Origin of the sequence: Nocardia sp. 852002-51101_SCH5132738, from assembly GCF_001665695.1 — a bacterium.
Lineage (GTDB): Bacteria > Actinomycetota > Actinomycetes > Mycobacteriales > Mycobacteriaceae > Nocardia > Nocardia nova.
In genome coordinates, this window is record NZ_LZML01000189.1 from 113,778 (window position 1) to 171,448 (window position 57,671).

51 protein-coding genes, 2 tRNA genes, 1 pseudogene and 1 riboswitch (1 of these 55 only partly in view) are annotated in these 57,671 nt (G+C 67.7%); of the genes and pseudogenes, 22 read left to right on the forward strand and 32 right to left on the reverse strand.

Annotated elements, in window-relative coordinates; translation table 11 throughout:
• Positions 1–53: 53 nt before the first annotated feature.
• A complete protein-coding gene (locus tag A5789_RS29900; protein WP_039775672.1) occupies positions 54–416 on the reverse strand; it encodes a metalloregulator ArsR/SmtB family transcription factor in 363 nt (120 codons plus the stop codon).
• Between the two features lie 94 nt (positions 417–510).
• On the opposite strand from A5789_RS29900, the gene A5789_RS29905 reads away from it, so the two are divergent.
• The 3 genes from A5789_RS29905 to A5789_RS29915 all read left to right on the forward strand — a co-directional run bounded on the left by A5789_RS29905 (position 511) and on the right by A5789_RS29915 (position 4,385).
• Positions 511–2,469, forward strand: coding sequence for a heavy metal translocating P-type ATPase (locus A5789_RS29905; RefSeq protein WP_082941052.1), 1,959 nt, complete (start codon positions 511–513; stop codon positions 2,467–2,469).
• 162 nt (positions 2,470–2,631) lie between these two features.
• Positions 2,632–3,489, forward strand: coding sequence for a cyclopropane mycolic acid synthase family methyltransferase (locus tag A5789_RS29910; RefSeq protein ID WP_063026266.1), 858 nt, complete (start codon positions 2,632–2,634; stop codon positions 3,487–3,489).
• Positions 3,490–3,533: 44 nt separating this feature from the next.
• Complete coding sequence (locus tag A5789_RS29915) at positions 3,534–4,385, forward strand: alpha/beta fold hydrolase (protein ID WP_064903628.1); 852 nt, start codon at positions 3,534–3,536, stop codon at positions 4,383–4,385.
• Between the two features lie 96 nt (positions 4,386–4,481).
• Here the strand turns inward: A5789_RS29915 and A5789_RS37510 are convergent, their stop codons facing one another.
• Entirely contained in the window at positions 4,482–4,637 is a 156-nt protein-coding gene (locus tag A5789_RS37510) for a DUF6131 family protein (RefSeq protein ID WP_167356738.1), read from the reverse strand.
• Between the two features lie 396 nt (positions 4,638–5,033).
• Here A5789_RS37510 and A5789_RS29925 point away from each other — a divergent pair, with 396 nt between their 5' ends.
• Positions 5,034–5,615 (forward strand): hypothetical protein, encoded by a 582-nt coding sequence (locus tag A5789_RS29925; RefSeq protein ID WP_064902441.1) that lies wholly within the window; start codon positions 5,034–5,036, stop codon positions 5,613–5,615.
• Between the two features lie 3 nt (positions 5,616–5,618).
• Here A5789_RS29925 and A5789_RS29930 read toward each other — a convergent pair whose 3' ends face one another.
• The 8 genes and pseudogenes from A5789_RS29930 to A5789_RS29960 form a co-directional block, all read right to left on the reverse strand.
• Positions 5,619–8,021, reverse strand: a complete 2,403-nt coding sequence (locus tag A5789_RS29930; protein WP_064902448.1) for a serine/threonine-protein kinase — start codon at positions 8,019–8,021, stop codon at positions 5,619–5,621.
• 208 nt (positions 8,022–8,229) lie between these two features.
• Positions 8,230–10,269: an ATP-binding cassette domain-containing protein gene (locus A5789_RS29935; protein ID WP_231953320.1), complete on the reverse strand. Its 2,040-nt coding sequence runs from the start codon at positions 10,267–10,269 to the stop codon at positions 8,230–8,232.
• A 195-nt stretch (positions 10,270–10,464) separates the two neighbouring features.
• Positions 10,465–10,695, reverse strand: a pseudogene (locus A5789_RS38690) (FHA domain-containing protein); the annotation flags it as partial.
• 832 nt (positions 10,696–11,527) lie between these two features.
• Positions 11,528–11,603, reverse strand: a tRNA-Thr gene (locus A5789_RS29940).
• Positions 11,604–11,660: 57 nt separating this feature from the next.
• Positions 11,661–12,218, reverse strand: a complete 558-nt coding sequence (locus A5789_RS29945; protein WP_064902443.1) for a YdeI family protein — start codon at positions 12,216–12,218, stop codon at positions 11,661–11,663.
• A gap of 100 nt (positions 12,219–12,318) precedes the next feature.
• On the reverse strand, positions 12,319–13,530 hold the full coding sequence (locus A5789_RS29950; RefSeq protein ID WP_064902444.1) for a DNA polymerase III subunit delta': 1,212 nt from the start codon (positions 13,528–13,530) through the stop codon (positions 12,319–12,321).
• A gap of 74 nt (positions 13,531–13,604) precedes the next feature.
• Positions 13,605–16,460 (reverse strand): type I DNA topoisomerase, encoded by a 2,856-nt coding sequence (gene topA, locus A5789_RS29955; RefSeq protein WP_064902449.1) that lies wholly within the window; start codon positions 16,458–16,460, stop codon positions 13,605–13,607.
• Between the two features lie 439 nt (positions 16,461–16,899).
• The gene (locus A5789_RS29960) at positions 16,900–17,106 is read right to left on the reverse strand and encodes a cold-shock protein (protein ID WP_011206895.1); all 207 of its coding nucleotides are present in this window, start codon (positions 17,104–17,106) and stop codon (positions 16,900–16,902) included.
• Between the two features lie 435 nt (positions 17,107–17,541).
• Here A5789_RS29960 and A5789_RS29965 point away from each other — a divergent pair, with 435 nt between their 5' ends.
• Positions 17,542–19,917 carry a DEAD/DEAH box helicase gene (locus A5789_RS29965; RefSeq protein WP_064902445.1) on the forward strand — a complete coding sequence of 792 codons (2,376 nt, stop codon included), beginning with the start codon at positions 17,542–17,544 and terminating at the stop codon, positions 19,915–19,917.
• A gap of 353 nt (positions 19,918–20,270) precedes the next feature.
• Here A5789_RS29965 and A5789_RS29970 read toward each other — a convergent pair whose 3' ends face one another.
• Genes A5789_RS29970 through ssd form a run of 7 tightly spaced genes read right to left on the reverse strand, consistent with a single transcriptional unit; the run spans position 20,271 to position 24,924 of the window.
• Positions 20,271–20,663 (reverse strand): Rv3654c family TadE-like protein, encoded by a 393-nt coding sequence (locus A5789_RS29970; RefSeq protein WP_063010174.1) that lies wholly within the window; start codon positions 20,661–20,663, stop codon positions 20,271–20,273.
• Positions 20,660–21,007, reverse strand: coding sequence for a TadE family type IV pilus minor pilin (locus A5789_RS29975; RefSeq protein WP_063010176.1), 348 nt, complete (start codon positions 21,005–21,007; stop codon positions 20,660–20,662). Before A5789_RS29975 ends, A5789_RS29970 begins: the two co-directional genes overlap by 4 nt.
• On the reverse strand, positions 21,004–21,216 hold the full coding sequence (locus A5789_RS29980) for a DUF4244 domain-containing protein (protein ID WP_063010178.1): 213 nt from the start codon (positions 21,214–21,216) through the stop codon (positions 21,004–21,006). Before A5789_RS29980 ends, A5789_RS29975 begins: the two co-directional genes overlap by 4 nt.
• A gap of 57 nt (positions 21,217–21,273) precedes the next feature.
• Positions 21,274–21,870, reverse strand: a complete 597-nt coding sequence (locus A5789_RS29985; RefSeq protein WP_064902446.1) for a type II secretion system F family protein — start codon at positions 21,868–21,870, stop codon at positions 21,274–21,276.
• Positions 21,867–22,658 carry a type II secretion system F family protein gene (locus A5789_RS29990; RefSeq protein WP_063010182.1) on the reverse strand — a complete coding sequence of 264 codons (792 nt, stop codon included), beginning with the start codon at positions 22,656–22,658 and terminating at the stop codon, positions 21,867–21,869. Before A5789_RS29990 ends, A5789_RS29985 begins: the two co-directional genes overlap by 4 nt.
• Entirely contained in the window at positions 22,655–23,842 is a 1,188-nt protein-coding gene (locus tag A5789_RS29995) for a TadA family conjugal transfer-associated ATPase (protein WP_064902447.1), read from the reverse strand. The genes A5789_RS29990 and A5789_RS29995 overlap by 4 nt, the downstream gene beginning before the upstream one ends.
• Positions 23,839–24,924 carry a septum site-determining protein Ssd gene (gene ssd / locus A5789_RS30000; RefSeq protein WP_030518813.1) on the reverse strand — a complete coding sequence of 362 codons (1,086 nt, stop codon included), beginning with the start codon at positions 24,922–24,924 and terminating at the stop codon, positions 23,839–23,841. The genes A5789_RS29995 and ssd overlap by 4 nt, the downstream gene beginning before the upstream one ends.
• 489 nt (positions 24,925–25,413) lie before the next feature.
• Here ssd and A5789_RS30005 point away from each other — a divergent pair, with 489 nt between their 5' ends.
• Entirely contained in the window at positions 25,414–26,193 is a 780-nt protein-coding gene (locus tag A5789_RS30005) for an HAD family phosphatase (RefSeq protein ID WP_063010244.1), read from the forward strand.
• Positions 26,194–26,681: 488 nt separating this feature from the next.
• On the opposite strand, the gene A5789_RS30010 is transcribed toward A5789_RS30005, so the two are convergent.
• A complete protein-coding gene (locus tag A5789_RS30010; RefSeq protein ID WP_064906118.1) occupies positions 26,682–27,425 on the reverse strand; it encodes a hypothetical protein in 744 nt (247 codons plus the stop codon).
• A gap of 167 nt (positions 27,426–27,592) precedes the next feature.
• On the opposite strand from A5789_RS30010, the gene acs reads away from it, so the two are divergent.
• The 4 genes from acs (at position 27,593) to A5789_RS30030 (ending at position 32,526) form a co-directional block, all read left to right on the forward strand.
• Positions 27,593–29,581: an acetate--CoA ligase gene (gene acs / locus A5789_RS30015; protein WP_064906116.1), complete on the forward strand. Its 1,989-nt coding sequence runs from the start codon at positions 27,593–27,595 to the stop codon at positions 29,579–29,581.
• A 209-nt stretch (positions 29,582–29,790) separates the two neighbouring features.
• On the forward strand, positions 29,791–31,002 hold the full coding sequence (nhaA, locus tag A5789_RS30020; protein WP_064906114.1) for a Na+/H+ antiporter NhaA: 1,212 nt from the start codon (positions 29,791–29,793) through the stop codon (positions 31,000–31,002).
• Between the two features lie 39 nt (positions 31,003–31,041).
• Positions 31,042–31,533: a phage holin family protein gene (locus A5789_RS30025; RefSeq protein WP_030518808.1), complete on the forward strand. Its 492-nt coding sequence runs from the start codon at positions 31,042–31,044 to the stop codon at positions 31,531–31,533.
• A 21-nt stretch (positions 31,534–31,554) separates the two neighbouring features.
• Positions 31,555–32,526, forward strand: a complete 972-nt coding sequence (locus A5789_RS30030; RefSeq protein ID WP_063019582.1) for an alpha/beta fold hydrolase — start codon at positions 31,555–31,557, stop codon at positions 32,524–32,526.
• Between the two features lie 163 nt (positions 32,527–32,689).
• Here A5789_RS30030 and A5789_RS30035 read toward each other — a convergent pair whose 3' ends face one another.
• From A5789_RS30035 to nth, 4 genes are read right to left on the reverse strand one after another with little or no spacing between them, the layout of a single operon-like run.
• A complete protein-coding gene (locus tag A5789_RS30035; RefSeq protein WP_063019584.1) occupies positions 32,690–33,883 on the reverse strand; it encodes a MarP family serine protease in 1,194 nt (397 codons plus the stop codon).
• Positions 33,880–34,629: a CoA pyrophosphatase gene (locus A5789_RS30040; protein ID WP_063019586.1), complete on the reverse strand. Its 750-nt coding sequence runs from the start codon at positions 34,627–34,629 to the stop codon at positions 33,880–33,882. Before A5789_RS30040 ends, A5789_RS30035 begins: the two co-directional genes overlap by 4 nt.
• A 57-nt stretch (positions 34,630–34,686) precedes the next feature.
• Positions 34,687–35,340 carry a TlpA disulfide reductase family protein gene (locus A5789_RS30045; protein ID WP_064906112.1) on the reverse strand — a complete coding sequence of 218 codons (654 nt, stop codon included), beginning with the start codon at positions 35,338–35,340 and terminating at the stop codon, positions 34,687–34,689.
• The gene (gene nth, locus A5789_RS30050) at positions 35,337–36,017 is read right to left on the reverse strand and encodes an endonuclease III (protein WP_082857452.1); all 681 of its coding nucleotides are present in this window, start codon (positions 36,015–36,017) and stop codon (positions 35,337–35,339) included. The genes A5789_RS30045 and nth overlap by 4 nt, the downstream gene beginning before the upstream one ends.
• A 289-nt stretch (positions 36,018–36,306) precedes the next feature.
• Here nth and A5789_RS30055 point away from each other — a divergent pair, with 289 nt between their 5' ends.
• Positions 36,307–36,546, forward strand: a complete 240-nt coding sequence (locus A5789_RS30055) for a hypothetical protein (protein ID WP_030516432.1) — start codon at positions 36,307–36,309, stop codon at positions 36,544–36,546.
• Between the two features lie 269 nt (positions 36,547–36,815).
• Positions 36,816–37,490 (forward strand): Crp/Fnr family transcriptional regulator, encoded by a 675-nt coding sequence (locus tag A5789_RS30060; RefSeq protein ID WP_019044571.1) that lies wholly within the window; start codon positions 36,816–36,818, stop codon positions 37,488–37,490.
• Between the two features lie 31 nt (positions 37,491–37,521).
• Here A5789_RS30060 and A5789_RS30065 read toward each other — a convergent pair whose 3' ends face one another.
• From A5789_RS30065 to A5789_RS37045, 3 genes are read right to left on the reverse strand one after another with little or no spacing between them, the layout of a single operon-like run.
• Positions 37,522–38,313, reverse strand: coding sequence for an MBL fold metallo-hydrolase (locus tag A5789_RS30065; protein WP_063019081.1), 792 nt, complete (start codon positions 38,311–38,313; stop codon positions 37,522–37,524).
• A 9-nt stretch (positions 38,314–38,322) separates the two neighbouring features.
• Positions 38,323–38,790, reverse strand: a complete 468-nt coding sequence (locus tag A5789_RS30070) for a RidA family protein (protein ID WP_030516434.1) — start codon at positions 38,788–38,790, stop codon at positions 38,323–38,325.
• On the reverse strand, positions 38,787–38,951 hold the full coding sequence (locus A5789_RS37045) for a DUF4177 domain-containing protein (protein WP_085997207.1): 165 nt from the start codon (positions 38,949–38,951) through the stop codon (positions 38,787–38,789). The genes A5789_RS30070 and A5789_RS37045 overlap by 4 nt, the downstream gene beginning before the upstream one ends.
• Before the next feature lie 164 nt (positions 38,952–39,115).
• On the opposite strand from A5789_RS37045, the gene A5789_RS30075 reads away from it, so the two are divergent.
• Both A5789_RS30075 and A5789_RS30080 read left to right on the forward strand, forming a co-directional pair.
• Positions 39,116–40,153: an ArsA-related P-loop ATPase gene (locus A5789_RS30075; RefSeq protein ID WP_064906110.1), complete on the forward strand. Its 1,038-nt coding sequence runs from the start codon at positions 39,116–39,118 to the stop codon at positions 40,151–40,153.
• Positions 40,153–41,358, forward strand: a complete 1,206-nt coding sequence (locus tag A5789_RS30080; RefSeq protein ID WP_064906108.1) for an ArsA family ATPase — start codon at positions 40,153–40,155, stop codon at positions 41,356–41,358. Before A5789_RS30075 ends, A5789_RS30080 begins: the two co-directional genes overlap by 1 nt.
• Positions 41,359–41,458: 100 nt before the next feature.
• Here A5789_RS30080 and A5789_RS30085 read toward each other — a convergent pair whose 3' ends face one another.
• A complete protein-coding gene (locus tag A5789_RS30085; RefSeq protein WP_030516437.1) occupies positions 41,459–41,782 on the reverse strand; it encodes a WhiB family transcriptional regulator in 324 nt (107 codons plus the stop codon).
• Positions 41,783–42,063: 281 nt separating this feature from the next.
• Here A5789_RS30085 and A5789_RS30090 point away from each other — a divergent pair, with 281 nt between their 5' ends.
• Positions 42,064–44,427 carry a transglycosylase domain-containing protein gene (locus A5789_RS30090; protein ID WP_064906106.1) on the forward strand — a complete coding sequence of 788 codons (2,364 nt, stop codon included), beginning with the start codon at positions 42,064–42,066 and terminating at the stop codon, positions 44,425–44,427.
• Positions 44,428–44,490: 63 nt separating this feature from the next.
• On the opposite strand, the gene A5789_RS30095 is transcribed toward A5789_RS30090, so the two are convergent.
• A complete protein-coding gene (locus A5789_RS30095) occupies positions 44,491–44,955 on the reverse strand; it encodes a GatB/YqeY domain-containing protein (protein ID WP_064906104.1) in 465 nt (154 codons plus the stop codon).
• 148 nt (positions 44,956–45,103) lie between these two features.
• Between A5789_RS30095 and A5789_RS30100 the strand changes: the two genes are divergently transcribed.
• From A5789_RS30100 to A5789_RS30115, 4 genes are all read left to right on the forward strand, one after another.
• Positions 45,104–46,090: a metallophosphoesterase gene (locus tag A5789_RS30100; protein WP_063019085.1), complete on the forward strand. Its 987-nt coding sequence runs from the start codon at positions 45,104–45,106 to the stop codon at positions 46,088–46,090.
• A 39-nt stretch (positions 46,091–46,129) separates the two neighbouring features.
• Positions 46,130–47,557, forward strand: a complete 1,428-nt coding sequence (locus tag A5789_RS30105) for a hypothetical protein (RefSeq protein ID WP_064906102.1) — start codon at positions 46,130–46,132, stop codon at positions 47,555–47,557.
• Positions 47,558–47,613: 56 nt separating this feature from the next.
• Positions 47,614–47,687: transfer RNA gene (locus A5789_RS30110), tRNA-Pro, on the forward strand.
• 195 nt (positions 47,688–47,882) lie between these two features.
• Positions 47,883–48,170, forward strand: coding sequence for a hypothetical protein (locus tag A5789_RS30115; protein WP_064927400.1), 288 nt, complete (start codon positions 47,883–47,885; stop codon positions 48,168–48,170).
• A gap of 22 nt (positions 48,171–48,192) precedes the next feature.
• On the opposite strand, the gene A5789_RS30120 is transcribed toward A5789_RS30115, so the two are convergent.
• Positions 48,193–49,461, reverse strand: a complete 1,269-nt coding sequence (locus tag A5789_RS30120) for a low temperature requirement protein A (protein ID WP_063019091.1) — start codon at positions 49,459–49,461, stop codon at positions 48,193–48,195.
• Between the two features lie 75 nt (positions 49,462–49,536).
• On the reverse strand, positions 49,537–50,580 hold the full coding sequence (locus A5789_RS30125) for an ABC transporter substrate-binding protein (RefSeq protein WP_064906098.1): 1,044 nt from the start codon (positions 50,578–50,580) through the stop codon (positions 49,537–49,539).
• 413 nt (positions 50,581–50,993) lie between these two features.
• Positions 50,994–51,117: riboswitch (cobalamin riboswitch) on the forward strand.
• Positions 51,118–51,150: 33 nt separating this feature from the next.
• On the opposite strand from A5789_RS30125, the gene A5789_RS30130 reads away from it, so the two are divergent.
• Both A5789_RS30130 and A5789_RS30135 read left to right on the forward strand, forming a co-directional pair.
• The gene (locus A5789_RS30130; RefSeq protein ID WP_030516445.1) at positions 51,151–52,257 is read left to right on the forward strand and encodes a HoxN/HupN/NixA family nickel/cobalt transporter; all 1,107 of its coding nucleotides are present in this window, start codon (positions 51,151–51,153) and stop codon (positions 52,255–52,257) included.
• A 140-nt stretch (positions 52,258–52,397) separates the two neighbouring features.
• Positions 52,398–53,798 carry a lipase family protein gene (locus A5789_RS30135; protein WP_369817568.1) on the forward strand — a complete coding sequence of 467 codons (1,401 nt, stop codon included), beginning with the start codon at positions 52,398–52,400 and terminating at the stop codon, positions 53,796–53,798.
• 105 nt (positions 53,799–53,903) lie between these two features.
• On the opposite strand, the gene A5789_RS30140 is transcribed toward A5789_RS30135, so the two are convergent.
• Positions 53,904–55,526 carry a succinic semialdehyde dehydrogenase gene (locus tag A5789_RS30140; protein WP_064906120.1) on the reverse strand — a complete coding sequence of 541 codons (1,623 nt, stop codon included), beginning with the start codon at positions 55,524–55,526 and terminating at the stop codon, positions 53,904–53,906.
• Between the two features lie 136 nt (positions 55,527–55,662).
• On the opposite strand from A5789_RS30140, the gene A5789_RS30145 reads away from it, so the two are divergent.
• Entirely contained in the window at positions 55,663–56,484 is an 822-nt protein-coding gene (locus A5789_RS30145; RefSeq protein ID WP_036525233.1) for a crotonase/enoyl-CoA hydratase family protein, read from the forward strand.
• Positions 56,485–56,524: 40 nt separating this feature from the next.
• Here A5789_RS30145 and A5789_RS30150 read toward each other — a convergent pair whose 3' ends face one another.
• Together A5789_RS30150 and A5789_RS30155 are read right to left on the reverse strand one after the other, a co-directional pair.
• Positions 56,525–57,292 carry an SDR family oxidoreductase gene (locus A5789_RS30150; RefSeq protein ID WP_064906096.1) on the reverse strand — a complete coding sequence of 256 codons (768 nt, stop codon included), beginning with the start codon at positions 57,290–57,292 and terminating at the stop codon, positions 56,525–56,527.
• Positions 57,289–57,671 carry the 3' portion of an acetoacetate decarboxylase family protein gene (locus tag A5789_RS30155; protein WP_030516450.1) on the reverse strand. Its footprint extends 304 nt past the window's final position, so the window shows 383 of its 687 coding nt (coding positions 305–687); its start codon lies beyond the right edge, outside the window; its stop codon occupies positions 57,289–57,291. Before A5789_RS30155 ends, A5789_RS30150 begins: the two co-directional genes overlap by 4 nt.

A 57,671-nucleotide genomic window follows, 5' to 3' on the forward strand; every position in this document is an offset into this window, starting at 1 on the left:
GCAGACAAGGAAAGCCGGCGAATACACCGGATCACGCCGCCGAAAAGACGTTCTCAGCCGGCCGTTCGCGGTCGATCGGACAGGCCGAGACGCAGGTGCTCGCTGTGATACACCGCCTCGTCGAGCAGCTGTGCGACGTGCGTGTCGTACAGGCTGTAGACGATGCTGCGCCCGGCGCGGGTTCCGGTGACGAGCCCGAGGTTGCGCAGCAGGCGGAGCTGATGAGAGACGGCGGACTGCTCCATCCCCACCGCCTCGGCGAGTTCGGAGACGGGCCGCGACCCCTGGCGCAATTCACTGAGGATCAGCAGCCGGCTCGGCGTCGCCAGGGCTTGCAGGGTGGTCGCCACATGCGCGGCGGACTCACTGTCCAGCCGGGCGATCGGCCGATCGCGGCCCTCGACGCCATGTCCCATAACGGTGAAGTTTAGCCGACCAGGTATACATGAAGACCTCTTCACGTGTTCTGTTATTCTCAGGTTGCCCGCTCCCGATCCTCGGAGGTTTTTCGTGTCAGCACCGGCCACCACGCGTCCCGCCGCGCTCACGGCGATACCCGCGCGGCGGACCCGGCTGTTCGTACTTCCCGAAATCCGTTGGGCCGCAGCGGCTCTCCTGCTCTTCGCGATCGGCTCGGTGGCCCGGATCCTGCACACACCCCCCGAGGTGTGGTGGTCGCTCTATCTGGCCTGCTACCTCACCGGCGGCTGGGAACCCGCCCTGGCCGGAGTGCGCGCCCTGCGCGAAAGGACGCTGGACGTCGATCTGCTGATGGTGGTGGCCGCGATCGGCGCCGCCGCGATCGGGCAGGTCACCGACGGCGCGCTGCTGATCGTCATCTTCGCCACCTCGGGCGCGCTGGAGGCGTTCGCGACCGCGCGCACCGAGGATTCGGTGCGCGGACTGCTCGATCTGGCACCCGACACCGCCACCCGAATCGACGACGGTGTCGAAACGATCGTCAGGGCAGCCGATCTCGCGGTGGGCGATGTGATCCTGGTCCGCCCCGGCGATCGCATCGCGGCCGACGGCACGGTCGTTGCGGGCGCGAGCGAAGTCGATCAGGCGACCATCACCGGTGAGCCCATGCCGGTCGACAAATCGCCCGGTGACGACGTGTTCGCCGGAACCTCGAACGGCACCGGTGTCCTGCGGGTGCGGGTCGGTCGCCGCGCCGAGGACTCCGTCGTGGCCCGGATCGCCGCCCTGGTCGAACACGCCGGCCGGACGAAGGCGCGGGCGCAGCTGTTCATCGAGAAGATCGAGCAGCGTTATTCGGTGGGCATGGTCGCGGTGACGCTCGCGGTCTTCGCCGTGCCACTGTTCTTCGGTGCGGCGCTGCGGGATTCGCTGCTTCGCGCCATGACGTTCATGATCGTCGCCTCGCCGTGCGCGGTGGTGCTGTCCACCATGCCGCCCCTGCTCGCCGCGATCGCCAATGCCGGCCGGCACGGCGTCCTCGTGAAATCGGCGGTCGTGATGGAACGGCTGGGCAGCACCACCCGCGTGGCCTTCGACAAGACCGGCACGCTCACCCGCGGTGTGCCCGAACTCACCGACATCCGTGTGCTGCCCGATTGCCCGGGCACGGCGGAGGAGGTCCTGCGCTGGGCCGCTGGTGCGGAATATTCCAGCGAGCACCCGCTGGCCACGGCGGTCGTCCGGGCCGGTCGCGAGCGCGGACTCACGCTGCCGCCCGTCGAGGACTTCAGCGCGCAGCCCGGACGCGGGGTCACCGCCACGGTGGACGGCCACCGCATCGAGGTGGGATCGCCTGCTGCGCTTCTGGATTCGGCCGACGCCGCTGCCGCGGCAGTCGTCGCCGAGATACAGAACGCGGGGCACACCGCTGTGCTCGTGCGGCGCGAGCGCCGAACGATCGCGGTTCTCGGCATCACCGATCAGACGCGCCCCGAAGCAGCCGATTCCGTCGACGCTCTCACCGAAATCACCGGAGCCGCACCGGTTCTGCTCACCGGCGACAATCTCGCCGCCGCCCGACAGCTCGGCGCCCGCCTCGGCCTCACCGACATCCGGGCCGACCTGCTGCCGGAAGGTAAGGTCGCCGCGATCGCGGAACTGGAAGCCGCGGGCGACCGCGTCACCGCCGTGGGCGACGGTATCAACGACGCACCCGCGCTCGCCGCCGCCCACGCCGGAATCGCCATGGGCGGCAACGGATCCGACCTCACCCTGCACACCGCGGACGCGGTCGTCATCCGCGACGACCTGACCACCGTCCCCGCGGTCATCGCCCTGTCCCGTCGCGCGCGCCGCGTCGTGGTCGCCAACCTGATCATCGCCGCGACCTTCATCGCCGTCCTGATCACCTGGGATCTCGTCGGCCACCTTCCGCTACCGCTGGGCGTCGCCGGTCACGAGGGTTCCACCGTCATCGTCGGCCTCAACGGTCTGCGCCTGCTGCGCGGCCGCGCCTGGGAGAGCGGGACGGCACGCCGGGCCGATTGACGGCTTCGGCGGGCTCGGCCGATCCGCCGATCGCGCCACCCCACCGCAGCGAGAGGCGCATACTGGTCGAGCGCGCATGGTGCGGCGGGCGGGGCGAACCCACCGCCGGGGTATCTCGTTTCAGAGGCAGAACGTTCCCGAAACCGACCACCAGAGGTCACCATGACCGATCTGTCACCGTTCTACGCCGACGTGCAGGCCCACTACGACCTGTCCGACGATTTCTTCGCTCTCTTCCTGGATCCCACGCGCACCTACAGTTGCGCGTATTTCCGCGAACCGGACCTCACCCTGGAACAGGCACAGCTCGCCAAGATCGACCTGTCGCTCGGCAAATGCGATCTGCATCCGGGTATGACGCTGCTGGACATCGGCTGCGGCTGGGGCTCCACCATGATGCGCGCCGTCGAGAAATACGGCGTGCGCGTGATCGGCCTGACACTGAGCCGCAACCAGTACGAGCACGTGCGCGACCTGCTGGACGGCCTACCGCCCGGCACCGGTGAGGTGCACCTGCGCGGCTGGGAGGAATTCGACCAGCCGGTCGACCGGATCGTCTCGATCGGAGCCTTCGAACACTTCCGGCGCGAACGCTACGACGCGTTCTTCGACCGCTGCCACGACCTGCTGCCCCCGGACGGCCGCATGATGCTGCACACCATCATCGGCTTCCACCGCCACCAACTGCGTGAGATGGGCATCCCCGTCACCCACGAATATCTGGCATTCAGCAAGTTCGTCATCGACGAGATCTTCCCCGGCGGTCAACTCCCGCAGCCCCAGTGGATCGGCGAATACGCCGAACGGGCCGGCTTCACCCTCCACGACGTCCAATCCCTGCAACCGCACTACGCCCACACCCTCGACCTCTGGGCCCAGGCCCTCCGCGACCATCGCTCCGAAGCCATCGCCCTGACCTCCCCCACCGTCTACGACCGCTACGTCCGCTACCTCACCGGCTGCGCAGACCTGTTCCGCGACGGCTACATCGACGTCCGCCAGCACATCCTGCTGGCATAACGGACGCCACGCCACCGAACTGAAACGTGTTCTACTGTGGCGGCATGGATGTGAGTTACGAGGCGACCAAGCGTGAGATCGCGACGGACAAAGGTGTGCTGCGATACCACGAGGCCGGGGACGGTCCGCCGCTGTTGCTGCTCCACGGCTCCGGGATCGGCGTGAGCGGGTGGCGGAACTACCGGGGCAATCTCGGCACGTTCGCGCAGCGGTTCCACTGCTACGTGCTGGAGTTCCCGGGATTCGGCGTGAGCGATCCCGTTGACGGGCATCCGGTGCTGACCGCGGGGTCGGCGGTCGTCCGGTTCATGGACGCGCTGGGAATCGAATCTGCCGCGATGATCGGCAACTCGATGGGCGGGGTGGTCGGTGTCAACGTGGCGATGAAACACCCTGCGCGCGTAAGCAAATTGGTCACCATCGGCGGCGTGGGCCCGAACATCTTCAGCCAGAACCCGAGTGAGGGCACGCGGCTGCTACAGGAATTCGCGGACGCCCCGAGCCGCGAGAAACTGGTCCGCTGGCTCGAATGCATGGTCTACGACCGCGCCCTCATCACCGAGGAACGCATCGAGGAGCGCTGGGAGACAGCGAAGGATCCCGACTCGCACAAGACGCTCGCGGCGATGTACGGCTCCCGGGCGTTCGCCGCGCAACAGCAGATGATGGCCACCTCGGGAGTGCCGCCGTACTGGTCCATGCTGGGCACGGTGCAGTGCCCCACCCTGTTGACCTGGGGTCGCGACGACCGCCAATGCCCACCCGATATGCCGATGATCCCGATGCGCCTGATCCCCGACGCCGAACTGCACATCTTCCCGAACTGCGGGCACTGGGTGATGATCGAAGCCAAACAGGCGTTCGAGCGAGTCACCACGGAGTTCCTGCTTAGGTGAGTCCGCGCGGTACATGCGAAACCGCCCCGGAAAGCGTTTCCGGGGCGGTCGCGTGGTCACACCGCTACCGCGCGTTGTCCGCGGCGGCCGAGCGCGCTAGAAGTAGTGCGCGCGGCCGGCCACCGGGCGCCCCAGCGCTCCCATCAGAGCCAGCACGGCCCCCACGACCAGCGCGATGATGCCCAACGTCCACAGGATCGGAATCCCGAGCAGGAAACCGAGAACCAGAAGGACAACCCCGAGAGTGATCACAGCAATCTCCTCACTTTCGCTCACCTCGCACCGATCCGGCGACCGGCTGCGATCAGCGGTGGCTCGAAACATCCGATACCCGGATATCTGTGAGTGAAACGAACTCTCTTCACCGGATGGATGAGCTGCTGTTCAGGGCGCAGAGGGCACGTGCTTCGAAAATGTGATGAGACAGAACGGGCGACAACTAGTTGCGCGAACTGTGTGCCGACCGAGACAGCCGCACGCCGGGAAGAGCGTCGCCAGGGAACAGCTACGCGGGCCTCCTGCCTCTTGACGGCGACCAAGCATGGTCGGTGTTTCCCTCTGCGACCTTCGGATGCCCCTAGGTCTCGGGAGCACCCACAGCTGCCTGTCCGGTAGCGAAACACCCTGCGGGCTGGGAAGATTCACGTCATGCTGATGTGGCTCGCCGCGGCCGACCCGCAACCACGCGGCTCGACCTTCGTGGACTGGGTGCCGCTCATCGGGGCCCTCCTCGTCTTTCTCGGCGTGTTCGTCAGCGCGTATGTCGCGCGAGCAAATGCGCGCAAACCGTGGTACGAAAACCTTGCGACGCTGGTCCAGGTGCACAATGACTGGCCAGCGGGCGTGCACGGCAAGGAAACCATCGAGCAAGCCATCGCTGACATGCTTGCCGGGATTCGCGTCGATACCGGCCGGGCGGGCAAGGAAGACGCAACCGACGCTGAACTAGAGGCGGAGGAACACGCACGTCACCACGTGGACGACGCGGTCTGGTTACGAGAGTTCAATACCTGGGTAGCTCTTCCGGGGACCGTGGTCTTCTTGACTGCGCTGGTCTTTGTGGTGATGTACTCCCCTGGGCGAGCACTCACACTCATCTCCGTAACTTGCCTCACGTGGTGTGTCGTCGTCCTGTGTGTCGTGTTCGTTCATGAAACCAGGCGGGCTTCGCCCACTCCGCGGCGAAACGTGCCACCGCGGGATCACCGCGGTCCGATCCGATATCCGTGAAACTCATAGCCGACCGGCAGCCTCCTGATGTTCGGGATCCACCACACGCTCCAGTGCGCGCAGATCGGCCTCGAGCGCCCGGAACAGCACATAGGCGACCACGAAGGCGACGATGGACCCCACGCACAACACCCGCACCGCGACGATGATCTTCGGAGTATCGCTCAGCGGCAGAAATGTCACCCCGGCCACCGCCAGCAGTGGCACCGACGCCGCGACCGCGAGATATCCGTTGCAGCGGCGATCGAGCCGGCGCAGGTGCACCGCATCCTCGGGGCTGATGTCGCCGTGCCGGAGAAACAGCGGGTAGACGCAGCGGACCATGTAGAACGTCACCAGGAAGAACGGATATGCCACCGCCATCGCGCCGCACACCAGCAGACCGCCCACGAAGTGCACCATCTCCTGTCCGGTGAGCTCGTGGGTCGCGAAGTGCAGCACTAGCGGGAACAGAATCGCCGACAGGCTCCAGAGCGAGAACGCCACCACCACACACCGATCACCGAACAGCAGGGCATCGGATCTGGCTCGGGCGAGTATCCGGGAGTCATATTCGCGTCCGCGCCGCATACCGCGCGGAACGGTGAGTAGATAGCGCGACAAGTACATCACGGTCACGATGCCCACCGGGAAGAAGACCGCGTTCACCGTGCTGGTGAAAATCCACCATGTCTGTTGGGCGGGCACACTCATCCGGTCGATGATCAGGGTTTTGTTGTGCACCGTGTTGTACACGGCCGCAAGCACATTCGGGGTGCCATAGGCCAGCAGCACCAGCGGTACCATCCACCTCCGCGCCCGGAAACGCCAGCTGGTGGGTGCCGGATCCACCAGTTCGCGGGCCCGCGCGTCCAGGCACAGTTCGAACTGCTGTGCCAGTTCGTTGCCGTTGGACCACCGCTTGTCACGCGTGGGCGCCAGGCAGGTCAGCAACACCCTGCACAGTGCCGCTGGACAATCGGGCGGAACCCGTTGCAGCGCAGCCGAATCCACACCAGCACGACGACGTGCGAGCATCGCCCCCAGTGCGGCGGAGTCGTTGCGCTCACCCGCGGTGCTGTCGTCGAACGGCTTGGCACCGGTCAGCAGCTCCCACAGCACCACACCCAGCGAGTAGATGTCGGAACGGGTATCCAGATCGTCGGCGGAACGGCGGTAGCCGGGATGGCAGGCCTCCAACTGTTCCGGCGACATGTACGACAGCGACCCACCGAAGTACGCCACCGGATTGGCGCCGGCCACCTCGCGGCTGAAACTGATGTTGAAATCGGCGAGTTTCGGCACCGCCTCCGCGGTGAGCAGCACATTCGCCGGTTTGACGTCGCGATGCAGCACGCCGTGCTCATCGGCGTAGGCCAGCGCCTCGGCGAGCCGGCGGCCCAGCCAGGCCACGGTTTCCGGCCACGACAGCGCCGCGATCTCGGCGCGCACGCTGGAATCGGTCGGGCGGATCTCACCCTTCTCCTCCATCGCGGCGTCGACCGCGGCCAGCAGCAACCGGCCGCTGCGCTGGTCGGCAGGGGTGGACCGGACCCGGCGCAACACACCAAGCAGGGTGCCACCGGGCAGAAACTGCATGTACAGCAGCCGCAGTCGGCGGCTGCGGGAATCGCCGTGCGGGTCCGGTTCGCCCAGCAGCCGCTGGTCGAAGACCCGGACGATGTAGTCGTGGTCGAGCTGGGCCAGCGTCTGCGGTTCGGTGCCGCGGTCGGCGGAGATCTTCACCGCCACCAGCCGCTGCAACGAGCGCTGCCGGGCCAGGAACACTCGTGCGAAGGCTCCGCTACCCAGCCCGGTGAGCAGATCGAAATCATCGATGCAATCGCCTACCCGGATGCTGTCCAGCCGAGCGACCTGCGATCCCGTCGTCTCCTGTTCGGCGGACAGGTCGCCCGTGGTGCGCGTGCCTTCGGGGGAGACCATGGTCGAGGCGATGGCAGTCGGGTCCGCACCGGCGCGTTGAGTGCTCTGATCCTGGTCGTCGGCATTGAGCAACTCACTCAGCTCGGGCGCTTGCGCGGGATATTCGCGCAGATATTCGCGCGGATCGACCCGCTCGCCGCTGTGCCGGCGGATCACGAACTCCTCATAGACCAGGCTGGCCGGAACGCGGTCCGGCGACAGCTCGGCGAATTCCGCGCAGTAGTCCCGCAGCCGCTTGCGGGGCGGCTCGGGTCCGCCGGACGGCGTGAGCGCGGGCCGGCGCAGCCAACGCTGGCGCAGGTCGACGCGGATCAGTTCGATCAACGCGGCCAAGCGCAAGGTCTCCGCGTCGGGCAGGTAATCGCTGATGGCCGGGGCCGGGTCAGCCGATTCCCACGCGGCTACGAAGGCGGCCACCGCGCCGGATTCGAGTCCGGCCGTTGATCGTCCGAAGCCGCTGTCTGAGCCGGAGCCGTCGGCCATATCCGCTCCTGTCGAATCCGAACCGTGCACTGGCCGGTCGGTGAAGCGATGGATGCAATCCACCACACCCAACACCATCATCCCCGAGAGGCGGTCCGATCGAGGAGAAATCGCACGGCTGCATCCGGTCGACCCTCGGGGCGCGAAGGCTTCTACGACTACGTCGATCCGGGTGACGTCTGCGAGGTCGTGCCGTAATCGGTCGGCGTCAAATCCGCGCGGTGCGGGCGCCGCGCCGCCGTGGACGCAGCTGATACAGCCGGTATCCGGCCAGCGCGAGGAAGACGGCCCCCAGGCCGGCGAGGACCCCCATGTCGAGCAGCCACGTGCCCAGGGTATGTCGCCACAGCGGGTCGGGTGCGCCATTGTGCGGCGACAGGGTGTCCAGGTCGAGGGTGGCCGCTGCCGCAGCGTAGCCCCAGCGGGACGGCGACAGGTAGGACAGCTGTTCCAGAACAGGGGTGCCGGGCAGCCGTACCAAACCGCCGGTGAACACCAGTTGCGCCATGGACAGCACAATCAGCAGTGGCAGCGTCTTCTCCGAGGTGTTGACCGACACCGAGACCAGCAAGCCCAACGCCAGCGAGGCGATGCCGAGTATCGCCATCGCCAGGATCAACTCCAGCGGGACCGAGGTGAATACGCCTTTCGCCGGCATGCTCACCCCGATGGTGCCGATCAAGAACAGCACCGCCGCCTGCAGGATGGTGATCACGCCCAAGACCAGGAGCTTCGACATCAGGTAGACCCCCGCGGACAGTCCGGCCGCGCGTTCTCTGCGGTAGATCGTCTGCTCCTTGACGATCTCGCGAATCGAGTTGCCGGTGCCGATGAAACAGGCACCGAATGCCAAGATCATGAGCTTGGTGGGGGCATCGGTGTTGGTTCCGGGCGCCCCGGCGAAACCCTCGCCCGACGGCACCGCGGCGATCAAGCCACCGAGAATCAGCGGCATCACGCCGAGCAGCGCCAGGTAACTTCGGTCCGAGGCGATGACCGCCAGGTATCGCCGGCACACCGTACTGAGCTGGCTGAGCTTGGACTGCGGCGCGGGCGGGGGTGCCGGTGCGTGTACGTCCGCCGGGCCGACATCGTCGGTCGGCCCGACCTCCACGTACTGCTCGAAGCGTGGCGATTCCCGGAATTCAGCAGCCCAGTCGCGGTCCTCCTCGCGGTCGAAGGACTGAAACACCTCGGCCCAACTGCGCTGCCCGAACTGCTGCAACCCCTCCGCGGGCGGTCCGTAATAGGCCAGCCGACCGCCGGGTACCAGCACGAGGAGGCGGTCGCAGGAATCGAGGTTCGCGACACTATGGGTGACGACGATCACGGTGCGCCCGTCGTGGGCCAGTTCGGACAGCATTTCCATGACCGTCTTGTCCAGGCCCGGGTCGAGGCCGGAGGTCGGCTCGTCGAGGAACAGCAGGGACGGTTTGGTCAGCAACTCCAGTGCGACGCTCACCCGTTTGCGCTGGCCACCGGAGAGCCTATCGATGCGCGTGTCGGCATGCCGGGCCAAGCCGAGCTCGGCGAGGACCTCATCGACCCGCTGCTCGCGCTCCTCGGGGCGCGTGTCACCGGGGAAGCGGAGTTCGGCCGCGTACAGGAGCGCGCGCCGCGTCGGAAGTTGGCTGTGCAGGATGTCTTCTTGCGGAACCAGTCCGATGCGGTGGCGGAGTTCGTCGTAGTCGGTGTAGAGGTCACGTCCGTCGTAACGAACCGTCCCCTCTGTCGCCGGACGCAACCCGGTCACCGCGCCGAGCAACGTCGATTTGCCCGCTCCACTGGGTCCGATGACCCCGACGAGCGAGCGCTGCGGAATCGGGAAGCTCACCTCGTCGAGGAGAACCTTGCCTTCCGGTGTGCGCACGATGAGGTTCTGCACCGAGACCGACACGTCACCGGTGTCGACGTACTCCCGCAGTTCGTCGCCGACCAGCCGGTAGGTGGTATGCCCCATGCCGATCAAGTCGGATTCGGACAGGTCCGCCGAATCGACCCGGGCGCCGTTGACGTAGGTGCCGTTGTGGCTGTCGAGGTCGACGACCCGATACCGGCCTGCGCCGGTCACTCGCAGTTCGGCGTGATGACGGGAGACCATGAGGTCGGGCACGACGATGTCGTTGTCGGAGGCCCGCCCGATCCGGAATGTGTCCGAGACGATCCGGACGACCGCACTGGGGTGAGCCGCCGGAGGCGACGACCGGGCAACCCGCCGGGGGCGGCCCCCCGGATGGAACGTCGTCATCGTGTCTTCATCATCGAGCTGGTAGCCGGGATCGGGGACGAGCATCGTGTCGCCACCGGTATCGCCGGACGACTCGCCGCCGTGCTGTCCTTTTTGCCCCTCCACCGAACAGAGCAACTGCTCGCCGTTCACGGCGTGACCGAGCTGGAACGTCTCGTCATGATCGATCAGCATCCGATCGACGCGCTGACCGTCGAAAAAGGTGCCGTTGAGGCTGTGCGCGTCCTCGATTTCCCAACCGTCCGACCCACGCTCCAAGACGGCGTGCACGGAAGATACCCGCGGATCGGTGACGACTATGTCGGCCGCCAGATCGCGGCCGACATTGTATGAACCTCCCGCATGCAGCCGATAGACGCGCTCTCGCGTCTGCACCACAAGAACGGGCGCCTCGGGAAATTCTGTGGAGGACTGGTCATCCGCCATAACGGGATTATACGACTTGAAACGCCCTGCCGCGGCAAAGCCGGCCACCGAGAATTCCCTAGCAGTGTCCGCTCTGCTCCGTTTTCGCGCCGCCCTAACCCGCACTGACCAGCGAGAACGACCTGCGAGTTGAGAGCCGCCACCACCCAGCAGCCGCCGACGAGCCAGTGCAGCCGCTCGACCGGCACCCGACCGAACCAGCCGCGGAAATCACCGTAACGGGATCGGTAATACCAATTCGATCGGACCAGAACAGAATGTCGAAGCTGAATATTCCCATTGATTCATCGCGCCGGAATTCCGACACATCCCATATTTTTCCCACAACCGTGACCGCGCTACGCGTCTTCCACGTCGACCACAAGGCAGTAGAACCGTGCAGGCCGTCGCTCCAGCGCGGCAACCGCACCGCACTCGACACGCTGCTCGGTCTGTGCGGAAAGGGCTTGCGCGTTGCGTATCAGGAGCGGGGAGTACATCTCGGCGCACTCGCGCCTCGGGATGGTTGGGTGCCTTCACCCGGAAGCTCAGCGCAGCATCTTCGCCGTTATCGTTGGGCGAAGGGACATGAGACCTCAACCATGTACCTCCGCCGGCCTCGGGAAACCCGTTGGTCCGGCGGACAGGTTGCGGGACAGTACATCTCGCAACCCAGCCGTGCGGGCGGCTGGAGGCTGCGCGGATCCGCCGATGCCCCCGACGAACACGTCGACAAGGTTCAGTGCATTCGAGCGCGGGCCGTAACACCGTCGCGTACTACGAGCTCATGCGAGCTTCGGCGGCAAAAGCGATCCGCTCGGCCCTGAGATCCACTCGGCCCTGACAGGGAGTATGGAGCCGCCTGGGGGAATCGAACCCCCGACCTTTTCATTACGAGTGAAGCGCTCTACCGACTGAGCTAAGGCGGCGTGCCTTTCGGCGGTGCGAGTCTATCGTCTTCGGCGACCGAACACGAAAACGGCAGGTCATCGGTGCAGTGTGGCCATGATTTCGGCCAGCCTGCGAGCCCCGGCGGCGGGGGTTCGGGCCTTGAGCAGGGGAAGGACCAGCAGGTACCGGGCGGTTCGGTCCAGGGCGGCGAAGCGGTTCGCGGCATCGGCGTCTTCGGCCAGAGCCGCAGACAGCTCGGCCGGCACGGGTGCCGAGCGCTGTGGCGCGTAGGCGGCATCCCAGCGACCGTCGGCGCGGGCGGCCTCGACCGCACGGAGGCCGGGTGGGCGCATCCGGCCCGTGGCGATCAGGGCCTCGGCTCGCACGACGTTCACTTGGGACCAGGTGCTGCCGGGTCGCCGGCGCGAGTAGCGCTGGAGGAACGAGCGGTCGTCGCGCGCGCGCCGGTGACCGTCGATCCAGCCGTAACACATGGCCACCTCGGCCGCATCGTCGATGGTGATCAGGGGCGCGGACGATCCCTTGCGTGCGATCAGCAGCCAGGCGCCGCCGTCGTCGGTGTGGTGACCGTCCAGCCAGTCGGCCCAGGCGGCGGCATCGGGAAAGCGGTTGACAGCAGGGAGTTTTCGCATCACGGTTCGTCCTCTCGACGAACACCATGCTGCCCGTTGAAGTGCTCACCCTTTGAGCACTTTTGTCGCTGACATCGCCGACGGTCGGTTGCGCGGTGGTTCAGGCGGAGCGGGCCGCGATGAGCCCGGCGACCATCGCGGCGATGGCGAAGCGGGGTTTGACGTTCAGGTCGAGGGCCTCGCGGCAGGCGAGGACGGCCTCGATGGAACGCAGCAGTCCCTCGGGCCGCACCTCGTCGGCCAGATCGCGGATCTGATCGGACAGGTCCGGGTGGGTGAGAGTGATCGCCGGGGAGGGATTCGCGGCGGACGTCCCGAAACGCAGAGCCAGCGCGTCGCGGTACAGGCCGGCGACGTCGATCAGCGCCCGGTCGAGGGCATCGCGGCTGGTGCGGGTGGCGCGGGATTTCTGGCGGCGCTCGAGGTCCTTCAGCACCCCGGCGGAACCGCGGGTCGCCGAGGCGGCGCCTTTCCCGGTGCCGCCGGCGCCCAACGCGGTCGCCAGCTCGTCACGCTCGCGCTCGTCCCGTTCCGCGCTGACCTGTTTGGCCTCCTCCTCGGCGGATTTGACCAGCTCGTCACCGGCCGCGTAGGCGGCGGCCGGACGCGCGACCGCCGAGACCAGCGACAATGCCCGGGTACGGCGGGCGCGGGCCTGCTCGTCGGTCGCGAGGCGGCGGGCGCGACCGACATGTCCGCCGCTCACCGAGGCCGCCCACGCCGCCTGTTCCGGGGCCAGCCCGTCACGCTCGCGCAGCACCTGGGCGATGGCGTCCACCGACGGCGTCACCAGATGAACATGCCGGCACCGGGATCGCAGAGTGACCGAGATGTCCTCCGGGTCCACCGACGGCGCGCACAGCAGGAACACGGTCCGCTCGGGCGGTTCCTCGACCACCTTCAGCAGCACGTTGCCCGCGGCCTCGGTCAATCGGTCGGCATCCTCGATCACCACCACCTGCCACCGCCCGGTGCTGGGGCGCCGGGCCGCGACCTGCACGATCTCGCGCATTTCCTTGGTGCCGATGCTCAGGCCCTCCGGAATCACCCGCCGGACATCGCCGTGGGTGCCGGCCATGGTGGTGGTGCAGGCATGGCAGTGCCCGCAACCGGGCGTGCCCTCCGCCGTACATTGCAGCGCGGCCGCAAAGCACAGTGCGGCAACGGATCTGCCGGATCCGGGCGGCCCGGTGAACAGCCAGGAGTGCGTCATCGCCGAGGACGCGATTCCGGCGCGCGCCGCCACGGCGGCAGCGGTCAACTCGGACTCGACCGAGTCCTGGCCCACGAGCCGATCGAAGACACCTGCCACGCGCTACACCCTAATCGGCCGCACCGACAAACCGACCGGCACCGAGACGCTCCCGCTACGACTCGGGCCGCGCGCTACGACTCGGCCGGAGACTTCACCGCCGCCTTCTTCGCGGGCGCCTTCTTGGCCGCGGTCTTCTTCGCGGTGGTCTTCTTGGCGGTCGCGGTGGTCTTCTTCGCCGTCGACTTCGCCGCGGTCTTCTTCGCCGGTGCCTTCTTCGCGGTCTTCTTGGCCGCCTTCTTCACCGGTCCCTTGGCGCGGCGATCGGCGAGCAGCTCGGAGGCCCGCTCGTCGGTGATCGACTCCACCTCGTCACCCTTGCGCAGGCTGGCGTTGGTTTCGCCGTCGGTGACATACGGGCCGAACCGCCCGTCCTTGATCACCATCGGCTTGCCGGTGGCGGAGTCGTTGCCCAACTCCCGCAGTGGCGCCGCACTCGCCGCCTGCCGTCCGCGCCGCTTGGGTTCGGCGTAGATCTTCAACGCCTCTTCCAAGGTCACGGTGAAGATCTGGTCCTCGGTGGCGAGCGAGCGAGAGTCCGTGCCCTTCTTCAGATACGGGCCGTAGCGGCCGTTCTGCGCGGTGATCTCGTCACCGGATTCGGGATCCTTGCCGACCACCCGCGGCAGCGACAGCAGCTTCAGCGCATCCTCGAGGGTGATGGTCGACAGATCCATCGACTTGAGCAGCGACCCGGTTCGCGGTTTGGGCGCGGCGGCCTTCTTGGCGCCCTTCTTGGCGTCGAGATCGGCCTCCGGCTCGGCCAGGATCTCGGTGACATACGGCCCGAAGCGACCTTCCTTGGCCACGATCCGATGTCCGGTTTCGGGATCCACACCGAGCGAGCGCCCCTCCTGCGGGGTCGCGAACAGCTTTTCCGCGACCTCGGGCGTCAATTCGTCCGGCGGCAGATCGTCGGGCAGATTGGCGCGCTGGGAGATCGGATCGCCATCCGGATCGTCCGGGTTCTGCACCATGCGCTCCAGATACGGACCGAAGCGCCCGACCCGGACCACGATGTCGCGGTCCTGGTCGTCGGTGAACATCTTGATCGAGTTGACCTCGCGGGCATCGATATCGTCGAGCCGCTCCCCGACCATCCGCTTCAGTCCGCCGGAACGCGCCACCGAACCCTCGGCGCCGTGGTCACCACCGAAATAGAAGCTGGTCAACCAATTTCCGCGCTGCTCGCGACCGCCGGCGATGGCGTCGAGATCGTCTTCCATGGCCGCGGTGAAATCGAAATCGACCAGGCGGCCGAAGTACTCCTCCAGCAGGCCCACCACCGCGAACGCCACCCAGGACGGCACCAGCGCACTACCGCGCTTGTAGACGTAGCCGCGGTCCAGAATGGTCTTGATGATCGAGGCGTAGGTCGACGGGCGTCCGATGCCCAGTTCCTCGAGCGCCTTGATCAGCGAGGCCTCGTTGTAGCGCGGAGGCGGATTGGTCGTGTGCCCATCGGGCGTCAGCTCGGTGGCGTTGACGCCTTGGCCCTCCGTCAGCGCGGGCAGCCGCGATTCCGCGTCGTCGGACTGACCGCCCGCATCCTCGTCGACACTTTCCACATAGGCCTTGAGGAAGCCCGCGAACGTGATGGTGCGCCCGGATGCGGAGAACACGCATTCCTCGCCCGTACCGGCGCGGCCGGTGATCCGGACCGTCAGCGTGGTGCCGCGCGCGTCGGCCATCTGCGAGGCGACCGTGCGCTGCCAGATCAGTTCGTAGAGCCGGAATTCGTCCTGGTCCAGCCGGGCGTGCAGCTGGCCCGGCGTGGCGAAGGTGTCACCGGCGGGCCGGATCGCCTCGTGCGCCTCCTGCGCGTTCTTGACCTTGCGGGTGTACTGCCGCGGCGTCGGATGCACGAACTCGGGCCCGTACAACTGGGTCGCCTGCGCCCGCGCCGCGCTGATCGCCGACTCCGACAGCGTCGTGGAGTCGGTACGCATATAGGTGATGTAGCCGTTCTCGTACAGCCGCTGCGCCACCCGCATCGTGCGCTCGGACCCGAAGCGGAGCTTGCGGGCGGCCTCCTGCTGCAGCGTCGAGGTCATGAAGGGCGCATAGGGCCGCCGCGTGTACGGCTTGGATTCGACCGAGGTGACCTGGAAATCCGCCTTGTCCAGTGCCGCGGCCAGCCGCCGTGCCGCGGCCTCGTCGAGCACGGTGACACCGTTGCGGGCCTTGAGCTGACCATCGGATCCGAAATCCCGGCCGCCCGCGACGCGTGCACCGTCGACCGTGACCAGCCGCGCGCCGAAGATGCGCGGGTTGGCCTCGTCGCTCGGGCCGCCGCCGGCGTCGAATTTCGCCGCGATATCCCAGTACTCCGCGGAACGGAACGCGATGCGCTCGCGCTCGCGCTGCACGACGATGCGGGTCGCGACCGACTGCACACGGCCCGCCGACAGTCGCGGCATGACCTTCTTCCACAGCACGGGGCTGACCTCGTAGCCGTAGAGGCGGTCGAGGATGCGCCGGGTTTCCTGGGCGTCGACCAGGTCGTTGTCGAGTTCGCGAGTATCGGCCGCGGCCGCGCGAATGGCCGGCTCGGTGATTTCGTGGAACACCATTCGCCGGACCGGAATCTTCGGCTTCAGCGTCTCGAGCAGGTGCCAGGCGATGGCCTCGCCCTCGCGGTCGGGGTCGGTGGCCAGATACAGTTCGTCGGCATCACGCAGCAGTGTCTTCAGTTCCGAGACCTTGGCCTTCTTGTCCGGACTGACGACATAGATCGGCTCGAAATCGTGGTCGACATCGACACCCAGCCGAGCCCAGGACTGGCCTTTGTATTTGGCCGGCACGTCCGCGGCACCGCGCGGCAGATCTCGGATATGGCCGACGGATGCCTCGACCGTATAACCGCGGCCCAGATAGGGCGCGATCTTGCGTGCCTTGGTCGGCGACTCGACGATGACGAGACGACGCAGGGGACGCCCCCGGCCGGATGCGGCCGCGTCGGGCCCGGCGGAAGCCGCATCGGGAGTCGGCGATGCACCGCGGTCTCGTGTTGCCACCGGCGAACACACCTTTCCTGTCGACCCGCGCGGCGCAGGCGCGCGGCGCGCGGCTGGGGCAAGAGGGAGAGACAAATGTCTCCCGCCAGAGACGTTTATACCGTGTTTCGCTGTCGTGGAGTCCGCACTGCGGTCCCGCGACCCTGGAGTCTCGGCTGTTCTGCGCGGTACTTCCCCGTCGGTACCGTCCGAACCGAAATGGCTGCGAACTGCAGAAAACCCCCTTGTGGGCAACTCGATCACATCGAAAAGCCCCGGTTTTCGATCGAGTCTACTTCCCCCGCATATGACTCGTCCCTCACCGCGTGCTCGCGGTGAGGGACGAGAGATCGGACCTTGTTGGGTTACTCGCTCAGCTGAGCGCGCGAACTCCGGTGGCCTGCGGACCCTTGGTGCCCTGGCCGACCTCGAATTCGACCTTCTGGTTCTCCTCGAGGGTGCGGAAGCCCGAACCCTGAATCTCGGAGTAGTGGACGAAGACGTCAGCGGAGCCGTCCTCGGGCGCGATGAAGCCGAACCCCTTCTCCGCGTTGAACCACTTCACAGTTCCCTGTGCCATTCTGTTCCTTCTCTTTCCATACCGGAACGGCGGACAAGTTAGGTTGGTCCACCGGGTCCGTTCCGACCGCTGTACTCTGTTCCCCCTGCAGGAAGCTTCAAGCACACCGTTCGCAACATCGATCCTGCTGATGGTTTGGACCTTTGATCCGTTCCCTCGAACACAGAAGCTTGCGACCGAGAACTAGTGAACCATGTCCGCGCGCAATTCGACAGCCGAGTTACCGACAATTTGCAAAAAAGATGATCTTGCGAATGTGCAGGTGAGGGGCACAATGCCCAAATCCAAACTTGAAGTAGGTTTGCTTAGCGATAACCGAGCGAGCGTCAGGCAAACAGACTGTGACGCAGGTCGCTACTCGGTAGTGAATTGGCAGCTCGGGCGAGGGCGGCACACACGGTTCACACTTTCTTCGCGTCGCACGGTCTCGGTCCGATGAATCCGAAAGGCCCGCGATCGGCCCCCACGCCCGCAGAAGCGATCGGCTACGGGACATCGTTGCTGAATCGTGTCCTTTTCGGAGTGCCCGATGCGGAGAGTCGTATCACCCATGTGACCGAACTCCCGGCCCGGCCGGCGCGCATCACCGACTGGCCTTCCTGGGCTGCTCCGGAGGTGGTCGACGCCCTGCGGGAATCCGGTGTAGAGGCACCGTGGACGCATCAGATTCGAACCGCGGAGCTGGCCGCTTCGGGAACACACGTCGTGGTCTGCACCGGGACCGCGTCGGGCAAATCCCTGGGATATCAACTTCCGGTATTGACCGACCTGCGGCGGGATCCGCGAGCGACCGCTCTGTATATATCGCCGACCAAAGCGCTCGGAGCCGATCAATTCCGCGCGGCCGCGCAGTTGACCCATGCCGGCGGCCTGCGCGATATCCATCCGGCCACCTACGACGGCGATACTCCGCCCGAGGTCAGGCAGTGGGGGCGGGCGAATGCGCGGTGGTTGTTCACCAATCCCGACATGCTGCACATCGGCATACTGCGAGCGCATCAGCGCTGGGCGCGGATGCTGCGGCGGCTGCGCTACGTGGTGGTCGACGAATGCCACGCGTATCGCGGTGTATTCGGGTCCCAGGTCGCGATGGTGTTGCGCCGGTTGCGGCGGCTGGCCGCGCATTACGGCGCGAATCCGACCTTCGTCCTGTGCTCGGCCACCAGCGCCGATCCGGCCGCGGCGGCCGCACGGCTGATCGGTGCGCCGGTGACCGCGGTGACCGAGGACGGCTCCCCGCAGGGTGCGCGAACGGTCGCCCTGTGGGAACCACCGCTGCTCGGCGACCTCAGTGGCGAGAACGGCGCCCCGGTCCGACGGGCGGCGACCACCGAGGCCGCCCGGATCATGACCGACCTGGTCGTCGAGGGTGCCCGGACATTGACCTTCGTTCGCTCCCGCCGGGCCGCCGAGGTCGTCGCCATCGACGTGCAGCGCATGCTGGCCGAGGTGGATCCGGCGCTGGCCGGGCGAGTGGCGGCCTATCGGGCCGGATACCTGGCCGAGGACCGGCGGGAACTGGAGAACGGCCTGGCGGACGGGTCGCTGCTGGGCGCGGCCACCACGACCGCACTCGAACTCGGCGTCGACATCGCCGGGCTGGACGCCGTGGTGATGGCCGGTTTCCCGGGAACCGTCGCCTCGTTCTGGCAGCAGGCGGGCCGCGCAGGACGTCGCACCCAGGGCTCGCTGGTACTGCTGGTGGCCCGCGACGATCCGCTCGACACCTACCTCGTCCACCACCCGCACGCCCTGCTGGACAAGCCGGTCGAGGCGACCATCACCGATCCGCACAACCCCTACGTCGCCGGCCCGCATCTGCTCTGCGCGGCCTGCGAACACCCCCTGACCGACGCCGAGATCGACGACCTCGGCGTCCCGGACGTGGCCGCCGATCTTGCCGCGCGGGGCCTGATCAAGCGCCGGGAGAACGGCGGGGGTCAGGCTCGCTGGTATCCGACGTCGAGCGCCTACCCACACGACGACGTGGATGTGCGCGGCGGCATCGGCTCCCAGATCGCCATCGTGGACGCGACCAGCGGCCGTCTACTGGGCAGCGCGGATTCCGGCCGGGCTCCCGCGACGCTGCACGCCGGGGCGGTCCACCTGCATCAGGGCGAGACCTACGTGGTCGACGAACTGGATCTCGAGGCCGGCGTCGCCTTCGTCCACGCCGAGCAGCCCGGATGGACCACCAGCGCCCGCATGGTCACCTCGGTGGCGATCGACGAGCGCACGCACGAGCGGGTGTACGGGCACGTCACCGCCGCCCTGGCCAGGGTCCGGGTGACCCGCCAGGTGGTCGGGTATCTGCGCACGCTTCCCAGTGGAGAGGTTCTCGACCTCGTCGAACTCGATATGCCGGAGCAGACACTGCCGACCCAGGCCGTGCTCTACACCGTCACACCGCGCCTGCTGGCCGCGGCGGGGATCGAGCCGCGCCGCGTACCCGGTGCCCTGCACGCCGCCGAACATGCGGCGATCGGGATGTTGCCCCTGGTCGCGAGCTGCGACCGCTGGGATGTGGGCGGCGTTTCCATCGCCGAGCACCCCGATACCGGGCTACCCACCGTCTTCGTCTACGACGGCCATCGGGGCGGGGCCGGCTTCGCCGAGCGCGGGTTCACCCGCTTGCGGACCTGGTTGGCGGCGACGCGGGCGGCCATCACCTCCTGTTCGTGCCCGCAAGGCTGCCCCTCGTGCGTCCAATCCCCCAAATGCGGCAACGGGAATTCCCCGCTGGACAAGGAGGGTGCGGCCGCGCTGCTGACGGCCGTCCTCGCCGATCTGCCCGACGATGCGCCGAGCTGACCCGCATGGACAACATTTCGGGCCATGACCTGCCCGAATCCGTTTCGTGACGATGCGGACACCGTCGGTAGACGTCGTCGCTTCCCGGTCCCACGGACTGCCTGGCGCCATCGAGGCCTACGGCGCGACCGGGAATAAAAAGGAAGTCGATCATGTTAACCGGCACATTGCCCTAGCGAATAACGGCCATGTGGGCATTCACATGTGTGCATTTATCGGAATCCCGCAGCGTCGAATGCTTGCACAATTGCGCCGCCGGAATTGAATGCCGACCGAATGGGAAATCCACCGCACTTACGGCACTGTGGTGTGGCTCCGGTCACCCATTCTTTCTCACACCAACCGTCCGGTATTCATGATCGTTTTCCCGCACTCACCGGACCGGCCCGCGCGACCGCCACAACTGATCGCTTGCCCAAAAGAGCGAGCGTCACCGAACCATCGACCGTTACCGTCACATCCCAATCCCGGACCGAACACGTCCGTACCCGCATCCGCATTTGCCGCACCACCGAATCCGCTCGATCGCAGGCCGCCTCAGCGCCGGAATCCAGTGCGCCCGCTGCGGCCAATGCCGCCGAATCGGCCGCGCTCTGCGCTCGATGGCGTGCGCAGACCACTGCCGCGAACTGCACGATCACCACCGTCACCAGTAGCAGCGCGGTGAGTGCCAGACATGCCGTGACGGTGGCACCGCCGTCGCATCCGCGACCGCGGCACGCGGCGGGCACTGTGGCCGGTGTCATTGCGGCTCGCCCGGTTCGCGTACCGCTACCGCTTCGGCCCGTAACCGCAGCATCGGGAGCAGCGGCGCCCGCGCCCGAACCGTGGCCACGATCCGGTCGCCCTCCGCGCGCAACTCGATATCGGCGCCGGGCGGCGCCACCCGCTGCGCTGCCGGCAGAGCTTCCGCCTCCGCACCTCGCGCGGCGAGACGTGCCGCTTCGCGAGCGGCGTCGATACAGCGGATCTGCATCGACGCCGCCAGCAACGCCCCCAGACAGAGCACGACGACCACTATCACGGCCGCCAGCGCAATCGCCGCCTCGACCGTGACCGCACCCCGTTCGCCCGGACGAGCGAACCTCATACGGTGGTGTTCAGCGCCCTGTCGATGATCTTGGTCAGCGCGTTCACGATGGAATCGCCGGTGACCACGGTGTAGAGCACCGCTCCGAACGCCGCTGCGGCGATCGTGCCGATGGCGTATTCGGCGGTACTCATCCCGTCGTCGGTCACCAGTACCTGGATCAGCCGCGAACGTAGTTCTCGCACAACCGATTGCGTTGCCGCCAGCATCGGTCTCCCCTTTCTCTACGGTCGGCGCGGCGGATCCGCACCGAATCTCTGGTGTGGTCACCACAACCCACCGCCCAGTACTCGACCGGCCAGTCCGGCGACCACCGGGACGATGCCGAGGCAGACGAAGGCCGGCAGGAAGCACAGCCCGAGCGGGCCGCTGATGAGCACGCCCGCGCGTTCCGCCCGCGCGGCGGCCGCATCCTCGACCGCCGCGCGGCACTTGTCCGCGAGTTCGGAGACCGCCCCGGTCAGGGCCGCACCGGAGCGGGCCGAACGGCGCACCAGCCGGGCGAGCGCGTACATCTCCGCGACGGGTGCTTCCCTGGCCGCGCGCTCCCAGGCGGAAACCGGGTCCGCGCCGAGCGCCAGCAGTTCCGCCGCCCGCCGCAGCGCCGACGCGAAGGGTTCCGGGGCGGTCGAGGAAACCGCGCGGGCCGCCGTGGCGGTCGGCAGTCCCGCCCGCAGACACGCGGCGAGCAGATCCAGGGCCGAGGCCACCGCCAAGGGGTCGCCGGTGGCCGGGCGCGGAACGTTCCGCGGCACCGGAGCGACGCCGTGGGACGCACGGAGGCGGGCAACCGATGTGACTCGGCCCGGAAGGGCGAGCAGCGCGGCACCGGAACAGAGCAGTGCCATCGACAGACCGTTCATACCGATACCCGTCGCGTGATGGCATCCGCCCACAGCAATCCCACACCGATGAGCCCGGCGCCGAGCGGAAAGACGATGGTTCCGACCCCTCGGCTCATCAGCACCTGCAGGGGGTGGGCGCCCATCAGCTGTCCGAGCGCGATGCCGAGGAGCGGGAGTCCGGCCAGCACCGCGGCGCTGGCCCGCGCACCCGCCAGGGCGGCGGTCGTGCGCTCGCTGAACCGCATTCGCCCGGCGAGGTCGTCGCGGGCCGCACTCAACAGTTCGGCCAATGCCAGGCCGTGCCGCTCGGCCACCTCCCACGCAGCCGCGACGCGATCCAGTTCGGTCGTGACGGCGCAGGGACGTCCGCGCAATCCGTCCGCGGCCGAACCGCCGAGCCTGGCCCGCGCGGCGCTCACCGCGAAGGCCGCTCCGGCCGCTCCACCGATCTCCGCGGCCGCGACGGCGGCGGCAGCGCTGGGATGCGCGCCGGTGCGCAGTTCACCGATCACCACTTCCAGCCCTTCCAGCAGTTTCCGGCATTCGTCGTCGTGGCGGCGTTCCTCGCGGCGGTTCTTCGAACGCACGGTCAGCGTGGTGACGAGCACCGCGGTCGCACCCGCGGACCCGGGACCGAAGACGACCGCCGCCCCCACCGCCGAAGCAGCCACGCCGCGAATAATCCAGCGGCTCGGGTTGTTTCGCGTTTCCTCCGGTCGTCCGCACAGCACACGCAGTCGGTGCCGCCGGGGCGTGGTCGGCAGGAGCAGCAGCGCTGCGGCGCCGCACAGCAAGCTCAGGGTCATTGCCGCAACCGCTCGTTCAGCAACCGCTGGAGTGCGGTGTTCGCCGGTGCCGCAACGGGATCCACGGACCAGGCCGTCTCGATGCGCACACCCGCCTCCCCTTCGCGGGTCACCAGCCCGATTTCCTGCAGGACTCGCCCACCGTCGGGGCGGCGCCGCATCGCGAGCACGACCTGGATGGCCGCGGCGAGCTGACTGTGCAGCCCTGCCCGCCCCATTCCGCCCAGTGCCGCAAGGGCTTCCAGACGAGCGGGCACCTCCCGTGGCGAGTTCGCATGCACCGTCCCGGCGCCTCCGTCGTGTCCGGTGTTCAGTGCGGTGAGCAGGTCCACCACCTCGGCCCCGCGCACCTCTCCGATGACGATCCGATCCGGCCGCATCCGCAGCGCCTGACGGACCAGGTCCCGGACCGTGATGGCACCCGCGCCCTCCACATTGGCGATACGCGCGACCAGCCGGACGACATGCGGATGCGGCGGCGACAGTTCGGCGGCATCCTCGACGCACACGATGCGTTCGGCGGGGTCGACGTGCGCCAGCAGAGCCGACAGCAACGTGGTCTTTCCAGCGCCGGTGCCGCCGACCACGAGGAAGGCGAGCCGTGCGCGGATGATCCTCTCCAGCAGCAGTTCCGACTCCGGTGTGAGCGTTCCCGAGGTGGTCAGTCCGCGCAGGCTGTGGCCGACCGGGCGCAGTACCCGCAGCGAGATACACGTTCCGCCCTGTGCGATGGGCGCGAGGACCGCGTGCAGCCGCACGCCGAAGCTCTCGCCGGGCGCTCGCTCGTATTCCGGCAGCCGCCCGTCCACCCACGGTTGCGCATCGTCGAGCCGGCGGCCGGCGGCGAGCGCTAGGCGCTGAGCCAGGCGCCGCACGGCCGCTTCGTCAGGGAAGCGGATCGAGGTGCGCTCCAGACCGCTACCGCGATCGATCCACACCGCATCGGGCGCGGTCACCAGCACATCCGAGACCAGGGCGTCGTGCAGCAACGGTTCCAGCGCGCCCGCCCCGGTCATCTCCGTCTGCAGCAGGCGCAATGCGCGCAGCAGGTCCGTATCGCCGAGGACTCGGCCGGCTTCGGCGCGGATGGCGGCGGCCAGGCGGGCCGGATCGTGTTCACCCGGCTGGGCGGCCAGTCGCTCCCGAACCCGGTCCAGGAGTTCGGCACTCACCACCCCGCTCATCGAGCCCCCTCCGGCAATGCGGACAGCACCGACTCCGCTCCCGCCGCGAGCGGCCCGCGGCCGAGCGTCAGTCCACCGCGTTCCAGTTCGGCCGCGAGTCCGGGTTGGGCGCGCATGGCGGCCAGCAGGGGCAGCCCCAATGCCTCCGCGATATCGCGACCGCGCAGCCCGCCCGGTGCGGGGCCTCGAACGACCAAGGCCTGGTTGGGGTTTCGACGACGGATATCCGCCACGACCGCCCCCGCGGCGGCCACCGCACGCAACCGGGCCGGCACCACGAAGACGACGAGATCGGCGGCATCGAGGAGGTGATCGGTATGCGGGCCCCGACTGCCGGAGATATCGCACACCACCAGATCGCCGGCGCCGCGGCCAGCCTCGACGACGGCGCGGGCCGCGCCGATGCCGATATCGTCCGGTCCGGAGCCGGCCGGTCTGCTGCAGGCCAGTACGCCGAGTCCCGGTGCGGCGGCGGGTAAAGCGTCGTGCAGGGCTTGCGCGGCCACCCGGCCGTCCTCGACGGAAAGTTCGGGCCAGCGCAGACCGGGCACCGACTCGATACCCAGCAGCAGATCGATGCCACCGCCGAGCGGGTCGCCGTCGATGAGCAGAATGTGCGGCCGGAATCGCCGGGCCGCGGCGGCCAGGGCCAGCGTCGCGGCGAAGACCGAGGCCCCGGCACCGCCCCCTGCGCCAACGACGGCCAGGACGAGTCCGTCCCCAGGATCGCGCCAGGCGTAGGCGGCGAAGGCCTCGATCAGTGTTTCGGTAGCGCTCGGCAACGCGATGACCTGCTCGGCTCCGACCGCCGCGGCGGCCTGCCAATGGTCGAGATCCGGTTCACCGCTGCCGACCAGCACGACGCCCGAGCGCCGCGGATATCCGGCGGCCGCACAGGTACGCGCCGCCGCGAGATCGATGATCACCAGCGCGGCCGCGGCCCAGGCATGCCTGCCGACAGGCATGGACCGTTCGTCCAGGCCACGGTCGGCGGCGGCCGCTATGCGACGCACCTCGTCGCGTAGCCGGTGGTCACCGACCAGCACCAGTGCCGGAGGAGGAACTGCTGCAACGGAATTCATGTCAGCCAGCCTCACCCGGATCGGCAGGGCGAACCAGGGCCCCAACGCCGAATGTGGACAACTCGCGGGCTGTGGACAAACACTGCACGCCGAGTAACAGCTGGACGGTCCGGAAATAGAGGACGGCCCCAGCCGGGGGGGGAGGAGGCTGGGGCCGTCGGGGTTCAGCCCCGGGGGGTCGGGCTGAACGCGCCTGGACCATGTCCAGGTGCCAGCAATACTACACCCAGAAACCGGCGGCAATGCAAGTCCATCGCGCGACGAAGTTTCGGCCCGGAGCGGGCGGCTCCCGGGGCATCGGACGGGGCGTGCGGCCGGGCTGAACGCCGCATCACCGGGGAAGCTCCCTATTCTGGAGCCGTGACGGCCGAGGGCGACCAAACAGCTACGAACGATCGGGCCGCCGGGGATACCGGGCACCCGCGACACCGCAACGATGCAGCAGCGAATCGCGCGCACCGGACGACGGACGCTTCGTCCGCACCCCGGATCGCCGCGTTCTTCGATCTGGACAAGACGGTCATCGCCAAGTCGAGCGCGTTCGTCTTCAGCCGGCCGTTCTTCGCGCAGGGCCTGATCGATCGGCGCACCGTACTGGAATCCAGTTACGCGCACTTCTTGTTCCTGCTCTCCGGCGCCGACCACGACCAGATGGAGCGGATGCGCGAACATCTGACGAAGATGACCGCCGGCTGGGACGTGTCGCAGGTGCGCTCGATCGTCGCGGAAACACTGCACGAACTGGTCGATCCGCTGATCTATGCGGAGGCGTCGGATCTGATCGCCGACCACAAGATCCGCGGCCACGACGTCGTGATCGTCTCGGCGTCGGGTGAGGAGATCGTCGCCCCGATCGCCGCCGCGCTGGGTGCGACGCATACCGCCGCCACTCGGATGGTGGTCGAAAACGGTAAGTACACAGGCGAAGTCGAGTTCTACTGCTACGGCGAGGGCAAGGTCGAGGCGATCGAGAAGCTGGCCGCGTCCGAGCGCTACGACCTGTCGCGCTGCTACGCCTATTCCGATTCGATCACCGACCTGCCGATGCTGTCGGCGGTCGGACACCCCACCGCGGTCAACCCCGACCGGAACCTGCGACGCGAGGCGGTGGCCCGGGACTGGCCGATCCTGACCTTCTCCAATCCGGTGTCACTATGGTCGCGGATTCCCGCGCCGTCGACCACGACGGTGGCCGCCACGGCGGTGGTCGGAGTGAGCGCGGTACTGGCCGGCGCCCTCAGTTACCGGCTGCTACGCCGGCGCCGCTGAGGGTGGCGCTCCGAGCGCATCGCGGCTGGTCAACGACGCGCAACCCATCGATGTAACCACGATTCGAGGGGCCACACGCCGATTATGAGTAATGTCCTTTCGACCCTTGATGTGAGGGGTCTCACAGAGTAACAATGGACGCACGGAGGGGCGGAAGGCCAAGATCGGAACGGAAGAGAAGGTTCGATCTCCCATCCGCACTTCCCAGCACGGACGCCAGGCACCCACGCGGAGCGCGCCGCGACAAGGGCAGAAGCGTTGTGGGCCTGCGAAATTCGAGTTCACGTCGGCAATGGCCTCGCACAGGTTGCGGGGATGAACCGGCGGGGTTCGGATGATCGCCGAGGCCGCAGAACACAACCCGACAAGCACGCTTGGTAACCGGGTAGTCCGTGCTAGCGGGCGGTGAGGCCGACGACGGCTACGCCGCCCGCTTCGATGTGCGGACCCGTTTCGCACTCACTGTGATCAGCGCTCACGCGCCGCGTTCATGCCGCCGCATCGGCGATCGATCGAGCCTCGCGGGCACCGTCTTCCAGCGCGCCGCAGCAGAACACCACCCAACCGCCCACACCCTCGGCCGTCCCGTCGGCGAAGCCCGCCGCGGCGTCGAGGTAGGCCTGGCGGCGTCGCAACCAGAAGACCTCCGGTACGCCCAGACTGTGCGGATCCAGGCCGCTCGCGACGGCCACCAGCCGGGACGCCGCCCGCGCCACCACGCCGTCGGCCGAACCGAAGGGACGCAACGACATCAGCTCACCGTGCACCACCGCGGCCAGCACGGGGGCCGGCGCGCTCGAGGTCAGTACGGTCTGAGCCAGTAGATCGAGTCGTTCGGCGATGCCCGGCTCCGGGCGCGGCCGGCCGAGTTCGATTTCGTTGTCGACCAGATCGGCCGCGGCGAGCAGATGCAGACGAGCCAGCGCCTGCAGCGGCGCCCGCTGCCACACGCCGACCAGATTCCGCAGTGCGTCACCGTCGAGGGCCTGCCCGACCCGCAACGCTCCCGCCAGAATCGGATCGGCGACCCGGCCGTCGGCGGGCAGTTCGGTGGCCCCGCCGTCGATCGCCGCCGAGGAGCGCGCCGCGCGGACCGCCGCCTCGGCCGCCGTGGTCGGCCAGCCCCGCCGGTTCGCCTTGTGCCGGTGGACTTCGGCGAGCGCATCGCGGGCGCGGTCGGCCGCCTCGCGGACACCGGGCAGGTCGACCAGGGGTTGCAGCACGTCGCTCACGACCCACACGCTAGCCGAGCGCATCCCGCGGCCCAACGGGGTCCGCTTCCCGAGCCCGCCGTTCGGGACCGATACGCGGCGCAGGTCACAGTCCGTTAGGGTCACATCGTGGCCGCGGTCACGCTGCGGCCGACGCGTATCCGATGGACAGGCCCGATGGAGGCGAGATGACCGACACCACCGCTGAGCACCGAGACGTGTACCCGCCTACGGCCGAATTCGCCGCGGCAGCCAATGCCGATGCGTCCATCTACGAGCGGGCAACGGCGGATCGCGAGGGGTTCTGGGCCGAACAAGCGCAGCGACTGCACTGGCATCAGCCGTGGGATCGGGTGCTGGACTGGGACGATGCCCCGTTCGCGCGCTGGTTCACCGGCGGCAAGCTCAACATCGCCTACAACTGCGTGGACCGTCACGTCGACGACGGCTACGGCGACCAGGTCGCCATCCACTGGGAGGGTGAGCCCGGCGATTCCCGCTCGATCACCTACGCCCAGCTGCAGGCCGAGGTGTGCCAGGCCGCCAACTACTTCACCGAACTCGGCCTGACCGCCGGGGATCGGGTCGCGATCTACATGCCGATGGTCCCCGAGGCCATCGTGTCGATGCTGGCCTGCGCCCGGCTGGGCCTGACCCACTCGGTGGTCTTCGCCGGCTTCTCCCCCAGCGCCCTGCGCCAGCGCGTCGACGACGCCGAGGCCCGCCTCGTGATCACCACCGACGGCCAGTGGCGCCGCGGTAAGGCCGCACCGCTGAAGGAAGCCGTCGACGAGGCGCTCTACGCCCACGGCGACGTCCCGCACAGCGTCGAACACGTGCTGGTGGTGCGGCGCACGAATCTCGAGATCGCATGGACCGAGGGCCGCGACCGGTGGTGGCACGAAACCGTCGCCCAGGCATCAACGGACCATGCCTGCAGCGCTTTCGATGCCGAGCACCCGCTCTACATCCTCTACACCTCCGGCACCACCGGAAAGCCCAAGGGCATCCTGCACACCTCGGGCGGCTACCTGACCCAGGTCGCCTACACCCACCACTACGTCTTCGACCACAAACCAGGGCAGGACGTGTACTGGTGCACCGCCGACATCGGCTGGGTCACCGGACACTCCTACATCGTCTACGGCCCGCTGGCCAACCGCGCCACCCAGGTCGTCTACGAGGGCACCCCCAACTTCCCCGACGAGCACCGGCACTGGCAGATCATCGAAAAGTACGGCGTCACAATCTATTACACCGCGCCCACGCTGATCCGTACCTTCATGAAGTGGGGCCGCGACATCCCCGACGCCCACGACCTGTCCTCGATCCGCGTGCTCGGCTCGGTCGGCGAACCGATCAACCCCGAAGCGTGGCGCTGGTACCGCGAAGTCATCGGCGCGGGCACCGCACCCATCGTCGATACCTGGTGGCAGACCGAAACCGGCGCCATCATGATCTCGCCGCTGCCGGGGGTCACCGCCGCCAAACCCGGCGCCGCCATGGCACCACTGCCCGGCATCTCCGCGAAAGTCGTGGACGAGGAAGGCAATTCGGTCGAAATCAATCGAACCGAAGCCGAATCTTCGGACCGCTCCGCAAGCTCCGCGGTCGTCGGATACCTCGTCCTCGATCAGCCGTGGCCGTCGATGCTGCGCGGCATCTGGGGCGACGACGAGCGCTACAAGGCCACCTACTGGGAACGCTTCGCCGCCCAGGGCTGGTACTTCGCCGGCGACGGCGCCAAGATCGACGCCGACGGCGCCCTGTGGGTCCTCGGCCGCGTCGACGACGTCATGAACGTCTCCGGCCACCGCATCTCCACCGCCGAAGTCGAATCCGCCCTCGTCGGACACCACAGCGTCGCCGAAGCCGCGGTCGTCGGCGCCAGCGACGCCACCACCGGACAGGGCATCGTCGCCTTCGTCATCCTCACCGGCGGCTCGAACAACTCCGGACAGCAACTCGTCGACGAGCTCAAGGCCGAAGTCTCCCGCGAGATCAGCCCGATCGCCCGCCCCCGCGAAATCCACATCGTTCCCGAACTGCCCAAGACCCGCTCGGGCAAGATCATGCGCCGCCTGCTGCGCGATGTGGCCGAGGGCCGCGAACTCGGCGACACCTCCACCCTGGTCGACCCCAACGTGTTCGAAGCCATCCGCGCCTCCAACGCCTGATCGACCGGCTTTTCGAGCCCACGTCCGGTACCGCACCGGGCGTGGGCTCCGCCGTTCGCCGCCGCGAAGCCTGAAGGCGGCCGTAAACAGCCACGCCTGTACCGGTAAAATTTTGTCAAGGAGTGCCGGGAAGTCTGGTCGGCGTGTGGTTGGTGAGCCCGTTGCGGGAGTGCCCGCCGCAGTCGCCGTCCGCTCCCGAAAGGATTTCCGTGATCGTCGCGCTGCGCTCCGAGCTCGCTCGTTATCTCCGCACTGAAACCGTCGGCGGCGCATTGCTGCTCGCCGCGGCGGCGGTAGCGCTGCTGTGGGCCAATTCGCCCTGGCGCGACGGCTATTTCGCGATGGTGGACACCACTCTCGCGATCCCACCGTTACATCTGGACCTCACCCTGGGCGACTGGACCAAGGACGGTCTGCTCGCGGTGTTCTTCTTCGTCGCGGGGCTCGAACTCAAGCGCGAATTCGTCGTCGGTGAGCTGGCCGACCGGAAACGGGCCACGCTCCCGGTGGTGGCCGCGATGGGCGGCGTGATCACCCCGGCGGTGATCGCCTTCGTCATCGGCTGGGGTGTCCCGGGCATGGATCGCGGCTGGGCGATTCCGGTCGCGACCGATATCGCCTTCGCGCTCGCGGTACTGGCCATGACCGGCTCGCGAATTCCGGCCGGGGCGAGGGTGTTTCTGCTCAGCCTGGCCGTCGTCGACGATCTGATGGCGATCGTGATGATCGCGGTGCTGTTCACCACCACGGTGGTGCTGATCTGGCTGGTGGGCGCCGCCGCCTGCTTCGTGGGCTGGGCGCTGGCGCAGCGGCTGCGTATCCGCACCCCGCTGGTGTACGTGCCGCTGGCGCTGCTGTCGTGGTATGCCCTGCACGAGGCCGGGATTCATCCCACGCTGGCAGGGGTGATCTGCGGGCTGCTGACCCGGGTACGCCCGGATCCGGAGGAGGACGAGGCGCCGGCCGCCCGCCTCGAGCATCTGTTCCAGCCGATCTCCGCCGGCGTGTGCGTCCCGCTGTTCGCGCTGTTCGCCTCCGGAGTTCCGTTGTCCGCCAGCGTTTTCGGTGAGCTGTTCACCTCGCGGCTGTCGTTGGCGATCATCGCCGGACTGCTGGTCGGCAAGACCGTGGGCATCTTCGGCTCGAGCTGGCTCGCGATCCGGTTCGGAATCGCCGCTCGGCCCGTGGGTCTCGGCAATCGGGATATGTCGGCCCTGTCGGTACTGGGCGCGATCGGTTTCACCGTTAGCCTCTTGGTGGCAGAACTCGCGTTGCCCGACCGGGCCGCGACCGAACTGGCGAAAGCCGCCGTGTTGATGACGTCCTTGACGGCCTCTCTACTCGGTTCGGCGCTACTGTTGCGGCGTGGGCGGGCGCATCAGGCGCGGCGAGACGCGAGTGCGGCCACCGAATACGAGTGAAGGCCGGACAGCACCGGGACATGGAGAAGGGTCGAGCAATTGAGCTTCACAAACGGCGGTAACGACGCGGGCCGAAACCGGACCATCACCTCGATTCCGCTGTCCGAGGTCGATACCACCGCGAATGCCAGCGTCGGGGATCTGGTGCGCGACGCCGCGGAGCAGATGTCGACCCTGGTCCGCGCCGAGGTGGAGCTGGCAAAGGCCGAGGTGACCGGCGAGATCAAGAAGGGCCTGCAGGGCAGCGTCTTCTTCATCGGCGCCCTGACGGTGCTGCTGTTCTCGTCGTTCTTCTTTTTCTTCTTCCTCGCCGAACTGCTGGATGTGTGGCTGTACCGGTGGGCGGCGTTCCTGATCGTCTTCGCGCTGATGATCGTGGTGGTGGCGGTGCTGGCGCTGCTCGGCTACCGGAAGGTCCGCAAACTGCGGGCGCCGGAGAAGACGATCGAATCGCTCAAGGAAACCCGGACGGTGCTGCCGCACGGCTTCGGATCGCACGCCGACGGCCCGGCCGCCAAGCCGACGGCATAGTCCGGCTATTACGCTTTCGGCGTGTCGTCGAATCCGCATCCCGATCCGTCCAGCGTCCGCTTCGACGGCCCGTGGACGCATCGCGACGTGCACGCCAACGGCATCCGATTCCACATCGCCGAGGGCGGCCCCGACGATGCGGTGGGCGATCCCGCGCGGCCGCTGGTCGTCCTCCTGCACGGCTTCGGCGATTTCTGGTGGTCGTGGCGGCATCAGCTGACCGGGCTCACCCAGGCCGGCTACCGCGCGGTCGCGGTCGATCTGCGCGGGTACGGCGATTCCGACAAACCGCCGCGCGGCTACGACGGCTGGACGCTGGCCGGTGATATCGCCGGCCTGGTGCGAGCGCTCGGGCACACCGACGCGACCCTGGTCGGCCATGCCGAGGGCGGACTCGTGTGCTGGGCGACCGCGGTTCTGCACCCCCGGGTGGTGCGCTCGATCGCGCTGATCGCCTCACCGCATCCGGTGGCGCTGAAACGTGCCGTGCTGCGCGATCGTCGCCAGCGCGCGGCCTATCTGCCGAATTTCCTGCGGTATCAGCTGCCGCGGTACGGCGAGCGCCGGCTCACCCGCCAGGACGGATTCGAAATCGAACGTCTCGTGCGCGAGCGGGTGCGGCCGCAGTGGGCGGGCACCTCCGAATTCGTCGACACCGCCCAGCGCATGCGCTCGGCGATCCGCATACCCGGTGCGGCGCACTGCGCCCTGGAATATCAGCGCTGGGCCTTCCGTAGTCAGTGGCGTCCCGACGGCCGCCGCTTCCTGTCGGCGATGCGGGAACCCGTCCGCGTGCCGACGCTGATCCTGCGCGGCGACGCCGACCACTACATGCTCGAATCGACCGTGCGCGGCGCGGGCAAGCTCTCACCGGATCGCCGGGTGGTCACGATCCCGCAGGCCGGGCACTTCGCCCACCAGGAGAATCCGGACGCCGTCACCGCGGAACTGTCGAAACTGCTGGGTGATCCGGCGACCGCGCAGTACGTCTAGCGCACGGCAGGCCCCGTCCACGCAGTACCGCTAGCGCACGGGAGGCCTCGGTCCGCGCAGTACCGCTAGGGCACGGCAGGCCCCTGGACGCGCAGGCCCTCGACACGTCCGCAGCGCCGGCGTCGGCGCCGCGGCTTCGCCCTGAAAGTGGGCCGGCAGCGGGTCAGCTCAGGACACAGTCACCGGTGCCGACGGGCGCGGTCGAATTCGACGCGGCCTGCAGATCGGATTCGACCTCTTTCAAGGTGAGCACGTAGCCGGTGTCGTCGTCGGTGACCGCCGCGCCGAAGACCACACCCAGCACCTCACCGTCGGTGTCGACCAGCGGGCCACCGGAATTGCCGGCGCGCACCCGGCCGCGCACGGTGTAGACCTGGCGTTCGACGGTGTTGCTCTTGTAGATGTCGGGACCGGTCAGCTCGAGCGTCTCGCGCACCCGGGCCGCACTGGCGGTGTAGGGGCCGCCGCCGGGGTAGCCGAGGACGATCGAGCTCTGCCCGGATTTTCCGGGCGACGGGGCGAGCGGGATCACCGGCGCGTTGAGTCCGGGAACGGCCAGAATGGCGACATCCTTGGCCGGGTCGAACAGCACCACCGTCGCGTCCAGGCGACCGCGCGCGGTGTCGACCTGCACGGTGGAGGTGCCCGCGACCACGTGCGCGTTGGTCATGATGCGCTCGGGCGCCACGACGAAGCCGGAACCTTCCAGCGCGCGCTGACAACTCGGCGCGACACCGTTCACCCGCAACACGCTGTGCTGGAGATTCAGCGCGACAGGCGTGTCGAGAACGCTCGCGTCCGGCGGCTCGACCGCCGCGATCGGCGCCCGGCCGAACGGGCCGATCACCTCCGGCAGTCCCGAGGTGTTGAGCAGTTTGGAGAATTCGTTCGGCACCCGGCGCAGCCAGTTCGGCGCAACCTGGTTCACGTCGGCGAGCACCCGGGAGCCGTTGACCGCGGCCGCGATACCCGGCTGGGACGACGATGCCAGCGGCAACGCCAGCAGCCAGGCGGTGACCATTACGGCCACACACTGCAGCGCCGCACCGACCACGCTGTCGATACTGCGAGTGAACGGGTGCCGCATACCGCTGCGCGCGGCGCGGCCCAGCACCATGCCCGCCACCTCGCCGACGATCACCAGCGCGACGATCAGCACGACGCCGACCAGGACGCGCTGACGCCCCTCGCTGATGTGCTGCAGGATGTGCGGCGCGATCAGGATGCCGGCGACCGCGCCGAGCACCACGCCGAGAAATCCGAGCGCCGAGGCCACCGCGCCCTGTCTCCACCCCGAGGTGGCAGCCAGCAGCGCGATGATCAAGACCGCGAGGTCGAGCCACCCGGAACTACTCATAACGTCATCCCCACTGCCGCGAGCGAGGCCTGCAGATCACGCACATCGTGGTGATCCCAGTCCCGCTCCCATCCCGATACCGCAAGCAGACCGGCGAGCACACCGGCGGTGAAACCCCAGACGAGCATGCCATCGACCGCGAACGCCGGTCCCATGTACCCCAGCGGATGACGAACGACGAACCGGTTCGCCGGGTCGATCAGATCCACCAGCGGCACCCGCACCACGCGGGCGGCCTCGGTTTCGCTGACCACCCGCACCTCACCGGGCGTGCGCCAATACGCGACCACCGGCGTGACGTCGAACCGGGACGGCGGGACGAAGATCTTGGGCAGGATGGCGAACGGTTCCACACCCACGGGGTCGAGACCGGTCTCCTCGCGCGCCTCGCGCAGCGCGGTGCCGACGGGACCGTCGTCACCCGGTTCCACCCCGCCGCCGGGAAAGGCGACCTGCCCGCGGTGCTGGCGCAGGGTGGCGGCGCGCTGGGTCAGCAACACGTCGGCGTCGGCCGGGAGACCGCCGCGGGTTCCGGCATCGGGCTCCGGCGAACCGCCGAACAGGACGAGGACGGCGGCCTCGCGGGGACGCAGAGCGGCCGCGGCCACCTTGCCCGCGGTGCGTTTGAGTACTTGATTCACGCCCGTCGGATCGGCCGGTTCGTGGTCGGCCACGCCGCGCAACCACCCCGGGATATCGGTGGCGAGCTGTTGCGGCCGGTCCTCAGCTGTCGAATTGTCGTTCATCTCGGATCTATCGGGCACGGACGAGGCCCTCCACGGTTGTGCGCACTGCCTGCCCGTTCACACCCGCACCCCCAATTCCTGCGCGACGGTGGCGGCGACGTCGTCGGCGGTGTCGAACGGCCGGACCACCACCTTCGCGATCGAACCGTCGGCGCGAACCAGTACCGAGACCGGCAGCACGGCCGGCGCTCGCACCGCCGTGCGCACCTTTCCGGCACCGTCCTGCATACCCGGCAGACGCACACCGAGGTCGCGCAACCGGGCCAGCGCCTTGCCCTCGTCGGGATCGCTGTGCACGGTCACGACGGTCAGCGCGCTACCCGCGCGTGCCGAGAATTGCTGCAGCGCGGGCAGTTCCCGGGCGCACGGCTCACACCAATACGCCCACAGATTCACCAGCGCCGGGCGCCCGGCCAGCGCCGCGCCGAGATCGACCGGACGGCCGTCGGCCAGACATTCGAGCGTGATTGCGGCCAGCGGACCGGCGGCCGGCGTGGGCGGCTGCGCGGCCGCGGCGCCCGGACGCGGACAGTCGGCCAACGCGGCCGCGGCCCGCTGACCGTCGGAGGCGGACGCCGGCCCGCCCTGCACCGCGGTGGCGGTCACGGACGGACCGTCGTGGTCGCCGCGCGGCCAGACCGCGACGGCGAGCGCCACCACAGCTATCAGAACGACGAACGCCCATCGCCACGCTGCGGGAACCGACTTCACCGGCCCACCAATTCGAGCAGATGCTCGGCCTCGGGTCCCTTCACCAGTGCGGCGGCCGTCACGGGGTCGGTCGGGCCGATTCCGAAGGAGGGGCAATCCTTGGCCAGCAGGCAGGCGCCGCACGCCGGTTTACGGGAATGGCAGACGCGGCGGCCGTGGAAGATCACCCGATGCGAGAGCATCGTCCATTCCTTGCGCTCGATCAGTTCGCCGACGGCGTGTTCGATCTTGACCGGGTCGTCCTCGGTGGTCCATTTCCATCGCTGCACCAGCCGCGAGAAATGGGTGTCGACAGTGATTCCCGGCACATCGAAGGCGTTGCCGAGGATGACGTTGGCGGTCTTGCGCCCGATGCCCGGCAGCTTCACCAATTCGGCCAGCGTATGCGGCAGGACGCCGTCGTGGTGTTCCAGCAGCGCCTGTCCCAGCCCGATCAGTGAACTCGTCTTGTTGCGATAGAAGCCGGTGGGCCGGATGTATTCCTCGAGTTCCGTGCGATCGGCCTCGGCATAGGCCTTGGCGTCGCGATACCGGGCGAACAATGCCGGAGTTGTCTGATTCACCCGGACGTCGGTGCATTGCGCGGAAAGGATTGTGGCCACGGCCAATTCGAGCGGGGTGGTGAAATCCAGTTCGCAGTGCGCGTCGGGAAATGCCAGCGTCAGCGTGCGATTCATCCGCCGGGCGCGGCGTACCAGACCCAGCCGGGTTTCGTCGGCGAATCGGGCGGCCGGTTTCGAGTTCGCCCGCGCGGATTTCTGCGGAAGTTTTTTTCGAGCCGGAGAACTCGATTCGGTCGTTGTGACCGACGCCGCATCGGTGGCCGTCGCGGCCGTCTCGTGCCCGTTCACGGCGGTGGATCTGGGTTCACGCACTCGTCCACCATACGGAACCGCACCGACGCGAGCGCGATCGCGAACTCCTCCCGTGTTCCATCTGAGACCTTCTCCGTGTTTACTCACCCGTATGCAAGGACTCGCTGTGGTGCTCTTCCCGGTGGTGTTGATGCTTTTCGCACTGTTCATGGAACGTGTCGAAAACCGCCTGCGCAAGCTGCTCGAACCGGGTGAAGAGGTCCAGCAATATCTGGACAGGGCCAGCAATGCCGAGGTCAACGAGCTGGCCAAGTTGGGCGTGCCCGCACACGCCGGCTCCGGCGGCCGCCGCCGTAATCGCGACGAATTGGACGTCGCCCAAGCCAGTTAGACCGATTCCGCCCTCCGGCGATACCGACGCGCCCGACCCGCGAATACTCGAGCCCGGGAACTTTCCGCGACGCCGCGCCCGTTCACAAACCGCACGTTACGTGGTGTCTGTCACTACGCTGCGTGGATGGCAAGTAGACTGCACTGTCGGCCGAACGCTTCGGTCCAGCACTGTGGCGAGCGACGCCGAGCCAGGCGGCAGCCTGCGTACCACGTAGGGACCCGCTGACGCCGCAGTAAGCACCGTCAATTCCCATAAGGAGCACATTCGTGGACGAGGCCCTCGCCAGAGCAGGCATCTTCCAAGGCGTCGAGCCCACCGCGGTGGCTGCTCTCGCCAAACAGCTTCAGCCGGTGGATTTTCCACGTGGCCATGTCATTTTCAATGAGGGCGAGCCCGGCGATCGGCTGTACATCATCACGTCGGGCAAGGTGAAGATCGGCCGCCGTTCCCCGGACGGGCGCGAGAATCTGCTGACCATCATGGGCCCGTCGGATATGTTCGGCGAGCTGTCGATCTTCGACCCGGGCCCGCGTACCTCCACGGCCACCACCGTGACCGAGGTGCGTGCGGTGACCATGGATCGCGATGCGCTCAAGGCCTGGATCGACCAGCGGCCGGAGATCGCCGAACAGTTGCTGCGGGTGCTCGCCCGCCGCCTCCGGCGTACCAACAACAACCTGGCCGACCTGATCTTCACCGATGTCCCTGGTCGAGTCGCCAAGGCGCTGTTGCAGCTCGCGCAGCGATTCGGCACCCAGGAGGCCGGCGCCCTGCGGGTCACCCACGACCTCACCCAGGAAGAGATCGCTCAGCTGGTCGGCGCCTCGCGCGAGACGGTGAACAAGGCCCTGGCCGATTTCGCCCACCGCGGGTGGCTGCGGCTCGAGGGCAAGAGCGTGCTGATCTCCGATTCGGAGCGGCTGGCTCGCCGGGCGCGGTAGGGATTTCCCACCGCGCTCCGGCGCATCCGGATCAGTTCCGGCCGCGCAGATAGGCGAGCTGGGCCTTGACCGAGCTGCGCGCGGCCGGCCACAGCCGTTTGTCCACATCGGCGTACACCTTCGCCACGACCTGCAGCGGTGTCGCGTTCTCACCGAGTTCGCGTAACGCCGCCCGCACCTGGTTCAGGCGCTGATGCCGATGTTCGATGTAGTAGCCGATCACCGGTTCGGCCTGCGGATGATCGGGGCCGTGCGCCGGGAGCAGCGCACGGCCGGGGGCGTGCCGGGCGAGCAGTTCGAGGGAGTCGAGATAGTCGCCGAGCGCGTCGTCGCGCGACTCCAGCACCGTCGTCCCGCTGCCGAGCACGGTATCGCCGGTGATCAGCGCGTCGTCGAGTAGCAGGCTGACCGAATCTTGAGTATGTCCCGGGGTGCCCAGCACCGTCAGGCGCAGTCCGGCCGCCTCGATGACCTCACCGTCGGTGAGCGGCGCCGAGGAGCCGGACAGATATTTCGGATCCATCGCGCGTACCGGCGTTCCGGTCAGTTTCACCAGCCGGTCGATGCCGCCGGTGTGGTCGTGATGGTGATGCGTGATCAACGTCAGCGCGATATTTCCGTCGGTGGCGCGGGCGATCGCCTCGCTGTGCGCCTTGTCCTTGGGCCCCGGATCGATCACCACACAGTCGGATCGATCCGGCGCCCGCAGAATCCAGGTGTTCGTCCCCTCGAGCGTCATCTGGTTCGGATTGTCGGCCAACAACACCGAAGCGGTACCGGTGACCGGCCGCAGTTGTCCGTACGCGGGATGAGTGAGGGTCATCTACCTTGCCTACCGCACTTCGGCGATCAGCTCCACCTCGACCGGAGTGTTCTTGGGCAACTCGAATACCCCGACCGCGGAGCGGGCGTGCACTCCGGCCGCGCCGAACACCTCGCCCAGCAGCTCGGATGCGCCGTTGATCACCAGCGGCTGATCGGTGAAACCCGGTGCCGAGGCGACGAATCCCACCACCTTCACGATCCGCACGACCGCGTCCAGACCGACCAGATCGTCGACCGCCGCCAGCGCGTTCAACGCACACAGGCCCGCGGCCCGCGCGGCGTCCTCGACGCTCACGTCGGCGCCGACCTTGCCCGTCGCCGACAGCGCGCCGTCGACGAACGGCAGCTGGCCGGCGGTGTAGACCAGCGAACCGCTGCGCACCGCCGGAATGTAGGCGCCCGCCGGAGCCGCGACCGGCGGCAGCGCGAGACCCAGTCGTTCGAGGTTGGCGCGCCAGTCCGTGCCGGCCGTCACTGCTTGGGCCGCTTCAGATAGGCCACGTGCTGTTCACCGGTCGGCCCCGGCAGCACCGTGACCAGCTCCCAGCCGTCGGCGCCCCACTGATCCAGAATCTGTTTGGTCGCATGCGTCAACAGCGGCACCGTCGCGTATTCCCAGACCGTCACATCGCTCATGTCGCAGAAGCGTACTGGGTGAACCGACGGTGAACGGTGCGGCCGAGAGACTCGTCGGGGACCGATCAGCACATTTCCGGCTCGTACGGAAGTGCGCTGTGGCCTACGAGACAGTAGGGCGATCCTCTGGTCGCTGTTTCGTAACGGGTTATAGGCTCGCGAACGTGGGAGTACCGACAGCAGTACCCGTTTCGCAAGAGCCGGGACTGAAATTAGGGTGGCCGGACCGAGCCGACAAAGCGCGGCTGCATTACGTGTCCGGCAAGGGCGGGACCGGAAAATCCACGGTCGCAGGCGCTTTGGCGCTCGCATTGGCCGCGGGCGGGCGCCGGGTACTGCTGGTCGAGGTGGAGGGCCGCCAATCGATTGCCCAATTGTTCGATCTGCCGCCACTGCCGCCCACCGAAACGAAGATCGCCACCGCCGACGGCGGCGGTGAGGTGATGGCCCTGGCCCTCGATATCGAACACGCCTTCCTCGAATATCTCGACATGTTCTACAACCTCGGCTTCGCGGGCCGGGCGATGCGCCGGATGGGCGCCATCGAATTCGTCACGACGATCGCACCGGGTCTGCGCGACGTGATACTGACCGGCAAGATCAAGGAATGCGCGGTCCGCACGGACAAATCCGGTCGGCGCGTCTACGACGAGATCGTCGTCGACGCCCCGCCGACCGGTCGCATCGCCGGATTCCTCGATGTCACCAAGGCCATGGCGGACGTCGCCAAGGGCGGGCCGATCGCCGCGCAGGCCGAGGGCGTGGCGGCGCTGCTGCATTCCGAGCAGACCGTCGTCCACCTGGTGACCCTGCTCGAGGCCCTGCCGGTGCAGGAGACCTCGGACGCGATCGCCGAGCTGACCGAATCGGATTTCCGGATCGGCACGGTCATCGTCAACCGCGCCACCGAGGGCTTTCTCCCCGCGCCGGTGCGCGCCCGCGTCGCGACCGGTGACGTCGATCTGGACGCCGTCCGGGCGGGACTGGCCGAGGCCGGAATCACGGTGGACGACAACGACTTCCAGGGGCTGATCCGGGAAGCCGTGGAACATTCGGCAACCCTGCAGGCGCAGGACGACAGCTCCGCCGAACTGGCGAAGGTGGATATCAGCCGCCTGTATCTGCCGGCGTTGCCCGACGGTATGGACCTGGGCGGACTGTACGAACTGGCCGAACATCTGAGCGCGCAGGGAGTCCGCTGATGAGCCACCCGAGCCCGCTGATCCCGCCGGCGGCTCCGCTGCTGGATGTCGAGGCCATCATCGCCGACCCGACCGCTCGGGTGGTGGTGTGCTGCGGCTCCGGCGGGGTCGGCAAGACCACCACCGCCGCGGCGATCGCCCTGCGCGCGGCCGAACAGGGTCGCAAGGTCGTGGTGCTGACCATCGACCCGGCGCGGCGGCTGGCGCAGTCGCTGGGCGTCACAGACCTCGGCAACGCACCCCAGCGCGTGCAACTGCCCGAGACGGCCAAGGGCGAGCTGTACGCGATGATGCTCAACATGCGCCGCACCTTCGACGATATGGTGCTCGAGCACACCAGCCCGGACAAGGCCGAGCAGATCTTCGCCAACCCCTTCTATCAGACCGTCGCCTCCTCCTTCGGCGGAACGCAGGAGTACATGGCGATGGAGAAGCTGGGCCAGCTGGTCGCCAAGCGCGAGTGGGATCTGGTCGTCGTCGACACGCCGCCCTCACGCAACGCCCTGGACTTCCTCGACGCGCCCAAGCGGCTCGGCAATTTCCTCAACGGCCGGATGATCCGCGTCATCATGGCGCCCGGCCGCGGCGTGGGCCGCTTCGTCACCGGCGCGATGAGCCTCGCCGTGCGCGGGGTGTCCACGGTCGTGGGCGGGCAGATGCTCAAGGACGCCTCGCTGTTCCTGCAGTCGCTGGAGTCGATGTTCGGCGGCTTCCAGGACCGCGCCGAGCGCACCTACGCCATGCTCTCGCGGCCCGGCACCCATTTCGTGGTGGTCGCCGCGGCCGAACCGGACGCGCTGCGCGAGGCGTCGTTCTTCGTGGATCGGCTCTCCACCGACGGAATGCCATTGGCCGGGCTGGTGCTCAACCGCACCCATCCGGTGCTGTGCACCCTCTCGTCGGCTCAGGCGACCGCCGCCGCGGACCGGCTGAGCCCCGGCGCCGGCAGCGATGCCGACGGCACCACGAAGGAGGCAGTGGCCGCCGACGCCGCCACCGATCCCGCGACGCTGACCGCCGACATCCTGCGCATCCACGCCCATCGCGCGGTCACCGCCAAGCGCGAACAGCATCTGCTGCACCGCTTCACCGGCGCCCATCCACGGGTGCCGATCGTGACGGTGACCGCTCTGCCGTTCGAAGTGTCCGATCTGGACGCGTTGCGCGCGGTCGGCGACCAGCTCGCCGGGTCCGACGCGGCCTGAGTTCCCCGGTGGCGCTGACGTGCGGCCCCGATTCCGCACGTCATCGGCCGAAAAACGGTCCGAGCCCGCACGCGCGGGCTCGGACCGTACCGGTACTCGACTACATCGCGACCTTCTGCTGACGCTGGGCACGGAAGAAGTCCGCCCACGAGGTCACCTCGGGATGCTGCTTGAGCAGCGCACGCCGCTGCCGCTCGGTCATCCCACCCCACACACCGAATTCCACTCGATTGTCGAGAGCGTCGGCACCGCACTCCATGAGCACCGGGCAATGCCGACAGATGGTGGCCGCCTTGCGCTGGGCGGCACCACGCACGAACAACTGGTCGGGATCCACTTCCTTGCATCGGGCCTGGGACACCCAGGCGATTCTCGCTTCGGCCTGCTCCACGTCCAATCGAGCGATGGGGGTAGTCATGTGCATTTGGTGTGCCCCTTTGCAGTCCGAACACCGGGTCAACGGCGCTCCGGAATCGCGTGCAGCCCACAGCAACCCAACCCCGCTGCGCTCCGCACCACATTCCACTTTGAGTGTTAGCTCTATCACACTGGGTTCTCAATCTAGGTAAAGGTATGGGGCGAGCGCAAGACCGTGCCCGTATTTTCTGGTACGCCCGTCCCTGCGGAAGCCTCGCGACCAGCTGTCATGGCGCGCCGCCGACCGCGCACCGCGCATGTGACGGCGGGCCAATTAGGCTGGGGCGCGTGCCGATCTCACAAACGCTCGCGAGGCTCGCCGGCGCCTGCGTCCTAGCGGCCGTACTCGTCGCCGGATTGCTGTTCCCGCTCGCCGGCGGCTTCGGGTACATGTCGAACCGCGCAGCCGATGCCGTGGACAACGTTTCCGCGGAATTGGTGGCGGGTACCGCGCCGGCGGTGTCGACGATGGTCGATGCGACCGGAGCCCCCATCGCGTGGCTGTACGAACAGAGACGTTTCGAGGTCCCCAGCGACAAGATCGCCAACGATATGAAGTTGGCGATCGTCTCCATCGAGGACAAACGCTTCGCCGAACACGGCGGCGTCGACTGGCAGGGCACGCTGCGCGCATTCCTGACCAACACCTCGAGCGGTGAGGTACAGCAGGGCGCCTCGACCATCGACCAGCAGTACGTGAAGAACTTCCAGCTGCTGGTGGTCGCGAAAACCGACGCCGAACGCCGTGCCGCCATCGAGACCACGCCGGCCCGTAAACTGCGCGAAATCCGAATGGCTCTGACCTTGGAGAAAGAACTCACCAAGGACGAGATCCTCACCCGCTATCTGAATCTGGTGCCGTTCGGCAACGGTTCCTACGGCATTCAGGACGCCGCGCAGACCTATTTCGGCGTCGACGCCAAGGATTTGAAGGTCGCGCAGGCCGCCATGCTCGCCGGTATGGTCCAGTCCAGCTCCAAACTCAACCCGTACACCAACCCCAAGGGCGTGCTGGAGCGGCGTAATACCGTGTTGGACACGCTGATTCAGAACATTCCGAGCCGGGCCGACGAATTCCGGGCCGCCAAGGAACAGCCGCTGGGTGTGCTGCCGGAGCCCAAGGGGCTGCCGCGCGGATGCATCGCCGCAGGTGACCGTGGTTATTTCTGCGATTACGCGCTGCAATATCTCGCCAATGCGGGAATCAGCAAGGATCAGATGGACAAGGGCGGATATCTGATTCGCACCACCTTGGATCCGGCGGTGCAGAATTCGGTCAAGGCCGCCGTCACGGCGAACACCGATCCGAATCTGGAGAATATCGCCGAGGTCACCAGCATCATCGCTCCCGGCCAGGACTCCCACCACATCCTGGCGATGACCTCGAGCCGCACCTACGGTCTGGATCAGGGTGCGCATCAAACGGTCCAACCCCAGCCGTATTCGATGGTCGGTGACGGCGCCGGATCGATTTTCAAGATCTTCACCACGGCCGCCGCGATGGAGAAGGGCCTGGGCACCAGCGCCCAGTTGGATGTGCCCTCGTTCTTCGCCGCGAAGGGTATGGGTAACGGTGGCGCCGCGGGATGTCCGCCGGCCACCTATTGCGTGAAGAACGCCGGTAATTACCGATCGCCGATGTCGGTGACGGAGGCGCTGGCGCAGTCTCCGAACACCGCGTTCGTCAAGCTCATCCAGGATGTCGGCGTGACGCCCACGGTCGATATGGCGGTCCGGCTCGGGATGCGCTCCTACGCCGAGGCGGGCACCTCCGGCCACGGTAATCAGAGCCTGGCGGACATGATCAAACAGCAGAATCTCGGCTCGTTCACCCTGGGCCCGGTCGCGATCAATCCGCTGGAATTGTCCAATGTCGCCGCGACGCTGGCATCCGGCGGAAAGTGGTGCCCGCCCTCGCCGATCGCGGAGGTGATCGACCGCGACGGTAAGCAGGTTCCGCTCACCCAGCAGGCCTGTGAACAGGTCGTCGAGCCCGGGTTGGCGAATACCCTGGCCAATGCGCTGAGCCAGGACGCCGTGGGCGGTACCGCGGCCGGTTCGGCCCGTGCGGTGGGCTGGAACGCCCCCGTATCGGCCAAGACGGGAACCACCGAAACCCACCGGTCCTCGGCCTTCCTCGGCTTCACCAATTCGATGGCCGGCGCCGCCTACATCTACGGCGACTCCCCGACGCCCGGCGAGATCTGCTCGTTCCCGCTGCGCACCTGCGGCGACGGTAACCTCTACGGCGGTAACGAACCGGCTCGCAGCTGGTTCGGCGGTATCAAACCGGTACTCGACAAATTCCCGCCGCCCGCACTGCCGCCGCTGGACGACAAATACGTGCGCGGCTCGAACAACGCGCAGATCCCGGATGTGAACGGCATGTCGGAGTCCGAGGCGCGCTCGGTGCTCATCGGCGCGGGCTTTCAGGTGTCGACGGTCACCACGCCCGGATCGGCCGCCAAGGGGACGGTCACCGCTACGACGCCGAACGGCTCGGCCATTCCCGGATCGGTGATCACGGTGCTCGTCAGCGACGGCACGCAGCGGGAGATCCCGAAGCCCGGACCGCCGCCGGCGCCGCCGGCGCTCCCGGGTCTGCCGCAGATACCGCGGCTGCCACCGATTCCGATTCCGATCCCCCGGTAGCGATACGCGAGAGGCCGGCGAATGTGCGACACATTCGCCGGCCTCCTGCTTTGTCCGGCGAGCCTACAGCCGGGCCTTGACCGCGGCCGAGATCCGCGAACCGTCCGCCCGGCCCGCGGCCAGCGCCGTCGCGACCTTCATGACCTGGCCCATCTGCTTCATGCCCGGGCGCTCACCCAACTGCTCGGCCACATCGGCGATGGCGGTATCGGCGATATCGGCGACCTCGGCCTCGGTGAGCGGGGTCGGCAGATACTCGTCGATGATCTCCTGCTCGGCGCGCTCGTTGGCGGCCAGTTCGGCGCGGCCGTTCTGTTCGTAGACGACGGCCGCCTCGTTGCGCTTCTTGGCCTCCTTGCCGAGGACCGCGATCACCTCGGCATCGGAGAGCTCCTTCGCCTCGGCACCGGCGACCTCGGCGTTCTGCACGGCTGCCAGCAGCATGCGCAGCGTGCTGAGGCGCAACGTGTCCTTGGCCTTCATCGCCGCGGTCAGATCGGCGCGCAACTTCGATTTGAGTTCCGACATGCGCCACACGCTAGCCGTTGTCGGCGGACCCTCCCACCGCATTTCCGCGTGTCGAGCCGGGTGGACGGCTACGACAGCGCCCGGCAAACCGGATGCCTGTGCGGAATCACACTCGGTATTCGTCACAGTGGTCGCCTATTCTGGGCTGATGCCCGTATTCTCGTCCCCCGCACTTCGACGAGCAGCGCTGGGCTCCGGAGCTAAGGTCGCCGCCGCGGCCGCCGGTACCGCAGTGGCCGGAATCGGCTATGCCTCGCTGATCGAACGCAATGCCTTCGTCCTTCGTGAGGCCACGATGCCGGTGCTGCAGCCGGGCTCGTCGAGTCTGCGTGTGCTGCACATCAGCGACCTGCACATGACGCCCGGCCAGAAACTCAAACAGGCCTGGGTTCGCGAACTGGCCGCCTTGGAACCGGACCTGATCGTCAACACCGGCGACAACCTCGCGCATCCGAAGGCGGTGCCCGCGGTGGTGCAGTCGCTGACGGCGTTGCTCTCCCGTCCGGGCATCTTCGTCTTCGGCAGTAACGACTATTTCGCGCCCGTTCCGAAGAACCCGCTCAAGTACTTCGACAAGAACCACAAGCGAGTGCACGGGGATCCGCTGCCCTGGCAGGATCTGCGCGCGGCGTTCACCGAACGCGGCTGGCTGGATCTGACCCATGTGCGGCGCGATCTCGAGGTCGCCGGAATCAAGATCTCCACGGCCGGTGTCGACGATCCGCACCTGTCCCGCGACCGGTACGACACCGTCGCCGGCTCGCCGAACCCACTGGCCGATCTGAGCATCGGACTCACCCATTCGCCCGAGCCCCGCGTACTCGACCGGTTCGCCGGTGACGGGTACGACCTGGTGCTGGCCGGCCACACCCACGGCGGACAGCTGTGCCTGCCGGGATTCGGCGCGCTGGTCACCAACTGCGGTATCGATCGGTCCCGGGTGAAGGGTCCGTCGCGCTGGGGTGCGCACACGCGACTGCACGTGTCCGCGGGCCTGGGTACCTCGCCGTGGGCGCCGTACCGCTTCTGCTGCCGCCCCGAGGCGACCTTGCTGACGCTGGTGGCCGCACCGCCGAAAGGCCCCATCGCCGACAGTGGCCATGGCGTCTCGGAATCGGAGGCCGTGGCGCGCTAGGGTGGCGTGCCGAGGCACGACATCAGGCAGGGGTACACGGTGAACAGTGGGTTCGAGCGGAACGACGACCCGACCGCGCGACGAGAACCCACTCCCGACTCGAACGAGACCCCGCCGACACTGGCGATCCGGCGGGTGCCGGGTGCGAATTTCCCTGTGTCGCAAGGCTCTCCGTGGGCTCGGCCGCAGTCGATTCCGACCGTTCCCGGCGGCGCGGGCGATCCCGGACGCTCCGGTTCTCCGGCCGAACCCGCCAAGCCCGCGGCACCGGACGCGGACCGGTCGCCCGGATCGCTGTTCGGTGGGAACGACGCTGCCGGAGGGCAATCCGCTCCGGCCCATCCGTGGACGCCACAGGGCGGCGCGAGCGGAGATACCTCCCATGGCCCGAATGCGGTCCCGGGTCCGCACGCGCCGTCCGGCTTCGCTCCGTCGCCGCACGGTTTCGGCAACCCGGGCGGACCCGACGCCCCCACCACCGCCTTCGGCGTGCAACCCGGAATGCCGCAGTGGCCGGGCAGCTCGATGCCGGGCGCGAATACTCCCTCCCGGCAACAGTTCTCGGCACCGCACGGCAGCGGTCGCCCCGAGCCGGATTGGCAATTGGGGGTCGGATCACATCCCGCGCCGCAGCAAGCGTCCTGGGGACCGCCGACGGCTCAGCATCCGCACACCGCGCTGCTGCAGGTGCCGGCCGAGCAGCCGCCTCGGCGGCGGAAAGCTCTGCTGCTCAGCGGAATCGGGGTGCTGGTCGTCGTGGCGATCGGCGCGACCGTGGCGGTGGTCGCGAGCCGGCATTCCGACTCGCCGGCCGCCGCGGGTTCCGGCAAGCCGTCCATGGTCAGTGCGCTCAGTAACGAAAATCAGCCTCCCCCACCACCTTCGCGACCGCAGCAGACGGCGCCGAAGCCGCAGCCCGGCGCCGCGCCGCCACCGATGGTTCCCGGTTACCAGGTCGTCCAGATCCTCGATCGCGGTGCGGCCTACGACGCGCCTCCGGAGTGGAGGGTCGATCCGGTCGGCACGGCCGCCTGGGGTTCCGGATCGAATCCGCTGGAAATCGCCGGCCTGGCACAGGACGGCAAGAACTACTGTCCGAACTACACCCGGACCAACGCCTTCCTCACCATGTCTCCCCAGACGGACCCGTCCGCGGCCGCCGCCGATATCGGGGCCCGGATGGCCAAGTTCGGCTGGTCGAACGCCACCATCGCCGCCCCGGCCCCCGCCGAGCCGATGGTCTCGCTGGACGGGCAGCTGCACGGCGCCTTCGTGGAGACCACCGGCAGCGCGCCGCCGCCGGCCCCCGGCTGCGCCACGACCTTCGCGGTCTACACGTTCGCCTTCCCCAGCGAAAACGGAAACTTCGTCATGACGGTCGCCGCCGACACCGGCGTCGACAAGTCCGTGGACAAGGAAACCGCCAAACGCATCCTCTCCACCATCCGCCCCCTCCCTGCCCGCTGACCAGCGGATTTAATGATCCGCTCCCCCCTGCTGTAAGCTACGACAGGCTCAACTCACGGGGTGTGGCGCAGCTTGGTAGCGCGCTTCGTTCGGGACGAAGAGGTCGCAGGTTCAAATCCTGTCACCCCGACTCGTGTGTGGAGACACGGCAGAGGCCCTGACCGATCCACTGGTCAGGGCCTCTTGCTTTGCCCGGGTGCGTATCGGTGCCGGGTGCGTATCTGTGCCGGGTTCGAGAAACTTCACCGTCCACGGCCCGATCCTCTGGGCGAGCTGCCTTCCCATTTCCGGGACCACCGGAAAACCTTGTGCTACAACTTTGTTCGTGGCGGCACTCATCGGCTTGGTGGTGATCCTGGGGATCATCATTCTCATCGCTGGAGCGGTTCTGTTGATCGTCAGTCTGGCGAAAGCGCCGGGGCGGCGGGCAGGTTCCGCCTCCGAGGCGTCGCAGCAGGACCTGCCGATGTGGACTCCCCCGCAGCACCAGGACGTCCCGATGTGGACTCCGCCGCAGCACCAGGACGTGCCGTTGTGGAGCCCGCCGCAGCAGCATTCCGCGCAGCAGCCGCAAGATCGGACGCCGCCGTACTGGTCGCCAGGTCCTCGATAGCACGGTGACGGGCTCGCTCGCGTCACTCCAGATTCGCCAGCATCTCGCGCTGATGCCGATAGCCGATGGTTTCGTAGCCGACCACGGTGATGAACGGGGAGATCATCACCACCAGTAGGCATACGGCGATCGAGGCGCCCAGCGCGGCCAGGATCACCGCGACGGCCAAGACCACGACCGTGAGGGTGAGCAGCAGGATGTGGAACGGGTCCGGGGCCGACAGCAGCAGGGTGTGCAGCAGATAGACCATCAGCAGGTACACGCCCACCGGCAGCGCCAGAGCGAGGACCACCGCGACCGGGCCGATGTGGGAGTGGTGCTCGAGCGACAGGCCCGCGACGTGCAGGCCCGCGCCGGCGCCGGCGATACCCATGTAGAGCGGGATGTGGCCGTAACCGAACAGGTAGCCGCGGTTGCGGCGGTGCACGAGGATCTCGCCGAACGGGGTGGTGAAGTACACCCACCACATGCCGAAGGTCAGGCCCACGCCGGCGACCACGATCGCGATCGCATCGGCACTCCACTGCCCGCCGTCGCTGCCGCCGAGCAGCCCGCCCGAGGAGGCGACCGTGCCGACCACGCCCTCACCGAGCGCGATGATGGCGAACAGGCTGTAGCGTTCGGCCACGTGGTGCGGATGCCACGGGGTACCACTCGCGCGGCCCTGCGTCAGCACCGGTACGAGCAGTTCCAGCACGCCGAGCAGTATGCATCCCACCCCGGCCACGAGCAGCGGCATGTGCACGAATGCGATGATCACCCAGCCGATTTGGGCGATGATCGTCCACCGGATGCTCCCGTAGCCGACGTGCCGGAAGGACGGCGACTCCCGTCCGGCGCGCCACCACTGCAGCACCATCGCGATCCGCATCACGATGTAGCCGACGACCATCACCCGCACGTCGAGGTGATCGCCCACATCGACCGAATGGAACATCGCGGGCAGGCCGAGGGCGAAGACCACCACGCCGATCATCACCACCATGGTGAGCACGCGGTACAGCCAGTCGTCGGTGTCGAACGCCGAGGCGAACCAGCTGAAATTGATCCAGGCGTTGACGATCGCGAACATCGCCAGCACGAAGGCGAGCACCGCCTTGCCCGCATGCCCGTCGGCGACCATCTCGGCGAAATACGACGCCGCCGTGCCGACCGCGACCACGAAGGTCAGATCGAACAGCAGCTCCAGGGGCGAGGACACGCGCCCCGGTTCGTCGGGGTCGCGGCCGGTCATCCGGATGAGGCGGTGCGCCGGGCCGCGGGCGCCGCCGGTGGATACGGAGTCGCTCATGGGCACCGATGATGCCGTACCGACGGGTCGGCTCGCCGCTGCCGGCCCGTCGCCGTGGCAGGACGCGTGCGCGCGCTACTTCCCGGAAGCGTCCGACGGCTGCAGCAGCGAGTTGAACTTGTTCGTGTAGAACTTGCTCGGATCCAGCTTGTGATCGATGGCCCCGGTGTCCTCGAGCCAGCTCTGCCAGCGCGTGAAATCCTCGTCCGACACCTTGCCGTAGCGCGCCGGAACCCCCACGGACAGCCAGTATTTCAGCGTCGAGGTGTCCTCTCCCGCGCGGTGGCGGGCGTTGATGATCTCGGTGAATTTCGCGATCACCTGATCCCGCGGCGTGCTGCGCTCCCATTCGATCGCCTTCGCGACGCCGGTGGTGAAGGTGCGGACCACATCGGGGTTCTTCGCGATGAAATCGTTGCGGAAGACATAGGGTCCGCCGTTGATCGGGCCGCCGTATTCGTCGAGTTCGGTGAAAATCGGTCGCACTCCGCCGTTGGCCACCGCACGCTGTTGGAACTGGCCGTTCAATGCCGCGGCGTCGATCTGTCCCTGCCGCAGCGCCTGTTCGATATTCGGCGGCGGCAGCGCCACCAATTGCACCGATTTGATCTGGTCGACGCTCAGTCCGGCCTTCTTCAACGCATCGTGGATATCGGCCTCGTTCTGGCCACCGAGCGTATTCACGCCGACCTTCTTGCCGACCAGATCCGCGGCCGAACGAATCGGGCTGTTGTCGAGGGTGTAATAGCCCTGGAAGGACTTCTCGTCCGATCCGTAGTAGTTGACCACCGCGGTGATGGGCGCCCCGGCGCCGGCCAGCTTGGCGACCGCACCGGCGAAGGCCCCGCCGAAGTCGACCTGCCCGGTCGCGGCGGTCTGGATTTCCTGCGGCCCGCTGATGGTGTTGCCGACGTAGTCGAGTTCGATCTTGCCGTCGAAGAATCCGAGGTTCTCCGCGAGCTCCGGAAGCGTGACCTGATCGGTCCAGCCGAGATACCGAAGCGAGGTCACCCCGTTCTCGGTGTGGGCGGATCCTCCGCTGCCGCAGGCGGTGAGTAGCACAGCGGCAGCCGTACCGGCTGCGAAGACGGATATTGCGGTGCGGATACGTCCGGACATCAGGTAATTCCTCTCGACACTGCGCACGACGGCACGGTGGTGCGCGTCGGCTCGGCCGAGCCTAGGTGTTGTGAATTGCCGAGCCTCCCCTTTGAATCACGACGATTCGGTTGCCGGAAATACGCGTCGATCACTCGAGTACACCCGAGCGGTATCCACCCCGACCGGCACCATACTCGGGTACGCGGCAGAAGACTGCGACATGAAGGCTCCCCTGGCATCGCAGAAACGGCATTGCTGAAACGCTGACCCTGTGGAACTGGCACCCGCACACAGTCGTCGCACTACGGACTGTGTTACGCCGAGTCTCCTCGATTTCCCGGGCAACGGGGGCATACCCGACATTTCATCGATCGGGAACCCTGTCACCACCCTCGTTGCGACCTGCGAAGACCGTGGCCGCACGGGTGCGGTCCGTTGGTATAGTCCGCAGAGTTCTCGCGATGGGAACGGGAAACCGGTGCCAATCCGGTGCGGTCGCGCCACTGTGTTCAGCCCATGCTGTCAGCCAGACCCCTTTCGTCGCTGTGCACGGACGGGGACGCGGGTTCCCCAGAAGGGTTGTGGCACATGTCCACTCGTCGTCGCCTGCTTCGCGATGTGCTGCGGGACTGGTCCCGGCGTGACTGGCTGGAAGCGGCGGTGCTGCTCGGTGTGGTCGCGTTGATGCATCTGATCGGATTCGGCCTGCTGTTCGGCGCGATCGCCCCGCACGGTTATCGCATCGGCACGGAGGTCTTCGGCATCGGACTGGGCATCACGGCCTACACCTTCGGGCTGCGCCACGCCTTCGACGCCGACCACATCGCCGCCATCGACAACACCACGCGCAAGCTGATGAGCGACGGCAAACGGCCCAAATCGGTCGGATTCTGGTTCGCGATGGGGCATTCCACGATCGTGTTCGTCCTCGCCGCACTGGTGGTGGCGGGTGCGCACGTGGTGGGCACCCTGGTCGACGAGGACTCGTCGACCCGCAAGACCCTGGGCACCATCTCGACCGTGGCCTCCGGATCGTTCCTGTATCTGATCGGCCTGCTCAATGTGGTTGCGCTGATCGGCATCTGGCGGGTGTTCCGCCGTCTGCGCCACAGCGGCGAATACGATCGCGCGGAACTGGAGGCGGCGCTCGATTCGCGCGGATTCCTGGCACGCCTGCTGGCGCCGGTGATGCGGATGGTGGGACGGCCGGTGCACGTGTATCCGGTCGGCGTGCTGTTCGGACTGGGTTTCGACACCGCGACCGAGGTGGCGCTGCTCGCGCTGGCCGGGTCCGGCGCGGCGGCGGGACTGCCCTGGTACGCGATCGTGGTGCTGCCGCTGCTGTTCGCGGCGGGGATGAGCGTGATGGACACGATCGACGGCCTGTTCATGAACGTCGCCTACGACTGGGCGTTCTCCGATCCGGTGCGCAAGATCTTCTACAACCTGGCCATCACCGGCCTGTCGATCGCGGTGGCCCTGTTCATCGGCTCGATCGAGCTGATCAAGGTGCTGCACGACGACACCGGTTTCGGCGGCCCGGTCGGAGAGTGGATCGCCGGTATCGACCTCAACAACGCGGGATTCGCGATCGTCGGATTGTTCGTCCTCGCCTGGGTCGTCGCGATCGCCTACTGGCGGCTGGCGAAGGTGGACGAACGCTGGGCGCCCGCGCCGACCGAGGAATCGGCCTAGCCACACCACATTCGACCGCACCTCGTCGAGCCGCGCATCGCCGGCCGGCATGCGACATTCTTGCGACGGCGATCACACCTGTGCCATAGTTCGCTGCATATGTGAGACGGAGCAGTCTCGCATTAGTGAAGGAGCCGAGTGTGACCGAATCCTGGACGCGCCGCATCCGCCGGACGACCTGTGTCCTCGCCGCGGCGGCGGCATTGACCGTTCCGGCCGCAGTGGTGGCTCATCCGCCGCACGCCGGCGCCGAACCCGCGCCGGTCGCACCCGCGGCCCCGATTCCGCTACCACCCGAGCTGGACCCGGGCTTCTACCATCCGGCACCGGAGATCGTCGCGGCGAAGCAGCCCGGCGAGATCATCGCCGCGCGGCAGGTGCGGGTGGCCAATCTCGGGCTGATCCCGGTCAATGTCGACGCGTGGCAGATCTCGTACCGATCGAACGACAGTCGTGACCGACCGATCCCGGCGGTCGCGACGGTTCTGAAACCACGCGGTTCGGCACCGGACAAACTGGTCTCGATGCAGATCGCCGAGGATTCCCTGGCCGGCTACTGCGCACCCTCCTACGCGATCCAGCATTTCTCGGCCGGTCCGTTCCTGGGCCAGATCGTGGCCCCGGCCGAATTCGTGATCGCCCAGGGCGCGTTGCAGCAGGGCTGGGCCGTGGTGATTCCCGATCACGAGGGGCCGAACAACGCCTATGCAGCGGGGCCGCTCGCCGGCCGGATCACCCTGGACGGCGTTCGCGCGGCCCGAGATTTCGAGCCGATGCGGTTGAGCCCGCAGACCAGGATCGGCCTCTACGGCTACTCCGGCGGTGCGATCGCGACCGGTCACGCGGCCGAACTGAAGAGCACCTACGCACCGGAGCTGAATATCGTCGGCGCGGCCGAGGGCGGGGTTCCGGCCGATCTCGGCATGACGCTGAAGGTGGCCAACGGACAGGCGACCTCGGGGCTGGTACTGGCCGCCGTGATGGGCCTGACCCGCGAATACGCCGAATTCGCGCGTTTCGTCGACGAGCATATGGACCCATTGGGCAAGGGACTGACCACGATTCAGAGCGGATTGTGCGTGCAGTACGTCAGCTCGCTGCTGCCGTTTCTGAATCTCGAAGGAATGTTGCGGGTTCCTGGCGATCCGCTCCAGCAGCCCGCGGTCGCCGACGTACTGGACGAAACCCGCATGGGCAAGTCGGTGCCGGATATGCCGATGTACATCTGGCAGGGCAACCCGGACGAGATCATCCCGGTCGGCCAGGTGAACAACCTCGTCGACACCTACTGCCGAAACCCCTCCGCCACAGTGCAATACACCCGTGAACACTTCGCCGAACATGTCGCCACCGAGATCTCCGGCGGCGGCCCGGCGATGCTGTGGTTGCGCGACCGTCTCGACGGCGTACCCGCGCAGCCCGGCTGTCACACCGCGGATGCGGGCTGGTTGTTGCTGGACCCCAACGGTTTCCAGATGCTGGCCTCGACCTTCGGCGAAACCTTCGCCTCGTTCTTCGGTAAGCCGATCGGCGTGAAGTAGGCCGCGCGCAGAGCTACCGGCACAGCGTGGTGCCGGGTGATGGGAAGGGCCCGTTCGTCAGGGGGACGAACGGGCCCTTCCGTGGAGATCGACGGCATCGACCCGTCAGCGGATGCGCAGCCGGCGGCTCAGACGCAACGTGATGAGCGTGCTCTTGAGCTGCTTTTCGAACGGCATACCCGCCCGGGCCGAGAGCACCTGCTTCTTCTGCACGCCGACGTTGACCGTATCGGTGTACTTGAGCAGGCCCGCGTCGCCGTGCCGGGTGCCCACGCCGGACTGTTTGACGCCGCCCGAGGGCGTCATCTTCGCCGAATAGGTCGCGACGAAGCCGTCGTTGACGTTGACATTGCCCGCCTCGAGCCGGTCGGCGAGCTTCTCCGCACGAGCGAGATCCGAACTCCAGATGCTGGCGTTGAGACCGTAGGTGGTGGCATTGGCCTGTCGGACGGCCTCGTTCTCGTCGGTGTAGCGGTAGATGGTGACGACCGGACCGAAGGTCTCGACGGTCGCGTGCTCCATCTCGGGGGTCACACCGGTCAGCACGGTCGGCTCGTAGAACGCCGGGCCGATGTCCGGGCGGGCCTTGCCGCCGGTCAGCACGGTCGCGCCCTTCGCGACGGCGTCGTCGACGTGCGAGGCCACGCGCCGCATGTGATCGACCGACACCAGCGAGCCGAATTCCGGGTCGGCGGTGTAGGAGGCACCCGCCTTCGACCCCAATTCCTCTGCCGCGGCGACGAATCGGCGCACGAACTCGTCGTGGATGCGCTCGTGCACATAGATGCGCTCGATATGCATACATGCTTGGCCGGAGTTGCCGTACACCGCGAAGATCGCGCCAGGAATCACCTCGTCGAGGTTGGCGTCCTCGAGCACGATCATCGGATTCTTGCCGCCGAGTTCGAGGCTGCAGCTGATGAGGTTGCGGCCCGCGCGCTCGCCGATGGTGCGACCGGTCGCGGTGGAACCGGTGAACATCACGAAATCGCTGTGGTCGATCAGGGTGGGGCCGACGTCGGGTCCGGTACCGCACACGACCTGGATCAGATCGCGCGGCAGCCCCGCCTTGCGCAGCAGTTCGACGCCGTAGAGCGTGCACAGCGCGGTCTTGTTGTCCGGTTTGATCACCACGCCGTTGCCGGCGATGAGGGCCGGAATCGAATCGGAGATCGAGATCGCGAAGGGGAAGTTCCACGGCGCGATCACCGCGACGACGCCCTTGGGCCGATGCTGTTCGGTGGAGGTGGAGATGATGGGCATCGCGCCGCCGCGCCGGATCGGTTTCAGGATCCGCTCGGCATGTTTGAGGTAGTGGCTGATCACCATCACCGGATCGCACGATTCCTCGATGGCCATCCGGCGGGTCTTGCCGCAACCGATCTGAATCAGGTCCGCGATGGTGTCGAGTTCGGAGAGAATCAGCTCATGGGCCTTCTCGAAGACCTGCAGCCGGCGCTTGACCGGCCAGTTCGCCCATTCCCGCTGCGCCGCCCGAGCCTTGTCGGCCGCCGCGGCGACGTCCTCGGGCGAGGACTGCGGCAGCTCACCGACGACCGCGCCGGTGTACACCTCGATCATGTCGCAGGGTTCGCGCTTCTCCCCCGCGGCGCCCGCGGTGATCAGCCCGGTGAGGCGGTCGATCAGCGTCTTCGTGATCCGCGGCGGCAACGTGCTCGCGCCGCTGCGCGAGGTCGCGTCCGCACCGCTGTGCGTGGTTGTCTCCATCAGCGCTCTCCATAACTTGCCGCCCGTGACGGCGGTCACCATCATTCAAACTAGAACACGTTATTGTTCTGTACAACGTTGCGGGGTAACTTCGTCCGCAAAACGCGAGTAATACCATGAGGAAAGTGGGTCGACGATGACGACGGCAGCAACTGAAACAGGTAGCAACACGGAACCCCATGCGCTGCTGGAGCGACGCGGCGCCACTCTGATCGTCACCATGAACCGGCCGGCCGTCCGCAATGCGCTGTCGGCCGAGATGCTCGACCTGATGGTGCAGGCGTGGGACACCGTCGACAACGACCCGGAGATCCGCTCCTGCATCCTCACCGGCGCGGGCGGCGCGTTCTGCGCGGGCGCCGACCTCAAGGCGATGACCAAACAGGATCCGGCCAAGAATATGAGCGCCGGCGGCGCCTTCGACCCGACCAACATTCCGGGTCTGCTCAAGGGCCGCCGCCTGACCAAGCCGCTGATCGCCGCCGTCGAGGGCGCGGCCATCGCCGGCGGAACCGAGATTCTGCAGGGCACCGACATCCGCGTCGCCGGCGAGAGCGCGAAATTCGGTGTCTCCGAGGCGCGCTGGAGCCTGTTCCCGATGGGCGGCTCGGCGGTGCGACTGCCCCGGCAGATCCCCTACACCGTCGCCGCCGACATCCTGCTCACCGGGCGCCACATCACCGCGGCCGAGGCCAAGGAGTACGGCCTGATCGGCCACGTGGTGCCGGACGGGACCGCGCTGGACAAGGCGCTCGAGCTCGCCGAGAAGATCAACGCCAACGGCCCGCTGGCGGTGCAGGCGATCCTGAAGACCATGCGCGACACCGAGGGCATGCACGAGAACGAGGCCTTCAAGATCGACTCGCAGCTCGGCCTCACCGTCTTCCGCAGCGAGGATGCCAAGGAAGGCCCGCGCGCCTTCGCCGAGCGCCGCAAGCCCGAGTTCAAGGGCCGCTGATTCGGCCGCACCCGGCTGCCGGGGCCGGGTGCGTGCACCGTCACAATTCCGGCTTCACCATCCGAGTGACCTGCTTGCGCAGGAAGTTCGGGGCGAAACGCCGTGCCAGCCACAGCGGCTTGGCCGGACCGGGGAAGATGAACAGTGGCGCCTTCGGGTCGGCTACCGCCCGCTCGGCGGCATCGAGCACCCGGTCCGGGGTGATGCCCTTCTGACCGGCGACCACTGCCTCGTTGGCGGCCCGAATGCCGTCCAGCAGCGGGGTTTCCACGATCGGCGGGCAGATCGAGATCACCCGCACCCCGGTCCCGTTCAACTCCTGGGCGAGCGCTTCGTGGTAGCAGACGACGGCGAATTTGGAGGCCGAGTAGGCGGCCAGGCCCGGCGAGGGCAGCCAGCCCGCCACCGAGGCGAACAGCACCAGCGTGCCGCGGCCCGCCTGCTTCATCTCCGGCACGATGGCCTGGCAGATATTGATCGTCCCGCCGTAGTTGATGTCCATCACCCGGCGCATCTCCGAAACATCGTGGGTCAGAGCCGAACCCACCCGGCACAGCGCCGCCGCGTGCACCACGTGCTCGATCGGCCCGAGGTCCGCGCGGACCTTGTCGACCACCGCGCGTACCGCCTGCTCGTCGGCGACATCACAGGTGTAGGTGCTCATATTCGGGGATCGGCGCGCGGTTTCGGCCAGGCCGGTCTCGTTGATATCGAGTGCGGCCACCCGATAGCCGCCCGCCGCCAGTCGCTGGGCCGCCATGCGTCCCATGCCGCTGGCGGCACCGGTCACCAGTGCTGTCTTGCTCATCGAACCTCCACCGCGTCTTCGAAAGTCATGCGCAGCAGTCCGATCCGGCTGCTGAAGAGTGCGCGCTTGGGCAACCCCAGGGCGCGCATCTGTTCGGCGACGGGGTGATCACCGAGTTCGATCCTGGTGCCGCCCAGCCCCATTCGCACCTGCGACGGATTCATCACCCACGGGGTACGGCGCAGGACGCCGTCCATATGGGTGTAGGCCGCGATCGACGCACCGCCCATGCCGCCCGGCGACGGCACGCCACCGGCGACCTCCATCGCCACCACCAGACGGTCGTCGATGCGCACCTCGCAGCGCTTGCCGCGACGCACCGGCGTGATCCGGATATCGGCGATCTCCTTGGGAAAGCCCCAGATCTCGCGGCCGGCGG

What these genes read in the sequence shown, in the direction of transcription:
- A5789_RS29900 (WP_039775672.1), bottom strand. Translation starts at nt 416, where the DNA reads ATGGGACATGGCGTCGAGGGCCGCGATCGGCCGATCGCCCGGCTGGAC.
- A5789_RS29910 (WP_063026266.1), top strand. Translation starts at nt 2,632, where the DNA reads ATGACCGATCTGTCACCGTTCTACGCCGACGTGCAGGCCCACTACGAC.
- A5789_RS29915 (WP_064903628.1), top strand. Translation starts at nt 3,534, where the DNA reads ATGGATGTGAGTTACGAGGCGACCAAGCGTGAGATCGCGACGGACAAA.
- A5789_RS29925 (WP_064902441.1), top strand. Translation starts at nt 5,034, where the DNA reads ATGCTGATGTGGCTCGCCGCGGCCGACCCGCAACCACGCGGCTCGACC.
- A5789_RS29930 (WP_064902448.1), bottom strand. Translation starts at nt 8,021, where the DNA reads ATGGCCGACGGCTCCGGCTCAGACAGCGGCTTCGGACGATCAACGGCC.
- A5789_RS29935 (WP_231953320.1), bottom strand. Translation starts at nt 10,269, where the DNA reads ATGACGACGTTCCATCCGGGGGGCCGCCCCCGGCGGGTTGCCCGGTCG.
- A5789_RS29945 (WP_064902443.1), bottom strand. Translation starts at nt 12,218, where the DNA reads ATGCGAAAACTCCCTGCTGTCAACCGCTTTCCCGATGCCGCCGCCTGG.
- A5789_RS29960 (WP_011206895.1), bottom strand. Translation starts at nt 17,106, where the DNA reads ATGGCACAGGGAACTGTGAAGTGGTTCAACGCGGAGAAGGGGTTCGGC.
- A5789_RS29965 (WP_064902445.1), top strand. Translation starts at nt 17,542, where the DNA reads ATGAATCCGAAAGGCCCGCGATCGGCCCCCACGCCCGCAGAAGCGATC.
- A5789_RS29970 (WP_063010174.1), bottom strand. Translation starts at nt 20,663, where the DNA reads ATGACACCGGCCACAGTGCCCGCCGCGTGCCGCGGTCGCGGATGCGAC.
- A5789_RS29975 (WP_063010176.1), bottom strand. Translation starts at nt 21,007, where the DNA reads ATGAGGTTCGCTCGTCCGGGCGAACGGGGTGCGGTCACGGTCGAGGCG.
- A5789_RS29980 (WP_063010178.1), bottom strand. Translation starts at nt 21,216, where the DNA reads ATGCTGGCGGCAACGCAATCGGTTGTGCGAGAACTACGTTCGCGGCTG.
- A5789_RS29985 (WP_064902446.1), bottom strand. Translation starts at nt 21,870, where the DNA reads ATGAACGGTCTGTCGATGGCACTGCTCTGTTCCGGTGCCGCGCTGCTC.
- A5789_RS29990 (WP_063010182.1), bottom strand. Translation starts at nt 22,658, where the DNA reads ATGACCCTGAGCTTGCTGTGCGGCGCCGCAGCGCTGCTGCTCCTGCCG.
- A5789_RS29995 (WP_064902447.1), bottom strand. Translation starts at nt 23,842, where the DNA reads ATGAGCGGGGTGGTGAGTGCCGAACTCCTGGACCGGGTTCGGGAGCGA.
- ssd (WP_030518813.1), bottom strand. Translation starts at nt 24,924, where the DNA reads ATGAATTCCGTTGCAGCAGTTCCTCCTCCGGCACTGGTGCTGGTCGGT.
- acs (WP_064906116.1), top strand. Translation starts at nt 27,593, where the DNA reads ATGACCGACACCACCGCTGAGCACCGAGACGTGTACCCGCCTACGGCC.
- A5789_RS30035 (WP_063019584.1), bottom strand. Translation starts at nt 33,883, where the DNA reads ATGAGTAGTTCCGGGTGGCTCGACCTCGCGGTCTTGATCATCGCGCTG.
- A5789_RS30040 (WP_063019586.1), bottom strand. Translation starts at nt 34,629, where the DNA reads ATGAACGACAATTCGACAGCTGAGGACCGGCCGCAACAGCTCGCCACC.
- nth (WP_082857452.1), bottom strand. Translation starts at nt 36,017, where the DNA reads ATGAATCGCACGCTGACGCTGGCATTTCCCGACGCGCACTGCGAACTG.
- A5789_RS30055 (WP_030516432.1), top strand. Translation starts at nt 36,307, where the DNA reads ATGCAAGGACTCGCTGTGGTGCTCTTCCCGGTGGTGTTGATGCTTTTC.
- A5789_RS30065 (WP_063019081.1), bottom strand. Translation starts at nt 38,313, where the DNA reads ATGACCCTCACTCATCCCGCGTACGGACAACTGCGGCCGGTCACCGGT.
- A5789_RS37045 (WP_085997207.1), bottom strand. Translation starts at nt 38,951, where the DNA reads ATGAGCGATGTGACGGTCTGGGAATACGCGACGGTGCCGCTGTTGACG.
- A5789_RS30080 (WP_064906108.1), top strand. Translation starts at nt 40,153, where the DNA reads ATGAGCCACCCGAGCCCGCTGATCCCGCCGGCGGCTCCGCTGCTGGAT.
- A5789_RS30085 (WP_030516437.1), bottom strand. Translation starts at nt 41,782, where the DNA reads ATGCACATGACTACCCCCATCGCTCGATTGGACGTGGAGCAGGCCGAA.
- A5789_RS30095 (WP_064906104.1), bottom strand. Translation starts at nt 44,955, where the DNA reads ATGTCGGAACTCAAATCGAAGTTGCGCGCCGATCTGACCGCGGCGATG.
- A5789_RS30100 (WP_063019085.1), top strand. Translation starts at nt 45,104, where the DNA reads ATGCCCGTATTCTCGTCCCCCGCACTTCGACGAGCAGCGCTGGGCTCC.
- A5789_RS30120 (WP_063019091.1), bottom strand. Translation starts at nt 49,461, where the DNA reads ATGAGCGACTCCGTATCCACCGGCGGCGCCCGCGGCCCGGCGCACCGC.
- A5789_RS30125 (WP_064906098.1), bottom strand. Translation starts at nt 50,580, where the DNA reads ATGTCCGGACGTATCCGCACCGCAATATCCGTCTTCGCAGCCGGTACG.
- A5789_RS30130 (WP_030516445.1), top strand. Translation starts at nt 51,151, where the DNA reads ATGTCCACTCGTCGTCGCCTGCTTCGCGATGTGCTGCGGGACTGGTCC.
- A5789_RS30140 (WP_064906120.1), bottom strand. Translation starts at nt 55,526, where the DNA reads ATGGAGACAACCACGCACAGCGGTGCGGACGCGACCTCGCGCAGCGGC.
- A5789_RS30145 (WP_036525233.1), top strand. Translation starts at nt 55,663, where the DNA reads ATGACGACGGCAGCAACTGAAACAGGTAGCAACACGGAACCCCATGCG.
- A5789_RS30150 (WP_064906096.1), bottom strand. Translation starts at nt 57,292, where the DNA reads ATGAGCAAGACAGCACTGGTGACCGGTGCCGCCAGCGGCATGGGACGC.